Annotated in this window: 49 protein-coding genes (1 of these 49 running past the window's edge); 28 read left to right on the top strand and 21 right to left on the bottom strand. The window is 48.2% G+C overall.

Features of this window, described 5'->3' with window-relative positions:
- Window positions 1-445 precede the first annotated feature (445 nt).
- A complete protein-coding gene (locus tag ACJHYD_RS12320; protein WP_001131178.1) occupies window positions 446-1,138 on the top strand; it encodes a FadR/GntR family transcriptional regulator in 693 nt (230 codons plus the stop codon).
- 22 nt (window positions 1,139-1,160) lie between these two features.
- On the top strand, window positions 1,161-2,588 hold the full coding sequence (gene mdtD, locus ACJHYD_RS12325) for a multidrug transporter subunit MdtD (RefSeq protein ID WP_001280852.1): 1,428 nt from the start codon (window positions 1,161-1,163) through the stop codon (window positions 2,586-2,588).
- Here mdtD and rbsR read toward each other — a convergent pair.
- The 7 genes from rbsR to kup form a co-directional block, all read right to left on the bottom strand.
- Window positions 2,554-3,546 carry a ribose operon transcriptional repressor RbsR gene (rbsR, locus tag ACJHYD_RS12330; protein WP_000224470.1) on the bottom strand — a complete coding sequence of 331 codons (993 nt, stop codon included), beginning with the start codon at window positions 3,544-3,546 and terminating at the stop codon, window positions 2,554-2,556. The genes mdtD and rbsR overlap by 35 nt on opposite strands.
- 3 nt (window positions 3,547-3,549) lie before the next feature.
- On the bottom strand, window positions 3,550-4,479 hold the full coding sequence (gene rbsK, locus ACJHYD_RS12335; protein ID WP_001551941.1) for a ribokinase: 930 nt from the start codon (window positions 4,477-4,479) through the stop codon (window positions 3,550-3,552).
- 125 nt (window positions 4,480-4,604) lie between these two features.
- Window positions 4,605-5,495, bottom strand: coding sequence for a ribose ABC transporter substrate-binding protein RbsB (rbsB, locus tag ACJHYD_RS12340; protein ID WP_001056273.1), 891 nt, complete (start codon window positions 5,493-5,495; stop codon window positions 4,605-4,607).
- A gap of 24 nt (window positions 5,496-5,519) precedes the next feature.
- Complete coding sequence (rbsC, locus tag ACJHYD_RS12345) at window positions 5,520-6,485, bottom strand: ribose ABC transporter permease (RefSeq protein WP_000211858.1); 966 nt, start codon at window positions 6,483-6,485, stop codon at window positions 5,520-5,522.
- A gap of 4 nt (window positions 6,486-6,489) precedes the next feature.
- The gene (rbsA, locus tag ACJHYD_RS12350; RefSeq protein ID WP_001596340.1) at window positions 6,490-7,995 is read right to left on the bottom strand and encodes a ribose ABC transporter ATP-binding protein RbsA; all 1,506 of its coding nucleotides are present in this window, start codon (window positions 7,993-7,995) and stop codon (window positions 6,490-6,492) included.
- Window positions 7,996-8,002: 7 nt separating this feature from the next.
- Complete coding sequence (rbsD, locus tag ACJHYD_RS12355; protein ID WP_000715936.1) at window positions 8,003-8,422, bottom strand: D-ribose pyranase; 420 nt, start codon at window positions 8,420-8,422, stop codon at window positions 8,003-8,005.
- A gap of 166 nt (window positions 8,423-8,588) precedes the next feature.
- Window positions 8,589-10,457 carry a low affinity potassium transporter Kup gene (gene kup, locus ACJHYD_RS12360; RefSeq protein WP_000102319.1) on the bottom strand — a complete coding sequence of 623 codons (1,869 nt, stop codon included), beginning with the start codon at window positions 10,455-10,457 and terminating at the stop codon, window positions 8,589-8,591.
- A 222-nt stretch (window positions 10,458-10,679) separates the two neighbouring features.
- Between kup and ravA the strand changes: the two genes are divergently transcribed.
- Window positions 10,680-12,176 carry an ATPase RavA gene (gene ravA / locus ACJHYD_RS12365; RefSeq protein WP_001309864.1) on the top strand — a complete coding sequence of 499 codons (1,497 nt, stop codon included), beginning with the start codon at window positions 10,680-10,682 and terminating at the stop codon, window positions 12,174-12,176.
- Window positions 12,170-13,621, top strand: coding sequence for an ATPase RavA stimulator ViaA (gene viaA, locus ACJHYD_RS12370; protein WP_000956632.1), 1,452 nt, complete (start codon window positions 12,170-12,172; stop codon window positions 13,619-13,621). The genes ravA and viaA overlap by 7 nt, the downstream gene beginning before the upstream one ends.
- 4 nt (window positions 13,622-13,625) lie before the next feature.
- Here the strand turns inward: viaA and asnA are convergent, their stop codons facing one another.
- Window positions 13,626-14,618 carry an aspartate--ammonia ligase gene (gene asnA, locus ACJHYD_RS12375; protein ID WP_000845104.1) on the bottom strand — a complete coding sequence of 331 codons (993 nt, stop codon included), beginning with the start codon at window positions 14,616-14,618 and terminating at the stop codon, window positions 13,626-13,628.
- A 151-nt stretch (window positions 14,619-14,769) separates the two neighbouring features.
- Here asnA and asnC point away from each other — a divergent pair, with 151 nt between their 5' ends.
- From asnC to ACJHYD_RS12480, 21 genes are all read left to right on the top strand, one after another.
- Window positions 14,770-15,228 carry a transcriptional regulator AsnC gene (asnC, locus tag ACJHYD_RS12380; protein ID WP_000432970.1) on the top strand — a complete coding sequence of 153 codons (459 nt, stop codon included), beginning with the start codon at window positions 14,770-14,772 and terminating at the stop codon, window positions 15,226-15,228.
- 89 nt (window positions 15,229-15,317) lie between these two features.
- The gene (gene mioC / locus ACJHYD_RS12385; RefSeq protein WP_000763742.1) at window positions 15,318-15,761 is read left to right on the top strand and encodes an FMN-binding protein MioC; all 444 of its coding nucleotides are present in this window, start codon (window positions 15,318-15,320) and stop codon (window positions 15,759-15,761) included.
- 378 nt (window positions 15,762-16,139) lie between these two features.
- On the top strand, window positions 16,140-18,029 hold the full coding sequence (mnmG, locus tag ACJHYD_RS12390; RefSeq protein WP_000499788.1) for a tRNA uridine-5-carboxymethylaminomethyl(34) synthesis enzyme MnmG: 1,890 nt from the start codon (window positions 16,140-16,142) through the stop codon (window positions 18,027-18,029).
- A gap of 63 nt (window positions 18,030-18,092) precedes the next feature.
- Window positions 18,093-18,716, top strand: a complete 624-nt coding sequence (gene rsmG / locus ACJHYD_RS12395; RefSeq protein WP_000932839.1) for a 16S rRNA (guanine(527)-N(7))-methyltransferase RsmG — start codon at window positions 18,093-18,095, stop codon at window positions 18,714-18,716.
- Between the two features lie 616 nt (window positions 18,717-19,332).
- A complete protein-coding gene (gene atpI, locus ACJHYD_RS12400) occupies window positions 19,333-19,713 on the top strand; it encodes a F0F1 ATP synthase subunit I (protein ID WP_000116695.1) in 381 nt (126 codons plus the stop codon).
- A gap of 8 nt (window positions 19,714-19,721) precedes the next feature.
- Window positions 19,722-20,537 carry a F0F1 ATP synthase subunit A gene (gene atpB / locus ACJHYD_RS12405; RefSeq protein ID WP_000135618.1) on the top strand — a complete coding sequence of 272 codons (816 nt, stop codon included), beginning with the start codon at window positions 19,722-19,724 and terminating at the stop codon, window positions 20,535-20,537.
- A gap of 46 nt (window positions 20,538-20,583) precedes the next feature.
- Entirely contained in the window at window positions 20,584-20,823 is a 240-nt protein-coding gene (atpE, locus tag ACJHYD_RS12410) for a F0F1 ATP synthase subunit C (protein ID WP_000429386.1), read from the top strand.
- 61 nt (window positions 20,824-20,884) lie between these two features.
- Entirely contained in the window at window positions 20,885-21,355 is a 471-nt protein-coding gene (gene atpF / locus ACJHYD_RS12415) for a F0F1 ATP synthase subunit B (protein WP_001052219.1), read from the top strand.
- A gap of 14 nt (window positions 21,356-21,369) precedes the next feature.
- Window positions 21,370-21,903, top strand: a complete 534-nt coding sequence (atpH, locus tag ACJHYD_RS12420) for a F0F1 ATP synthase subunit delta (RefSeq protein ID WP_001288587.1) — start codon at window positions 21,370-21,372, stop codon at window positions 21,901-21,903.
- 12 nt (window positions 21,904-21,915) lie between these two features.
- Window positions 21,916-23,457, top strand: a complete 1,542-nt coding sequence (gene atpA, locus ACJHYD_RS12425) for a F0F1 ATP synthase subunit alpha (RefSeq protein ID WP_001176745.1) — start codon at window positions 21,916-21,918, stop codon at window positions 23,455-23,457.
- 50 nt (window positions 23,458-23,507) lie between these two features.
- Window positions 23,508-24,371 carry a F0F1 ATP synthase subunit gamma gene (atpG, locus tag ACJHYD_RS12430; protein WP_000896498.1) on the top strand — a complete coding sequence of 288 codons (864 nt, stop codon included), beginning with the start codon at window positions 23,508-23,510 and terminating at the stop codon, window positions 24,369-24,371.
- A gap of 26 nt (window positions 24,372-24,397) precedes the next feature.
- Window positions 24,398-25,780 (top strand): F0F1 ATP synthase subunit beta, encoded by a 1,383-nt coding sequence (gene atpD / locus ACJHYD_RS12435; RefSeq protein ID WP_000190506.1) that lies wholly within the window; start codon window positions 24,398-24,400, stop codon window positions 25,778-25,780.
- Between the two features lie 20 nt (window positions 25,781-25,800).
- The gene (locus tag ACJHYD_RS12440; protein WP_001251965.1) at window positions 25,801-26,220 is read left to right on the top strand and encodes a F0F1 ATP synthase subunit epsilon; all 420 of its coding nucleotides are present in this window, start codon (window positions 25,801-25,803) and stop codon (window positions 26,218-26,220) included.
- Window positions 26,221-26,572: 352 nt separating this feature from the next.
- On the top strand, window positions 26,573-27,943 hold the full coding sequence (glmU, locus tag ACJHYD_RS12445; RefSeq protein ID WP_001551936.1) for a bifunctional UDP-N-acetylglucosamine diphosphorylase/glucosamine-1-phosphate N-acetyltransferase GlmU: 1,371 nt from the start codon (window positions 26,573-26,575) through the stop codon (window positions 27,941-27,943).
- Between the two features lie 161 nt (window positions 27,944-28,104).
- Window positions 28,105-29,934 (top strand): glutamine--fructose-6-phosphate transaminase (isomerizing), encoded by a 1,830-nt coding sequence (gene glmS / locus ACJHYD_RS12450; protein ID WP_000334086.1) that lies wholly within the window; start codon window positions 28,105-28,107, stop codon window positions 29,932-29,934.
- 313 nt (window positions 29,935-30,247) lie between these two features.
- Window positions 30,248-31,288: a phosphate ABC transporter substrate-binding protein PstS gene (gene pstS / locus ACJHYD_RS12455; protein ID WP_000867161.1), complete on the top strand. Its 1,041-nt coding sequence runs from the start codon at window positions 30,248-30,250 to the stop codon at window positions 31,286-31,288.
- A gap of 86 nt (window positions 31,289-31,374) precedes the next feature.
- Window positions 31,375-32,334 (top strand): phosphate ABC transporter permease PstC, encoded by a 960-nt coding sequence (gene pstC, locus ACJHYD_RS12460; RefSeq protein ID WP_000741620.1) that lies wholly within the window; start codon window positions 31,375-31,377, stop codon window positions 32,332-32,334.
- Window positions 32,334-33,224, top strand: coding sequence for a phosphate ABC transporter permease PstA (gene pstA, locus ACJHYD_RS12465; protein WP_001251991.1), 891 nt, complete (start codon window positions 32,334-32,336; stop codon window positions 33,222-33,224). The genes pstC and pstA overlap by 1 nt, the downstream gene beginning before the upstream one ends.
- 90 nt (window positions 33,225-33,314) lie before the next feature.
- Complete coding sequence (gene pstB / locus ACJHYD_RS12470; protein ID WP_000063125.1) at window positions 33,315-34,088, top strand: phosphate ABC transporter ATP-binding protein PstB; 774 nt, start codon at window positions 33,315-33,317, stop codon at window positions 34,086-34,088.
- 14 nt (window positions 34,089-34,102) lie between these two features.
- Window positions 34,103-34,828, top strand: coding sequence for a phosphate signaling complex protein PhoU (gene phoU / locus ACJHYD_RS12475; RefSeq protein WP_000377785.1), 726 nt, complete (start codon window positions 34,103-34,105; stop codon window positions 34,826-34,828).
- 426 nt (window positions 34,829-35,254) lie between these two features.
- The gene (locus ACJHYD_RS12480) at window positions 35,255-37,753 is read left to right on the top strand and encodes a hypothetical protein (RefSeq protein WP_001596334.1); all 2,499 of its coding nucleotides are present in this window, start codon (window positions 35,255-35,257) and stop codon (window positions 37,751-37,753) included.
- A gap of 469 nt (window positions 37,754-38,222) precedes the next feature.
- On the opposite strand, the gene ACJHYD_RS12485 is transcribed toward ACJHYD_RS12480, so the two are convergent.
- Window positions 38,223-39,410 carry a pentapeptide repeat-containing protein gene (locus ACJHYD_RS12485; protein ID WP_000369323.1) on the bottom strand — a complete coding sequence of 396 codons (1,188 nt, stop codon included), beginning with the start codon at window positions 39,408-39,410 and terminating at the stop codon, window positions 38,223-38,225.
- A gap of 308 nt (window positions 39,411-39,718) precedes the next feature.
- On the opposite strand from ACJHYD_RS12485, the gene espY4 reads away from it, so the two are divergent.
- On the top strand, window positions 39,719-42,127 hold the full coding sequence (gene espY4 / locus ACJHYD_RS12490; protein ID WP_001551930.1) for a T3SS effector EspY4: 2,409 nt from the start codon (window positions 39,719-39,721) through the stop codon (window positions 42,125-42,127).
- A gap of 136 nt (window positions 42,128-42,263) precedes the next feature.
- Here espY4 and yieH read toward each other — a convergent pair whose 3' ends face one another.
- Window positions 42,264-42,929 carry a 6-phosphogluconate phosphatase gene (yieH, locus tag ACJHYD_RS12495; RefSeq protein WP_001551928.1) on the bottom strand — a complete coding sequence of 222 codons (666 nt, stop codon included), beginning with the start codon at window positions 42,927-42,929 and terminating at the stop codon, window positions 42,264-42,266.
- A gap of 166 nt (window positions 42,930-43,095) precedes the next feature.
- Between yieH and adeP the strand changes: the two genes are divergently transcribed.
- The gene (gene adeP, locus ACJHYD_RS12500; RefSeq protein ID WP_001316740.1) at window positions 43,096-44,433 is read left to right on the top strand and encodes an adenine permease AdeP; all 1,338 of its coding nucleotides are present in this window, start codon (window positions 43,096-43,098) and stop codon (window positions 44,431-44,433) included.
- A 53-nt stretch (window positions 44,434-44,486) separates the two neighbouring features.
- On the opposite strand, the gene yieF is transcribed toward adeP, so the two are convergent.
- From yieF to tnaC, 7 genes are all read right to left on the bottom strand, one after another.
- Window positions 44,487-45,053 (bottom strand): class I chromate reductase YieF, encoded by a 567-nt coding sequence (yieF, locus tag ACJHYD_RS12505; RefSeq protein ID WP_001551926.1) that lies wholly within the window; start codon window positions 45,051-45,053, stop codon window positions 44,487-44,489.
- A 21-nt stretch (window positions 45,054-45,074) separates the two neighbouring features.
- A complete protein-coding gene (locus ACJHYD_RS12510) occupies window positions 45,075-45,824 on the bottom strand; it encodes a 4'-phosphopantetheinyl transferase family protein (protein ID WP_001296581.1) in 750 nt (249 codons plus the stop codon).
- Between the two features lie 156 nt (window positions 45,825-45,980).
- Entirely contained in the window at window positions 45,981-46,940 is a 960-nt protein-coding gene (yidZ, locus tag ACJHYD_RS12515; protein WP_001309861.1) for an HTH-type transcriptional regulator YidZ, read from the bottom strand.
- Window positions 46,915-48,090, bottom strand: coding sequence for a multidrug efflux MFS transporter MdtL (gene mdtL / locus ACJHYD_RS12520; RefSeq protein ID WP_000086009.1), 1,176 nt, complete (start codon window positions 48,088-48,090; stop codon window positions 46,915-46,917). The genes yidZ and mdtL overlap by 26 nt, the downstream gene beginning before the upstream one ends.
- Before the next feature lie 132 nt (window positions 48,091-48,222).
- Window positions 48,223-49,470 carry a low affinity tryptophan permease TnaB gene (gene tnaB / locus ACJHYD_RS12525; RefSeq protein WP_001551923.1) on the bottom strand — a complete coding sequence of 416 codons (1,248 nt, stop codon included), beginning with the start codon at window positions 49,468-49,470 and terminating at the stop codon, window positions 48,223-48,225.
- A gap of 91 nt (window positions 49,471-49,561) precedes the next feature.
- Window positions 49,562-50,977, bottom strand: a complete 1,416-nt coding sequence (gene tnaA, locus ACJHYD_RS12530; RefSeq protein WP_001295247.1) for a tryptophanase — start codon at window positions 50,975-50,977, stop codon at window positions 49,562-49,564.
- A 220-nt stretch (window positions 50,978-51,197) separates the two neighbouring features.
- On the bottom strand, window positions 51,198-51,272 hold the full coding sequence (gene tnaC / locus ACJHYD_RS12535; RefSeq protein WP_001364348.1) for a tryptophanase leader peptide: 75 nt from the start codon (window positions 51,270-51,272) through the stop codon (window positions 51,198-51,200).
- 399 nt (window positions 51,273-51,671) lie between these two features.
- Between tnaC and ACJHYD_RS12540 the strand changes: the two genes are divergently transcribed.
- The gene (locus ACJHYD_RS12540; protein ID WP_001551921.1) at window positions 51,672-53,840 is read left to right on the top strand and encodes a ShET2/EspL2 family type III secretion system effector toxin; all 2,169 of its coding nucleotides are present in this window, start codon (window positions 51,672-51,674) and stop codon (window positions 53,838-53,840) included.
- 148 nt (window positions 53,841-53,988) lie between these two features.
- On the opposite strand, the gene mnmE is transcribed toward ACJHYD_RS12540, so the two are convergent.
- From mnmE to rnpA, 4 genes are all read right to left on the bottom strand, one after another.
- Entirely contained in the window at window positions 53,989-55,353 is a 1,365-nt protein-coding gene (gene mnmE, locus ACJHYD_RS12545) for a tRNA uridine-5-carboxymethylaminomethyl(34) synthesis GTPase MnmE (protein ID WP_001282361.1), read from the bottom strand.
- Between the two features lie 105 nt (window positions 55,354-55,458).
- Window positions 55,459-57,105 carry a membrane protein insertase YidC gene (gene yidC, locus ACJHYD_RS12550; protein WP_000378258.1) on the bottom strand — a complete coding sequence of 549 codons (1,647 nt, stop codon included), beginning with the start codon at window positions 57,103-57,105 and terminating at the stop codon, window positions 55,459-55,461.
- 2 nt (window positions 57,106-57,107) lie between these two features.
- Entirely contained in the window at window positions 57,108-57,365 is a 258-nt protein-coding gene (gene yidD, locus ACJHYD_RS12555) for a membrane protein insertion efficiency factor YidD (protein ID WP_001307474.1), read from the bottom strand.
- On the bottom strand, window positions 57,329-57,671 hold the 3' portion of the coding sequence (gene rnpA, locus ACJHYD_RS12560) for a ribonuclease P protein component (protein ID WP_000239730.1). Its footprint extends 17 nt past the window's final position; only the last 343 of its 360 coding nucleotides appear in the window; its start codon lies off the right edge, out of view — the gene reads right to left on this strand; it ends in the stop codon at window positions 57,329-57,331. The genes yidD and rnpA overlap by 37 nt, the downstream gene beginning before the upstream one ends.

Consider the following 57,671-nt stretch of genomic DNA (forward strand, 5'->3'; position numbering starts at 1 on the left):
GAATTACGTGTTCACTCTTGAGACTTGGTATTCATTTTTCGTCTTGCGACGTTAAGAATCCGTATCTTCGAGTGCCCACACAGATTGTCTGATAAATTGTTAAAGAGCAGTGCCGCTTCGCTTTTTCTCAGCGGCGCGGGGTGTGCATAATACACTTTCCCGCTACAGAGTCAAGCATTTATTTTTGCTTTCTCTGTTGAGATTCTCAGGAGAACCCCGCTGACCCGGCGGCGTGTTTGCCGTTGTTCCGTGTCAGTGGTGGCGCATTATAGGGAGTTATTCCGGCCTGACAAGAGGAAATTTAAAATAATTTTCTGACCGCGCATTTTTTCAGCAAAAGCCCCGTTAATGTGCCATAAAACAAGCAATTTGCCGTTTTTGCAACCGTAATCACACTTCCTGGTGGCATACTAAGGAGGAATAAAAAGAAAAAGGAAGATTAGTAATGCCTTTAAGCGCACAACAGTTAGCTGCACAGAAAAACCTTTCGTATGTTCTGGCTGAGAAGCTGGCGCAACGCATCTTAAAAGGTGAATATGAACCCGGCACCATTTTGCCTGGTGAGATTGAGCTGGGCGAGCAATTTGGAGTGAGTCGTACAGCGGTACGCGAAGCGGTCAAAACGTTAACGGCAAAAGGGATGGTTTTACCGCGACCGCGAATTGGTACCCGGGTCATGCCACAATCAAACTGGAATTTTCTTGATCAGGAATTGCTTACCTGGTGGATGACAGAAGAGAACTTTCATCAGGTCATCGATCACTTTCTGGTTATGCGTATCTGTCTGGAGCCGCAAGCTTGCCTACTGGCTGCAACGGTTGGCACCGCGGAACAGAAGGCGCATCTCAATACGTTAATGGCCGAAATGGTGGCATTAAAAGAGAACTTTCGCCGTGAACGCTGGATTGAGGTCGATATGGCTTGGCATGAGCATATCTATGAAATGAGCGCCAATCCGTTTTTGACCTCATTCGCCTCGCTATTCCATTCGGTTTATCACACTTACTTCACGTCAATTACCAGCGACACAGTGATAAAGCTGGATCTGCACCAGGCGATTGTCGATGCGATTGTCCAAAGCGATGGCGACGCGGCATTTAAAGCTTGTCAGGCGCTGCTACGCTCACCTGATAAGTGACAACCCGATAACAGGACATTGAATGAGCGATAAAAAGAAGCGCAGTATGGCGGGTTTGCCGTGGATCGCGGCGATGGCCTTCTTCATGCAGGCACTTGATGCCACTATTCTGAATACCGCCTTACCCGCAATCGCTCATAGCCTTAATCGTTCTCCTCTCGCGATGCAATCAGCCATCATCAGTTATACGCTGACGGTGGCGATGCTTATTCCGGTAAGCGGATGGCTAGCCGATCGCTTCGGTACGCGTCGCATATTTACCCTTGCCGTGAGTCTGTTCACGTTGGGTTCTCTGGCCTGCGCACTTTCTAACTCGCTACCACAGCTGGTTGTCTTCCGGGTTATTCAGGGGATAGGCGGCGCAATGATGATGCCTGTTGCTCGGCTGGCCTTACTGCGCGCTTATCCTCGTAATGAGCTTCTTCCTGTATTGAATTTTGTCGCCATGCCGGGTCTGGTGGGGCCAATTTTAGGCCCCGTTCTTGGCGGCGTGCTGGTCACCTGGGCAACCTGGCACTGGATATTTTTAATCAATATCCCCATAGGTATTGCGGGCCTTCTTTACGCGCGCAAACATATGCCCAATTTCACCACCGCACGACGCAGATTCGATATCACTGGCTTTTTGCTGTTTGGCCTTAGCCTTGTTCTCTTCTCAAGCGGAATAGAGCTATTCGGGGAAAAGATTGTCGCCAGTTGGATTGCCTTGACGGTAATTGTCACCAGCATCGGGTTACTGCTTCTCTATATTCTCCATGCACGACGCACGCCAAACCCATTAATTTCATTAGATTTATTTAAAACCCGCACTTTCTCGATCGGTATCGTAGGCAATATTGCAACCCGTCTGGGGACCGGCTGTGTACCGTTCCTTATGCCATTGATGTTACAGGTAGGATTTGGTTATCAGGCGTTTATTGCCGGCTGTATGATGGCACCGACAGCGTTAGGTTCCATTATTGCAAAATCGATGGTTACCCAAGTCTTACGTCGTCTGGGCTATCGCCATACGTTAGTGGGGATCACGGTGATTATTGGGCTAATGATCGCTCAGTTCTCTTTGCAATCACCAGCAATGGCGATATGGATGCTGATCTTGCCGTTGTTTATATTAGGGATGGCTATGTCGACGCAATTTACCGCAATGAATACCATCACACTTGCCGATCTGACCGATGACAACGCCAGCAGCGGTAACAGTGTTCTGGCGGTCACGCAGCAACTGTCTATCAGTTTAGGCGTTGCTGTAAGTGCGGCCGTCCTTCGCGTTTATGAAGGGATGGAAGGTACAACGACTGTCGAACAATTCCACTATACGTTTATCACAATGGGCATTATTACTGTTGCTTCAGCAGCAATGTTCATGCTTCTGAAAACAACCGATGGTAATAATTTGATCAAAAGACAGCGTAAATCTAAGCCGAACCGCGTTCCATCAGAATCGGAGTAAGTTGTAATCGTTGTTGCTGAAGGGTCGGTTGGGTTATCCGATGGATGAGTACATCAATCGCCAGCTCCCCCAGTTCATCTTTCGGTTGGTGGATAGTGGTTAATGGTGGCGTCATAAAGCTTGCCAGTTCGATATCGTCATAGCCAATCACCGCGATATCCTGCGGAACCTGTAACTCTGCCTGATACAGCGCCTGGTAAACGCCAACAGCCATAGCGTCATTTCCGGTAAAGACGGCCTGAGGACGCAGCGGGTGTGATAACAGTTGGCGCATAGCGTCAAACCCGCCGTTAAATTCAAAATCACCAGTGACTTCATAGCCATCAGGAATGTTGAGACCCGCACGTTTCATCGCCGCCCGATAACCTTCCAACCTCAGGCGCGCCGGAGTTTTATCCAGCGGGCCGGTAATACAGGCGATACGGGTATGACCTTTATCGATCAGATATTGCGTTGCTAAGTCTCCGCCCAGCAACGAGTTATCCTGAATAAGATCGCTGTCGCCATCGAACGGAGCCCAGTCCATCATCACAGTAGGCACTGTCGGATAACGTTGCATGATTTCACGCGAAGGTTGATGCGTTTCGGTGCACAGTAACAGCAAGCCATCAACGCGTTTTTGCATCAGCGTTTCCAGATTGCGATTCATCCGCTGTTCATCGCCTTCGGTATTGCAAAGGACGAGACTATAACCGCGTTCGAAGCAGCTGCGTTCAACGCCACGCACCAGTTCTGAATAGAAAGGATTGGTACTGGCAGTGATCAACATGCCAATGGTATGTGTTTGATTGAGTTTGAGGCTACGCGCCAGGGCTGATGGCGCGTAATTGAGTTCTTTAATCGCCGCTTCAACTTTGGCGGTAATCGCTTCACTGACGAAGCGATCTTTATTGATAACGTGAGAAACTGTTGAGGTAGAAACGCCCGCCAGGCGGGCAACATCTTTCATTGTAGCCAAGCGTCACCTCTGCCTGTCTAAAAATGCGTCGATCTCTTCACGCCACGGTACGGAAGGTTGTGCGCCTTTACGTGTTACGGCAATCGCAGCGGCGGCATGGGCAAACCGAATCGCCTCTGGCAATGGTTTTTCTTCCAGCAACGCCGTGATTAACGCGCCGTTAAAGGTATCTCCGGCAGCAATGGTATCGACAGCCTGCACCCGGAATCCAGGAACGCGCTGACCTTCACCATTCACGCTAACCCATACACCACGACTTCCTAAAGTAATCAGTACAGTACGGATACCTTTTTCATGCAGTACCTGCGCCGCCTTCGCTGCATCTTCATCATTTTCAACACGAATACCGGTGAGCTTTTCTGCTTCCGTTTCGTTTGGCGTAATAATGTCCACCAGCGCCAGCAGTTCGTCAGGAAGTTCGCGAGCCGGAGCCGGGTTAAGCGCAACGATAGTCTTATTTTGATGGGCGATTTTCGCCGCTGCCATCACACTTTCGAGTGGTGATTCCAGCTGCATTAATAATGCTGACGCGTTGGCAATACGCTCACGTTGCGCTTCCACCAGCGCCGGGGAAAGGGCAGCATTAGCGCCGGCATGAATACCGATGACATTCTCACCTTCGCCATTAACAAAAATCAGCGCCACACCTGTTGATTCGCCTTTGATCACGCTGACCGGAGAAATATCGATGTTATCAGTGGCGAGCTGCTGGCGAACGCTCTCACCAATGCTGTCATCGCCAGTGCAGGCAATAAACGCGATATTCGCACCGCTACGCCCAGCAGCCACAGCCTGATTCGCGCCTTTGCCGCCAAATGCAACCTGATAGTGGTTACCGGTTACGGTTTCGCCTGGAGTAGGAAAAGATTGAAGATTCAGAATGTGGTCAGCATTAATGCTGCCAAGAACAACGAGGCTGCCTGCGTTTTGCATATTCGGGATGTCCATAAAATGCGCCACCGTGTTAGGGTGGCGCGTGCCCTGCTTTTCTTTATATTACACGTTCATCTGTCGATGACGTATTTATGTCACCATCAGGTCATACAACCTGATTAAAACTACTGCTTAACAACCAGTTTCAGATCAACCGGATACTTAGCCTGAACTTTCTCGCCTTTCAGCACTTTATCTGCGGTTTCAACGCCTTTCGCGCCAATCTGATCGGGTAGCTGAGCGATAGTCGCTGCTAGTTTGCCATCATTCACCGCTTTTTCGCCATCCGGTGTACCGTCAAATCCGACGACCATCACATCCGATTTACCGGCAGTTTGCAGTGCGCGCAGCGCGCCCAGCGCCATTTCATCATTCTGCGCGAATACAGCCTGAACATCCGGATGTGCGGTCAACAGGTTCTGCATTACGTTCAAACCTTTAGTGCGATCAAAATCTGCTGGCTGGCTGGCAAGAACATTAAACTTGTGAGCAGCAACAGCCTGCTGGAAGCCTTCGCCACGTTCACGGGCTGCGGATGTACCGGCAATGCCTTGCAGCTCGATAACTTTGGCACCTTCACCCGCTTTCTTCGCGATGTAATCACCGGCGATTTTGCCGCCCAGTACGTTATCAGAAGCAATGTGGCTCACCACTTCACCTTTCGTTGCCTGGCGGTCAAGAGTGATAACCGGGATGTTCGCCTGGTTAGCCATCTTCACAGCATTACCCACTGCGTCGGAGTCGGTCGGGTTAATCAGCAGAATTTTTGTGCCGCGAACGGTTAAGTCCTGCACGTTCGCCAGCTCTTTCGCCGGGTTGTTCTGGGAGTCCAGCACCACCAGGTTATAGCCAAGTTTATCCGCCTCTTTCTGCGCGCCATCTTTCAGCGATACAAAGAACGGGTTGTTAAGCGTGGAGACCACCAGCGCGATGGTGTCTTTTGCCATCGCATTCGCACTGACGGTGGCGCTTAGCGCAACAGCGGAAACCAGGGTAGCCAGTTTTTTCATGTTCATACTCAAGATGTCCTGTAGTCGTTATTACTGCTTTTTGTTGTCTACCAGCACCGCCAGCAAAATCACCACCGCTTTGACGATCATCTGGTAATAGGAGGAAACACCTAACAAATTCAATCCATTATTAAGGAAGCCAAGAATTAATGCGCCGATCAACGTCCCAACAATGCGACCTTTTCCGCCCGCCAGACTCGTACCGCCCAGAACCACCGCAGCAATAGCATCCAGCTCATAGCCAGTCCCCGCCGTAGGTTGTGCGGAGGAGAGACGCGCCACTTCAATGATCCCGGCCAGCGATGCCAGCAGACCACAAAGAGAATAGACGATGATTTTGATTTTATTGACGTTGATACCAGAAAGGCGCGTTGCCGCTTCGTTGCCGCCCAGCGCGTAGATGTAACGCCCCAGACGCGTGTGATGCAGCATGTACCAGGCCGCGAGGAACACAATCCCCATGATCCAGACTGGCGTCGGTACGCCCAGCGGACGACCGATCCCAAACCAGCCAAACAGATCGGCGTTCTCAGTAAAGCCGGTATTCACTGGGCTACCGTTGGTATAAACCATGGTCACGCCGCGCAGTAAAAGCATCATAACCAGCGTAGCGATAAACGCCTGGACGCGACCTTTCGCTACAATCACCCCGGTTACCGCACCAATTGCGGCACCTAACGCGAGAGCGGCAGCGACAGCCACCAGCGCATTGACTTCAATGCCAACGATAGATGCAGCAACTGCGCCGGTCAGCGCCAATAGAGAACCTACCGACAAGTCGATGCCCGACGTCAGGATCACCAGCGTCATCCCGACTGCCATAATGGCGTTCACCGAGGTTTGCTGGAGAATATTGAATAAGTTATTGATGGTGAAAAAGTTCGGGCTTAACGTCGAGACAATCGCGATCAGCACCAGCAGAGCGATAAGCGATTTCTGCTCCATCAGCCACGCTTTCGTGAAATAACGGCGACCAGAGACAGTCTGGGTTGTCATTTTTTTACTCCTGATTCACGCGATTAAGCTTGCCCACAGCGGCAGCCATTAACACTTCCTGGGTGGCCTGCTCACGAGCAAATTCCCCGCTGAGATGCCCTTCATGCATGACGATGATGCGATCGCTCATGCCTAATACTTCTGGCATCTCCGATGACACCAGAATGATGCTCAAGCCATCGGCTTTGAACTGGTTAATCAGTTGATAGATCTCTTTTTTCGCGCCGACATCTACGCCACGGGTAGGCTCATCGAGGATCAACACTTTGGGGCGTGTCATCAGACCGCGGGCAATCGCCACTTTTTGCTGATTGCCACCGGAAAGCAGACCAATTGCCTGTTCCATCGACGGCGTTTTCACATTAAACAGACGAATGAAATCACTTACTGCCTGCTGTTCATCGGCATGCTTCAAACTGCCGCCAGCGCGGCTGAAGTAGCGCAGCGCTGTCAGCGACATGTTCTCTTTTACTGACATGCCCAGCACCAAACCGTCGCGTTTACGGTCTTCAGAGATATACACAATGCCGTTTGCCAGGCCATCCTGCGGTGAACGGGTAACGACTTCATGCCCATCCAGGGTGACGTAACCGCTGGTGCGCGGCAGTGCGCCGTAGAGCACTTTCATCAGTTCGGTACGCCCAGCGCCCATCAAACCAGAGACGCCAAGAATTTCGCCTTTGCGTAAAGTAAAAGAGACATCGTTAACGCCAGGTCCGCAGAGATTATCGACTTTCAGGCGAATATCTCCTGGCGCTTTGTCCAGGTGTGGATATTGATCTTCCAGCTTGCGGCCCACCATCATCTCAATCAGCGAATCTTCGGTCAGTGATGCTACTTCACGCTCAGCAATAAATTGCCCATCACGAAAAACGGTAACGTCATCGCAAATCTCGAAGATTTCTTTCATGCGGTGGGAAATATAGACAATACCGCGGCCTTGCGATTTCAGCTCGCGGATGACGCGGAACAAGGATTCGGTTTCGGTATCGGTCAGCGCATCGGTCGGTTCATCCATAATGATGACTTTCGACTCAAAGCTCAGCACTTTGGCTATTTCAACCATTTGCTGGTCACCGATGGAAAGATCGCCCACTAACTTGTCGCTTTTAAAGCGCAGGTTAAGTTTAGCCAGCAATTTATCCGCTTCGGCATACATGGTTTTCCAGTCAATTTTGCCAAAGCGATTAACAAACTCACGACCGAGGAAAATGTTTTCGGCAATGGTCAACTGCGGGATCAGGTTCAGTTCCTGATGGATAATCCCAATCCCGGCTTCCTGGGAAGATTTCGGCCCGGTAAACGTCGTTTCTTTCCCCAGCCATAAAAGCGTACCGGCATCGCGAGTATAGATACCCGTAAGCACTTTCATCATGGTGGATTTACCCGCACCGTTTTCGCCCACCAGCGCCATCACGCGGCCAGGATAGACATTTAACGCTGCACCCGAGAGGGCTTTTACGCCCGGGAAGGCTTTATCGATGCCTTTAAGCTGAAGTAATGCTTCCATGACGGCCTCAGAACGTCACGCCAGCACAGAGAATGATATTCGCATACGGAGAACATTCTCCGCTGCGAATTACCGCCTGACTTTCTGCGGTTTGTTGTTTGAATTGTTCATGCGTGGTGTAACGAATTTCAATGGTATTTCCCTGGTGTTTTTGCAGCTGCTCAAGGTGAGTGAGCAACGTTTCGTGGAGTTGCGGATTATGTTGTTTGATCTCTTCCGCGATAATGGCTGCCTCGACCTGCATTTCATTTGTGACGACGCCCAGCACCTGCATAAAAGAAGGTACACCCTGGGTTAATGCCATATCGATACGCGTTGTACTTTTGGGGATGGGTAAACCTGCATCACACACCACCAGCGTATCGGTATGTCCCAGTCGGGAGATCACCGATGAAATATCAGAATTAAGAACGGTGCCTTTTTTCATTTTTTTCTCCATCAGCGAAACGTTTCGCTGACCCGCAGTTTAATCCTGACTGAGTTGGGAAAACCATCGTGACGTTACGGAAATGTGATCAACCTCGAAACGTTTTACATGGTGATTAACCATGAAAACAAAAACGCCCCCTTATGGAGAAAGGAGGCGTCTGGCGTTAGATTTCGACCTGAGTACCCAGTTCGATAACCCTGTTTGGCGGGATTTCAAATTGATCCGGCGCACGCAGCGCATTACGTTGCAACAGCAAGTACAGCTTACCGCGCAGACGCAAATACCACGGGCGTTTGCCGAGGATCAACGACTCATGCGACATAAAGAAGGAGGTTTCCATCATCCGGCAACTTAATCCTTCCAGACCGCAGCGGTGGAATACTTCTTCCACGTTTGGCGTTTCTCGCCAACCATAACTTGCCACCACGCGCCAGAAAGTGGGCGACAGTTGTTCAATCTGTACCCGACGGACGTTATGGACATATGGCGCGTCTTCGGTGCGCAGAGTTAACAGAATCACCCGCTCATGCAATACCTTGTTATGTTTCAGGTTATGCATCAGCGCAAAGGGAATGACGTTGATTGCACGTGACATATACACCGCGGTCCCGGGCACGCGAACGGGCGGTGATTTCTCCAGCGAAGCAATCATCGCCTCCAGAGAGTTGCCATGTTCATGCATCCGCCGCAGCAAGCGGAAACGCTCGCTCTTCCAGGTGGTCATCACGATAAACATCACTGTACCGAGGCTCAATGGCAACCAGCCGCCGGAGAGCAGTTTATCGAGGTTAGCGGTGAACAATGGAATATCGACACAAAGGAAAGCAATCAGGATCAGCGCAACAAAATACTTATTCCAGTGCCAGTTCTGACGTGCCACGGTAGTCGAGAGAATAGACGTCAGCACCATGGTTCCGGTCACCGCAATCCCGTACGCCGCCGCCAGGTTGCTGGAGTGCTCAAAGCTGACAATCACAATCACGACCGCGACATAGAGCATCCAGTTCACAAACGGAATATAGATTTGCCCTGACTCCATTTCGGAGGTGTGAATAATGCGCATCGGCGACAAATATCCCAGACGTACCGCCTGACGCGTCAATGAGAAGACGCCAGAGATAACAGCCTGCGAGGCGATTACCGTCGCCAGTGCGGCGATGATCAGCAGCGGGATCAGCGCCCAGTCCGGTGCCAACAGGAAGAACGGGTTCTTAATTGCTTCCGGGTTCTTTAACAACAGCGCTCCCTGACCGAAGTAATTAAGAGTTAAGGAAGGCAATACGACGGTGAACCACGCCAGACGAATCGGGAACTTACCAAAGTGCCCCATATCAGCATACAGCGCCTCGACCCCCGTAATCGACAGCACCACTGCCCCTAATGCAATAAAAGAAACCGTTTTGTATTCAAGGAAGAAATGCACCGCCCACATCGGATTCAGCGCATGCAGCACTTCCGGGTTAGCAATAATGCTACGTAACCCCAGCCCAGCCAGAATCAAAAACCAGGTCAGCATGATCGGCGCAAACAGCTTACCGACCATAGCCGTGCCATGCTTTTGAATCATAAATAATAAAGTGAGAACGATAATTGAGAGAGGAACTATCCAGGTATCCAGCTGCGGGGCGACGATTTCCAGACCTTCAATGGCTGACATCACCGAAATAGCGGGTGTTATGACGACTTCACCATAGAAAAAGCTGCCGCCGATTAGCCCCATAATCACCAGCATTGATGTGGTTCGCGCCGACGTATTGCGCCCGGCAAGCGACATCAACGTCAGGATCCCCCCTTCACCGGCGTTATCTGCCCGCATCACGAAGGTGAGATATTTAATGGAAACCACAAAGATTAGCAGCCAGAAGATCAGCGATAAAAAGCCAAACACGGCATCGCGTTCAACGCCAAAACCAAACTGGCCGGACAAACATTCACGAAGTGTATATAACGGGCTGGTACCAATATCGCCGTAGACAACTCCAATCGCCGCGAGGGTAATCGCGGGCAATGATTGCTTATTATCAGTGCTCATAGACTAGTCTTTCGTTGAAATATGAAATGTGTGCTTAGTCCCTTGGCCCACAAAAAAGCGCACAGTATGCACGATTAACGGCAAAATCGTACTCCTAAATGCGGCCACATTAACCTGGCTCAAAGAAAAATACCCCCCCTTTGAGACTATTTTAGCCACCAGCAAGAAACGTCTATACTCGCAATTTACGCAGAACTTTTGACGAAAGGACGCCACTTCATTATGGCTCACCCTCATTTATTAGCGGAAAGAATTTCCCGCCTGAGCAGTTCGTTGGAAAAGGGGCTTTATGAACGTAGCCACGCCATCCGCTTGTGTTTATTAGCGGCATTAAGTGGTGAAAGTGTGTTCCTCCTTGGCCCGCCAGGTATTGCCAAAAGTTTGATCGCCCGGCGCTTAAAATTCGCCTTTCAGAATGCCCGCGCGTTTGAATATCTGATGACCCGCTTCTCCACGCCGGAAGAAGTTTTTGGTCCCCTTTCTATTCAGGCGCTAAAAGATGAAGGGCGCTATGAACGTTTAACCAGCGGTTACCTGCCGGAAGCAGAAATCGTCTTTCTGGATGAGATCTGGAAAGCGGGCCCGGCAATTCTTAATACCCTGCTCACCGCCATTAACGAGCGCCAGTTCCGTAACGGTGCACACGTAGAAAAAATCCCGATGCGCCTGCTGGTGGCGGCCTCCAACGAGCTGCCGGAAGCAGACAGCAGTCTGGAAGCGTTATATGACCGCATGCTGATTCGTCTGTGGTTAGATAAAGTGCAGGATAAAGCGAATTTCCGCTCCATGCTGACCAGTCAACAGGATGAAAACGACAATCCGGTTCCTGCCTCCTTGCAGGTCACAGATGAAGAATATGAACGCTGGCAGAAAGAGATTGGTGAAATTACGCTGCCCGATCATGTATTTGAGCTGATTTTTATGCTGCGCCAGCAACTGGATAAATTACCGGATGCGCCTTATGTCTCGGATCGTCGCTGGAAAAAAGCGATTCGATTATTGCAGGCCAGCGCCTTTTTTAGCGGTCGCAGTGCTGTTGCCCCGGTTGATCTCATTTTGCTGAAAGATTGCCTGTGGTATGACGCGCAAAGCCTGAATTTGATACAACAACAAATTGATGTATTGATGACCGGTCATGCCTGGCAACAGCAAGGGATGTTGACCCGCCTTGGCGCGATTGTGCAACGTCACCTGCAACTCCAGCAGCAACAAAGCGATAAAACAGCCTTAACGGTAATTCGTCTGGGCGGCATTTTCAGCCGTCGTCAGCAGTATCAACTTCCTGTTAACGTTACTGCTTCCACTCTGACTCTGCTGCTGCAAAAACCGTTAAAATTGCATGATATGGAAGTGGTTCATATCTCCTTTGAGCGTAGCGCGCTGGAACAGTGGCTGAGTAAAGGTGGTGAGATTCGCGGCAAACTGAACGGTATCGGCTTTGCCCAGAAACTGAATCTGGAAGTGGATAGCGCCCAACATCTTGTTGTACGCGATGTAAGTTTACAAGGCAGTACGCTGGCACTTCCCGGTTCATCGGCTGAAGGTCTGCCAGGTGAAATAAAACAACAACTGGAAGAGCTTGAAAGCGACTGGCGCAAGCAACACGCTTTATTCAGCGAACAGCAAAAATGTCTGTTTATCCCTGGCGACTGGTTAGGTCGCATTGAAGCCAGCCTACAGGATGTCGGCGCACAGATTCGCCAGGCACAACAATGCTAACGCTGGATACGCTTAATGTGATGCTGGCCGTCAGCGAAGAGGGATTGATCGAAGAGATGATCATCGCGCTGCTGGCCTCACCGCAGCTGGCAGTCTTCTTTGAAAAATTCCCACGACTGAAGGCGGCAATCACTGATGATGTTCCCCGCTGGCGTGAGGCGCTGCGCAGTCGGCTGAAAGATGCCCGAGTCCCGCCGGAACTCACCGAAGAGGTGATGTGCTATCAGCAAAGCCAGCTCCTCTCCACGCCGCAGTTTATTGTGCAGCTACCACAGATCCTGGACTTACTGCATCGTCTGAATTCCCCATGGGCAGAACAAGCCCGACAGTTGGTTGATGCTAACAGCACGATCACTTCAGCGTTACACACGCTTTTTCTCCAGCGTTGGCGTTTAAGTCTGATCGTGCAAGCAACGACGTTAAATCAACAGCTATTAGAAGAAGAACGCGAACAACTGTTGAGTGAAGTTCAGGAACGCATGACGCTGAGCGGACAACTTGAACCGATTCTCGCAGATAACAATACCGCAGCTGGTCGTCTGTGGGATATGAGCGCCGGTCAGCTTAAACGTGGCGACTATCAGTTGATTGTGAAATACGGTGAATTTCTTAACGAACAGCCGGAACTGAAACGCCTGGCAGAACAGCTGGGGCGTTCCCGGGAAGCCAAATCAATACCGCGCAACGATGCGCAGATGGAAACCTTCCGCACCCTGGTGCGCGAACCGGCGACGGTTCCTGAGCAGGTTGATGGTCTGCAACAAAGCGATGATATTTTACGTCTCCTGCCGCCAGAACTGGCGACACTAGGGATAACAGAACTGGAGTATGAGTTTTACCGTCGGCTGGTGGAAAAACAGTTGCTCACCTATCGCCTGCACGGTGAGTCGTGGCGAGAAAAAGTGATCGAACGTCCGGTGGTACATAAAGATTACGACGAACAGCCGCGCGGACCGTTTATTGTCTGTGTGGATACTTCCGGCTCAATGGGCGGCTTTAATGAACAGTGTGCGAAAGCGTTCTGCCTGGCCTTGATGCGCATTGCTCTCGCTGAAAACCGGCGCTGCTATATTATGTTATTTTCCACCGAGATCGTCCGTTATGAGCTTTCAGGCCCACAAGGCATCGAACAAGCAATCCGTTTTTTAAGCCAGCAGTTTCGTGGCGGCACCGATCTGGCCAGTTGTTTTCGCGCCATTATGGAACGCTTGCAAAGCCGGGAATGGTTTGATGCCGATGCGGTGGTGATTTCTGATTTTATCGCCCAGCGGTTGCCTGACGACGTGACGAGTAAAGTGAAAGAGCTACAGCGGGTACATCAGCATCGCTTTCATGCCGTGGCGATGTCGGCACATGGCAAACCCGGCATCATGCGCATTTTCGATCATATCTGGCGCTTTGATACCGGGATGCGAAGCCGCCTGCTCAGACGCTGGCGGCGATAAATTATTACAGCAGAGAAGGGACGCTCTCGCGAACAGCTGCCGGCCATACACCACACTGAACCTGGCCGATATGTGGCAGTTGCAGCAGCAGCATGGTCAAACGAGACTGCCCGATACCGCCGCCGATGGTCTGCGGCATTTCACCGCGCAGCAGCGCCTGATGCCACTCCAGCTCCAGGCGATCTTCGTCACCGGTCAGCGCCAGCTGATGCTTCAACGTATCGGCATCCACGCGGATCCCCATGGAAGAAAGCTCAAACGCATCTTCCAGTACCGGGTTCCATACCAGAATATCGCCGTTCAGACCCGCATGGCCCAGCTCTGACGGGGTGCTCCAGTCATCATAATCCGGTGCGCGCACGTCGTGACGATGACCATCACTCAACTTGCCGCCAATCCCGACGAGGAATACCGCGCCAAGATCTTTCGCAATCGCCCGCTCACGCCCTTTGGCATCGAGATCCGGATAACGAGACAGTAACTCCTGGCTGTGTACGAAGTGGATCTGATCCGGCAGGAACGGTGCCAGGCCAAACTCTTCGCTAACCGCAGCTTCGGTTGCTTTAATTCCCGCCCAGATCGCCTCTACCGTGCTTTTCAGAGTCGAGAATTGACGCTCGCCGTCGCCCATTACGCGTTCCCAGTCCCACTGGTCTACATAGACCGAGTGCAACGGAGAAAGACGGTCTTCATCGGGGCGAAGGGCTTTCATGTGCGTGTACAGCCCTTCGCCCGCGCTGAAGTCGTGTTGCCCTAAGGTCTGACGTTTCCACTTCGCCAGTGAATGAACCACTTCGAACTGGGCATCAGGCAGAGCTTTTACTTTTACCTGCACCGCTTTTTCACAGCCCGACAAGTTATCCTGCGTGCCATCCCCCACACGGCTAAGAATCGGTGCCTGGACTTCGATCAGCCCCAGACGTTCTTCCAGTTGACGAGAAAAGTGAGATTTCACGAAGCTAATTTGACGTTGTTTGGCAATGTAAGCGGTTTTCATTTTTTATACTCCTGCGTCCTGTTGCTTATGATTAAGCAACAAAAACCGACACACATGCAATAATCATTCAATAAAAAGCCTCATGCACTTTTGATTCATTAAAAAATAGGGCTAAAATAGAATGAATCATCAATCCTCATAAGAAAATCCTATGGAAAATTATCTGATCGACAATCTGGACCGTGGCATCCTGGAAGCATTAATGGGCAATGCGCGCACCGCTTACGCCGAACTGGCGAAACAATTTGGCGTCAGTCCGGGGACAATTCACGTTCGAGTAGAGAAAATGAAGCAGGCGGGGATCATTACCGGGGCGCGTATTGATGTCAGCCCGAAGCAGCTCGGTTATGACGTAGGCTGCTTTATCGGCATTATATTAAAGAGCGCCAAAGACTATCCTTCCGCGCTGGCAAAGCTGGAAAGCCTCGATGAAGTCACTGAAGCCTATTACACAACTGGCCACTACAGCATCTTTATCAAAGTGATGTGCCGTTCGATCGATGCTCTCCAGCATGTACTTATCAACAAGATCCAAACAATTGATGAAATTCAGTCCACCGAGACACTGATCGTCCTGCAGAACCCGATCATGCGTACCATCAAGCCCTGATCGGCTTTTTTAATCCCATACTTTTCCACAGGTAGATCCCAACGCGTTCACAGCGTACAATACGCCACTCTTAATAAAGGTGGCGGTTTATGGCAGATATCACTCTTATCAGCGGCAGCACCCTCGGCGGTGCCGAATATGTAGCAGAACACCTGGCTGAAAAGCTGGAAGAGGCGGGTTTTACCACCGAAACGCTGCACGGTCCGCTGTTGGAAGATTTATCTGCCTCGGGGATCTGGCTGGTTATCAGCTCAACCCACGGTGCCGGAGATATTCCGGACAACCTTTCTCCTTTCTATGAAGCATTGCAGGAACAGAAGCCCGATCTTTCTGCGGTCCGCTTTGGCGCTATCGGTATTGGCAGTCGTGAATATGACACCTTTTGTGGGGCTATCGATAAACTCGAGGCAGAACTCAAAAATTCCGGTGCAAAACAGACAGGCGAAACTCTGAAGATCAACATCCTTGATCACGACATTCCTGAAGATCCGGCAGAAGAATGGCTGGGATCGTGGATTAATTTACTCAAATAAGTATACAGATCATGCGATCTACTGTGGATAACTCTGTCAGAAAGCTTGGATCAACCGGTAGTTATCCAAAGAACAACGGTTGTTCAGTTTTTGAGTTGTGTATAACCCCTCATTCTGATCCCAGCTTATACGGTCCAGGATCACCGATCATTCACAGTTAATGATCCTTTCCAGGTTGTTGATCTTAAAAGCCGGATCCTTGTTATCCACAAGGTAGTGCGATCCTAATAAGAGATCACAATAGAACAGATCTCTAAATAAATAGATCTTCTTTTTAATACCCAGGATCCCAGGTCTTTCTCAAGCCGACAAAGTTGAGTAGAATCCACGGCCCGGGCTTCAATCCATTTTCATACCGCGTTATGCGAGGCAATCACCATGTTTTATCCGGATCCTTTTGACGTCATCATCATTGGCGGGGGTCATGCAGGCACCGAGGCCGCGATGGCCGCGGCGCGTATGGGTCAACAGACTCTGCTTTTGACACACAATATCGACACTCTGGGGCAGATGAGCTGCAACCCGGCGATCGGCGGTATTGGGAAGGGACATCTGGTAAAAGAAGTGGATGCACTCGGCGGTCTGATGGCGAAAGCGATCGATCAGGCGGGTATCCAGTTTAGGATACTAAACGCAAGCAAGGGACCAGCGGTTCGCGCTACCCGTGCTCAGGCGGATCGTGTGCTCTACCGGCAGGCGGTACGTACGGCGCTGGAGAACCAACCGAACCTGATGATCTTCCAGCAGGCGGTTGAAGATCTTATTGTCGAAAACGATCGCGTGGTCGGTGCTGTTACCCAAATGGGACTGAAGTTCCGTGCCAAAGCCGTCGTGCTCACCGTTGGGACGTTCCTCGACGGTAAAATTCATATCGGTCTGGATAACTACAGCGGTGGTCGTGCTGGTGATCCGCCGTCCATTCCGCTCTCTCGCCGTTTACGTGAACTGCCGCTGCGCGTTGGTCGTCTGAAAACCGGGACACCGCCGCGTATTGATGCGCGTACTATCGACTTCAGCGTGCTGGCGCAACAGCATGGCGATAACCCAATGCCGGTATTCTCGTTTATGGGTAATGCGTCCCAGCATCCACAGCAGGTGCCGTGTTATATCACCCATACCAACGAGAAAACCCATGATGTGATCCGCAGTAACCTCGATCGTAGCCCAATGTATGCAGGGGTGATCGAAGGTGTCGGCCCACGCTACTGCCCGTCGATCGAAGACAAAGTCATGCGCTTCGCCGACAGAAATCAGCATCAGATCTTCCTTGAACCGGAAGGGCTGACCTCAAACGAAATTTATCCGAACGGTATCTCCACCAGCCTGCCGTTCGATGTGCAGATGCAAATCGTCCGCTCCATGCAGGGGATGGAAAACGCGAAGATCGTACGTCCGGGGTATGCCATTGAGTATGACTTCTTCGATCCACGCGACCTGAAACCGACGCTGGAGAGCAAGTTTATCCAGGGGCTGTTCTTTGCTGGTCAGATTAACGGCACTACCGGTTACGAAGAAGCCGCTGCGCAAGGTTTGCTGGCTGGTCTTAACGCTGCCCGTCTGTCTGCTGACAAAGAAGGTTGGGCTCCGGCGCGTTCTCAGGCGTATCTCGGCGTACTGGTTGATGACCTGTGCACTTTAGGAACCAAAGAACCGTATCGTATGTTTACTTCGCGCGCAGAATATCGTCTGATGCTGCGCGAAGATAATGCGGATCTGCGTTTGACTGAAATCGGTCGTGAACTGGGCCTGGTGGATGACGAACGTTGGGCGCGCTTTAACGAGAAACTTGAGAATATCGAGCGTGAGCGTCAGCGTCTGAAATCGACCTGGGTAACCCCGTCGGCGGAAGCTGCAGCCGAAGTGAATGCTCACCTGACTGCGCCGCTTTCCCGTGAAGCCAGTGGTGAAGATCTGCTGCGTCGTCCGGAAATGACTTATGAAAAATTAACCACGCTGACGCCGTTTGCCCCTGCGTTGACAGACGAACAGGCGGCGGAACAGGTTGAGATTCAGGTTAAATACGAAGGTTATATCGCGCGCCAGCAAGATGAGATCGAAAAGCAGCTGCGTAACGAGAACACCCTGCTACCAGCGACGCTGGATTACCGCCAGGTATCCGGTCTTTCTAACGAAGTGATCGCCAAACTTAACGATCACAAACCGGCCTCTATCGGCCAGGCTTCGCGTATTTCTGGCGTCACGCCTGCGGCCATCTCCATTCTGCTGGTATGGCTGAAAAAACAGGGTATGCTGCGTCGTAGCGCATAACGCATTAAAAATGCCTGGTAAGCACCCGCTTACCGGGCAACGCATCAAGAACAGGTAATCACCGTGCTCAACAAACTCTCCTTACTGCTGAAAGACGCAGGTATTTCGCTTACCGATCACCAGAAAAACCAGCTTATTGCCTATGTGAATATGCTGCATAAATGGAATAAAGCGTACAACCTGACTTCGGTCCGCGATCCTAATGAGATGCTGGTACGCCATATTCTCGATAGCATTGTGGTGGCACCGTATCTGCAAGGTGAACGGTTTATCGATGTCGGCACCGGACCAGGACTGCCTGGCATTCCACTCTCTATCGTGCGTCCTGAAGCCCACTTCACGTTGTTGGATAGCCTTGGTAAACGCGTGCGTTTCCTTCGTCAGGTGCAACATGAGCTTAAACTGGAGAATATTGAGCCAGTACAGAGCAGGGTAGAAGAGTTTCCTTCAGAGCCGCCATTTGATGGCGTAATTAGCCGCGCTTTTGCCTCTCTGAACGATATGGTGAGCTGGTGCCACCATCTTCCTGGTGAGCAAGGCCGTTTCTACGCGCTGAAAGGGCAAATGCCGGAAGATGAAATCGCTTTGTTGCCCGAAGAATATCAGGTCGAATCAGTGGTTAAACTTCAGGTTCCAGCCCTGGATGGCGAACGTCATCTGGTGGTGATTAAAGCAAATAAAATTTAATTTTTATCAAAAAAATCATAAAAAATTGACCGGTTAGACTGTTAACAACAACCAGGTTTTCTACTGATATAACTGGTTACATTTAACGCCACGTTCACTCTTTTGCATCAACAAAGTAACGTGGCTTTTTTTGGTAAGCAGAAAATAAGTCATAAGTGAAAATATCAGTCTGCTAAAAATCGGCGCTAAGAATCATCATTGGCTGTTAAAACATTATTAAAAATGTCAATGGGTGGTTTTTGTTGTGTAAATGTCATTTATTAAAACAGTATCTGTTTTTAGACTGAAATATCATAAACTTGCAAAGGCATCATTTGCCAAGTAAATAAATATGCTGTGCGCGAACATGCTCAATATGTGATCTGAAGCACGCTTTATCACCAGTGTTTACGCGTTATTTACAGTTTTTCATGATCGAACAGGGTTTGCAGAAAAGTCGCAATTGTATGCACTGGAAAAATATTTAAACATTTATTCACCTTTTGGCTACTTATTGTTTGAAATCACGGGGGCGCACCGTATAATTTGACCGCTTTTTGATGCTTGACTCTAAGCCTTAAAGAAAGTTTTATACGACACGCGGCATACCTCGAAGGGAGCAGGAGTGAAAAACGTGATGTCTGTGTCGCTCGTGAGTCGAAACGTTGCTCGGAAGCTTCTGCTCGTTCAGTTACTGGTGGTGATAGCAAGTGGATTGCTGTTCAGCCTCAAAGACCCCTTCTGGGGCGTCTCTGCAATAAGCGGGGGCCTGGCAGTCTTTCTGCCTAACGTTTTGTTTATGATATTTGCCTGGCGTCACCAGGCGCATACACCAGCGAAAGGCCGGGTGGCCTGGACATTCGCATTTGGCGAAGCTTTCAAAGTTCTGGCGATGTTGGTGTTACTGGTGGTGGCGTTGGCGGTTTTAAAGGCGGTATTCTTGCCGCTGATCGTTACGTGGGTTTTGGTGCTGGTGGTTCAGATACTGGCACCGGCTGTAATTAACAACAAAGGGTAAAAGGCATCATGGCTTCAGAAAATATGACGCCGCAGGATTACATAGGACACCACCTGAACAACCTTCAGCTGGACCTGCGTACATTCTCGCTGGTGGATCCACATAACCCCCCAGCCACCTTCTGGACAATCAATATTGACTCCATGTTCTTCTCGGTGGTGCTGGGTCTGTTGTTCCTGGTTTTATTCCGTAGCGTAGCCAAAAAGGCGACCAGCGGTGTGCCAGGTAAGTTTCAGACCGCGATTGAGCTGGTGATCGGCTTTGTTAATGGTAGCGTGAAAGACATGTACCATGGCAAAAGCAAGCTGATTGCTCCGCTGGCCCTGACGATCTTCGTCTGGGTATTCCTGATGAACCTGATGGATTTACTGCCTATCGACCTGCTGCCGTACATTGCTGAACATGTACTGGGTCTGCCTGCACTGCGTGTGGTTCCGTCTGCGGACGTGAACGTAACGCTGTCTATGGCACTGGGTGTATTTATCCTGATTCTGTTCTACAGCATCAAAATGAAAGGCATCGGCGGCTTCACGAAAGAGTTGACGCTGCAGCCGTTCAATCACTGGGCGTTCATTCCTGTCAACTTAATCCTTGAAGGGGTAAGCCTGCTGTCCAAACCAGTTTCACTCGGTTTGCGACTGTTCGGTAACATGTATGCCGGTGAGCTGATTTTCATTCTGATTGCTGGTCTGTTGCCGTGGTGGTCACAGTGGATTCTGAATGTGCCGTGGGCCATTTTCCACATCCTGATCATTACGCTGCAAGCCTTCATCTTCATGGTTCTGACGATCGTCTATCTGTCGATGGCGTCTGAAGAACATTAATTTACCAACACTACTACGTTTTAACTGAAACAAACTGGAGACTGTCATGGAAAACCTGAATATGGATCTGCTGTACATGGCTGCCGCTGTGATGATGGGTCTGGCGGCAATCGGTGCTGCGATCGGTATCGGCATCCTCGGGGGTAAATTCCTGGAAGGCGCAGCGCGTCAACCTGATCTGATTCCTCTGCTGCGTACTCAGTTCTTTATCGTTATGGGTCTGGTGGATGCTATCCCGATGATCGCTGTAGGTCTGGGTCTGTACGTGATGTTCGCTGTCGCGTAGTAAGCGTTGCTTTTATTTAAAGAGCAATATCAGAACGTTAACTAAATAGAGGCATTGTGCTGTGAATCTTAACGCAACAATCCTCGGCCAGGCCATCGCGTTTGTCCTGTTCGTTCTGTTCTGCATGAAGTACGTATGGCCGCCATTAATGGCAGCCATCGAAAAACGTCAAAAAGAAATTGCTGACGGTCTTGCTTCCGCAGAACGAGCACATAAGGACCTTGACCTTGCAAAGGCCAGCGCGACCGACCAGCTGAAAAAAGCGAAAGCGGAAGCCCAGGTAATCATCGAGCAGGCTAACAAACGCCGCTCGCAGATTCTGGACGAAGCGAAAGCTGAGGCAGAACAGGAACGTACTAAAATCGTGGCCCAGGCGCAGGCGGAAATTGAAGCCGAGCGTAAACGTGCCCGTGAAGAGCTGCGTAAGCAAGTTGCTATCCTGGCTGTTGCTGGCGCCGAGAAGATCATCGAACGTTCCGTGGATGAAGCTGCTAACAGCGACATCGTGGATAAACTTGTCGCTGAACTGTAAGGAGGGAGGGGCTGATGTCTGAATTTATTACGGTAGCTCGCCCCTACGCCAAAGCAGCTTTTGACTTTGCCGTCGAACACCAAAGTGTAGAACGCTGGCAGGACATGCTGGCGTTTGCCGCCGAGGTAACCAAAAACGAACAAATGGCAGAGCTTCTCTCTGGCGCGCTTGCGCCAGAAACGCTCGCCGAGTCGTTTATCGCAGTTTGTGGTGAGCAACTGGACGAAAACGGTCAGAACCTGATTCGGGTAATGGCTGAAAATGGTCGTCTTAACGCGCTCCCGGATGTTCTGGAGCAGTTTATTCACCTGCGTGCCGTGAGTGAGGCTACCGCTGAGGTAGACGTCATTTCCGCTGCCGCACTGAGTGAACAACAGCTCGCGAAAATTTCTGCTGCGATGGAAAAACGTCTGTCACGCAAAGTTAAGCTGAATTGCAAAATCGATAAGTCTGTAATGGCAGGCGTTATCATCCGAGCGGGTGATATGGTCATTGATGGCAGCGTACGCGGTCGTCTTGAGCGCCTTGCAGACGTCTTGCAGTCTTAAGGGGACTGGAGCATGCAACTGAATTCCACCGAAATCAGCGAACTGATCAAGCAGCGCATTGCTCAGTTCAATGTTGTGAGTGAAGCTCACAACGAAGGTACTATTGTTTCTGTAAGTGACGGTGTTATCCGCATTCACGGCCTGGCCGATTGTATGCAGGGTGAAATGATCTCCCTGCCGGGTAACCGTTACGCTATCGCACTGAACCTCGAGCGCGACTCTGTAGGTGCGGTTGTTATGGGTCCGTACGCTGACCTTGCCGAAGGCATGAAAGTTAAGTGTACTGGCCGTATCCTGGAAGTTCCGGTTGGCCGTGGCCTGCTGGGCCGTGTGGTTAACACTCTGGGTGCACCAATCGACGGTAAAGGTCCGCTGGATCACGACGGCTTCTCTGCTGTAGAAGCAATCGCTCCGGGCGTTATCGAACGTCAGTCCGTAGATCAGCCGGTACAGACCGGTTATAAAGCCGTTGACTCCATGATCCCAATCGGTCGTGGTCAGCGTGAATTGATCATCGGTGACCGTCAGACCGGTAAAACCGCATTGGCTATCGATGCCATCATCAACCAGCGCGATTCCGGTATCAAATGTATCTATGTCGCTATCGGCCAGAAAGCGTCCACCATTTCTAACGTGGTACGTAAACTGGAAGAGCACGGCGCACTGGCTAACACCATCGTTGTGGTAGCAACCGCGTCTGAATCCGCTGCACTGCAATACCTGGCACCGTACGCTGGTTGCGCAATGGGCGAATACTTCCGTGACCGCGGTGAAGATGCGCTGATCATTTACGATGACCTGTCTAAACAGGCTGTTGCTTACCGTCAGATCTCCCTGCTGCTCCGTCGTCCGCCAGGACGTGAAGCATTCCCGGGCGACGTATTCTACCTCCACTCTCGTCTACTGGAGCGTGCTGCGCGTGTTAACGCCGAATACGTTGAAGCCTTCACCAAAGGTGAAGTGAAAGGGAAAACCGGTTCTCTGACTGCGCTGCCGATTATCGAAACTCAGGCGGGTGACGTTTCTGCGTTCGTTCCAACCAACGTAATCTCCATTACCGATGGTCAGATCTTCCTGGAAACCAACCTGTTCAACGCCGGTATTCGTCCTGCGGTTAACCCGGGTATTTCCGTATCCCGTGTTGGTGGTGCAGCACAGACCAAGATCATGAAAAAACTGTCCGGTGGTATCCGTACCGCTCTGGCACAGTATCGTGAACTGGCAGCGTTCTCTCAGTTTGCATCCGACCTTGACGATGCAACACGTAAGCAGCTTGACCACGGTCAGAAAGTGACCGAACTGCTGAAACAGAAACAGTATGCGCCGATGTCCGTAGCGCAACAGTCTCTGGTTCTGTTCGCAGCAGAACGTGGTTACCTGGCGGATGTTGAACTGTCGAAAATCGGCAGCTTCGAAGCCGCTCTGCTGGCTTACGTCGACCGTGATCACGCTCCGTTGATGCAAGAGATCAACCAGACCGGTGGCTACAACGACGAAATCGAAGGCAAGCTGAAAGGCATCCTCGATTCCTTCAAAGCAACCCAATCCTGGTAACGTCTGGCGGCTTGCCTTAGGGCAGGCCGCAAGGCATTGAGGAGAAGCTCATGGCCGGCGCAAAAGAGATACGTAGTAAGATCGCAAGCGTCCAGAACACGCAAAAGATCACTAAAGCGATGGAGATGGTCGCCGCTTCCAAAATGCGTAAATCGCAGGATCGCATGGCGGCCAGCCGTCCTTATGCAGAAACCATGCGCAAAGTGATTGGTCACCTTGCACACGGTAATCTGGAATATAAGCACCCTTACCTGGAAGACCGCGACGTTAAACGCGTGGGCTACCTGGTGGTGTCGACCGACCGTGGTTTGTGCGGTGGTTTGAACATTAACCTGTTCAAAAAACTGCTGGCGGAAATGAAGACCTGGACCGACAAAGGCGTTCAATGCGACCTCGCAATGATCGGCTCGAAAGGCGTGTCGTTCTTCAACTCCGTGGGCGGCAATGTTGTTGCCCAGGTCACTGGCATGGGGGATAACCCTTCCCTGTCCGAACTGATCGGTCCGGTAAAAGTGATGTTGCAGGCCTACGACGAAGGCCGTCTGGACAAGCTTTACATTGTCAGCAACAAATTTATTAACACCATGTCTCAGGTTCCGACCATCAGCCAGCTGCTGCCGTTACCGGCATCAGATGATGATGATCTGAAACACAAATCCTGGGATTACCTGTACGAACCCGATCCGAAGGCGTTGCTGGATACCCTGCTGCGTCGTTATGTCGAATCTCAGGTTTATCAGGGCGTGGTTGAAAACCTGGCCAGCGAGCAGGCCGCCCGTATGGTGGCGATGAAAGCCGCGACCGACAATGGCGGCAGCCTGATTAAAGAGCTGCAGTTGGTATACAACAAAGCTCGTCAGGCCAGCATTACTCAGGAACTCACCGAGATCGTCTCGGGGGCCGCCGCGGTTTAAACAGGTTATTTCGTAGAGGATTTAAGATGGCTACTGGAAAGATTGTCCAGGTAATCGGCGCCGTAGTTGACGTCGAATTCCCTCAGGATGCCGTACCGCGCGTGTACGATGCTCTTGAGGTGCAAAATGGTAATGAGCGTCTGGTGCTGGAAGTTCAGCAGCAGCTCGGCGGCGGTATCGTGCGTACCATCGCAATGGGTTCCTCCGACGGTCTGCGTCGCGGTCTGGATGTAAAAGACCTCGAACACCCGATCGAAGTCCCGGTAGGTAAAGCGACTCTGGGCCGTATCATGAACGTACTGGGTGAACCGGTCGACATGAAAGGCGAGATCGGTGAAGAAGAGCGTTGGGCGATTCACCGCGCAGCACCTTCCTACGAAGAGCTGTCAAACTCTCAGGAACTGCTGGAAACCGGTATCAAAGTTATCGACCTGATGTGTCCGTTCGCTAAGGGCGGTAAAGTTGGTCTGTTCGGTGGTGCGGGCGTAGGTAAAACCGTAAACATGATGGAGCTTATTCGTAACATCGCGATCGAGCACTCCGGTTACTCTGTGTTTGCGGGCGTAGGTGAACGTACTCGTGAGGGTAACGACTTCTACCACGAAATGACCGACTCCAACGTTATCGACAAAGTATCCCTGGTGTATGGCCAGATGAACGAGCCGCCGGGAAACCGTCTGCGCGTTGCTCTGACCGGTCTGACCATGGCTGAGAAATTCCGTGACGAAGGTCGTGACGTTCTGCTGTTCGTTGACAACATCTATCGTTACACCCTGGCCGGTACGGAAGTATCCGCACTGCTGGGCCGTATGCCTTCAGCGGTAGGTTATCAGCCGACCCTGGCGGAAGAGATGGGCGTTCTGCAGGAACGTATCACCTCCACCAAAACTGGTTCTATCACCTCCGTACAGGCGGTATACGTACCTGCGGATGACTTGACTGACCCGTCTCCGGCAACCACCTTTGCGCACCTTGACGCAACCGTGGTACTGAGCCGTCAGATCGCGTCTCTGGGTATCTACCCGGCCGTTGACCCGCTGGACTCCACCAGCCGTCAGCTGGACCCGCTGGTGGTTGGTCAGGAACACTACGACACCGCGCGTGGCGTTCAGTCCATCCTGCAACGTTATCAGGAACTGAAAGACATCATCGCCATCCTGGGTATGGATGAACTGTCTGAAGAAGACAAACTGGTGGTAGCGCGTGCTCGTAAGATCCAGCGCTTCCTGTCCCAGCCGTTCTTCGTGGCAGAAGTATTCACCGGTTCTCCGGGTAAATACGTCTCCCTGAAAGACACCATCCGTGGCTTTAAAGGCATCATGGAAGGCGAATACGATCACCTGCCGGAGCAGGCGTTCTACATGGTCGGTTCCATCGAAGAAGCTGTGGAAAAAGCCAAAAAACTTTAACGCCTTAATCGGAGGGTGATATGGCAATGACTTACCACCTGGACGTCGTCAGTGCAGAGCAACAAATGTTCTCTGGTCTGGTCGAGAAAATCCAGGTAACGGGTAGCGAAGGTGAACTGGGGATCTACCCTGGCCACGCACCGCTGCTCACCGCCATTAAGCCTGGTATGATTCGCATCGTGAAACAGCACGGTCACGAAGAGTTTATCTATCTGTCTGGCGGCATTCTTGAAGTGCAGCCTGGCAACGTGACCGTTCTGGCCGACACCGCAATTCGCGGCCAGGATCTCGACGAAGCGCGAGCCATGGAAGCGAAACGTAAGGCTGAAGAGCACATTAGCAGCTCTCACGGCGACGTAGATTACGCTCAGGCGTCTGCGGAACTGGCCAAAGCGATCGCGCAGCTGCGCGTTATCGAGTTGACCAAAAAAGCGATGTAACACCGGCTTGAAAAGCACAAAAGCCAGTCTGGTAACAGGCTGGCTTTTTTTTACGCGTATTGACCCGTCCTGAAGAGCGTTCACATAGATCCTGCTGATATAAAACACCCTGTTTTCCCGTTTATTCATTGATCGAAATAAGAGCAAAAACATCCACCTGACGCTTAAATGAAGGTACTGCCTTAATTTTCTGCAGACAAAAGGCGTGACGATGGTCGAAAATGGCACTTTCGTCAGCGGGGATAATCCGTTATTGAACAATTTATCCTCTGTCCATTTCACGATGAAAAAAATGTAGTTTTTTCAAGGTGAAGCGGTTTAAATTCGTTCTCAAATTACAGTCAGGACGCGTATGTTGAATAATGCTATGAGCGTAGTGATCCTTGCCGCAGGCAAAGGCACGCGCATGTATTCCGATCTTCCGAAAGTGCTGCATACCCTTGCCGGGAAAGCGATGGTTCAGCATGTCATTGATGCTGCGAATGAATTAGGCGCGGCGCACGTTCACCTGGTGTACGGTCACGGCGGCGATCTGCTTAAACAGGCGCTGAAAGATGACAACCTGAACTGGGTGCTTCAGGCAGAACAGCTGGGTACAGGTCATGCGATGCAGCAGGCCGCACCTTTCTTTGCCGATGATGAAGACATTTTAATGCTCTACGGCGACGTGCCGCTGATCTCTGTCGAAACACTCCAGCGCCTGCGTGATGCTAAACCGCAGGGTGGCATTGGTCTGCTGACGGTAAAACTGGATGATCCGACCGGTTATGGACGTATCACCCGTGAAAACGGCAAAGTTACCGGCATTGTTGAGCACAAAGACGCCACCGACGAGCAGCGTCAGATTCAGGAGATCAACACCGGCATTCTGATTGCCAACGGCGCAGATATGAAACGCTGGCTGGCGAAGCTGACCAACAATAACGCTCAGGGTGAATACTACATCACCGACATTATTGCGCTGGCGTATCAGGAAGGGCGTGAAATCGTCGCCGTTCATCCGCAACGTTTAAGCGAAGTAGAAGGCGTGAATAACCGCCTGCAACTCTCCCGACTGGAGCGCGTTTACCAGTCCGAACAGGCTGATAAACTGCTGTTAGCAGGCGTTATGCTGCGCGATCCGGCGCGTTTTGATCTGCGCGGTACGCTTACTCACGGGCGCGATGTTGAAATTGATACTAACGTTATCATCGAGGGCAACGTGACTCTCGGTCATCGCGTGAAAATCGGCACCGGTTGCGTGATTAAAAACAGCGTGATTGGCGATGATTGCGAAATTAGCCCGTATACCGTTGTGGAAGATGCGAATCTGGCAGCGGCCTGTACCATTGGCCCGTTTGCCCGTCTGCGTCCTGGTGCTGAGTTGCTGGAAGGTGCACACGTCGGTAACTTCGTTGAGATGAAAAAAGCGCGTCTGGGTAAAGGCTCGAAAGCTGGTCATCTGACTTACCTGGGCGATGCGGAAATTGGCGATAACGTTAACATCGGCGCGGGAACCATTACCTGCAACTACGATGGTGCGAATAAATTTAAGACCATTATCGGTGACGATGTGTTTGTCGGTTCCGACACTCAGCTGGTGGCCCCGGTAACAGTAGGCAAAGGCGCGACCATTGCTGCGGGTACAACTGTGACGCGTAATGTCGGCGAAAACGCCCTGGCGATCAGCCGTGTGCCGCAGACTCAAAAAGAAGGCTGGCGTCGTCCGGTAAAGAAAAAGTAATTCTGGCCGGGTAATACGGTCATATGGGATGAGGAGATAACATAATCTCCCGCCCACAAGCAGTAACTATAAAAATAACCCCACTCTCTACAAGGCTCGGGGTGCCCGAAAAAACGGGCATACAGGTTGACCGACAACGATATAAATCGGAATCAAAAACTATGTGTGGAATTGTTGGCGCGATCGCGCAACGTGATGTAGCAGAAATCCTTCTTGAAGGTTTACGTCGTCTTGAATACCGCGGATATGACTCTGCCGGTCTGGCCGTTGTTGATGCAGAAGGTCATATGACCCGCCTGCGTCGCCTCGGTAAAGTCCAGATGCTGGCTCAGGCAGCGGAAGAACATCCTCTGCATGGCGGCACCGGTATTGCTCATACTCGCTGGGCGACCCACGGTGAACCTTCAGAAGCTAACGCGCATCCGCATGTTTCTGAACACATTGTGGTGGTGCATAACGGCATCATCGAAAACCATGAACCGCTGCGTGAAGAGTTAAAAGCGCGTGGCTATACCTTCGTTTCTGAAACCGACACCGAAGTGATTGCCCATCTGGTGAACTGGGAGTTGAAACAAGGCGGTACTCTGCGTGAGGCTGTTCTGCGTGCTATCCCGCAACTGCGTGGTGCGTACGGTACAGTGATCATGGACTCCCGTCATCCGGATACCCTGCTGGCGGCACGTTCTGGTAGTCCGCTGGTGATTGGCCTGGGTATGGGCGAAAACTTTATCGCTTCTGACCAGCTGGCGCTGTTGCCAGTGACTCGTCGCTTTATCTTCCTTGAAGAGGGCGATATTGCGGAAATCACTCGCCGTTCGGTAAACATCTTCGATAAAACTGGCGCGGAAGTAAAACGTCAGGATATCGAATCCAATCTGCAATATGACGCGGGCGATAAAGGTATTTACCGCCACTACATGCAGAAAGAGATCTACGAACAGCCGAACGCGATCAAAAACACCCTTACCGGGCGCATCAGCCACGGTCAGGTTGATTTAAGCGAGCTGGGACCGAACGCCGACGAACTGCTGTCGAAGGTTGAGCATATTCAGATCCTCGCCTGTGGTACTTCTTATAACTCCGGTATGGTTTCCCGCTACTGGTTTGAATCGCTGGCAGGTATTCCGTGCGACGTCGAAATCGCCTCTGAATTCCGCTATCGCAAATCTGCCGTGCGTCGTAACAGCCTGATGATCACCTTGTCACAGTCTGGCGAAACCGCGGATACCCTGGCTGGCCTGCGTCTGTCGAAAGAGCTGGGTTACCTTGGTTCACTGGCAATCTGTAACGTTCCGGGTTCTTCGCTGGTACGCGAATCCGATCTGGCGCTAATGACCAACGCGGGTACAGAAATCGGCGTGGCGTCCACTAAAGCATTCACCACCCAGTTAACCGTGCTGTTGATGCTGGTGGCGAAGCTGTCTCGTCTGAAAGGTCTGGATGCCTCCATTGAACATGACATCGTGCATGGTCTGCAGGCGCTACCGAGCCGTATTGAGCAGATGCTGTCTCAGGATAAACGCATTGAAGCACTGGCAGAAGATTTCTCTGACAAACATCACGCGCTGTTCCTGGGCCGTGGCGATCAGTACCCAATCGCGCTGGAAGGCGCATTGAAGCTGAAAGAGATCTCTTACATTCACGCTGAAGCCTACGCTGCAGGCGAACTGAAACACGGTCCGCTGGCGCTGATTGATGCCGATATGCCGGTTATCGTCGTTGCACCGAACAACGAATTGCTGGAAAAACTGAAATCCAACATTGAAGAAGTTCGCGCGCGTGGCGGTCAGTTGTATGTCTTCGCCGATCAGGATGCGGGTTTTGTAAGTAGCGATAACATGCACATCATCGAGATGCCGCATGTGGAAGAGGTGATTGCACCGATCTTCTACACCGTTCCGCTGCAGCTGCTGGCTTACCACGTTGCGCTGATCAAAGGCACCGACGTTGACCAGCCGCGTAACCTGGCGAAATCGGTTACGGTTGAGTAATAAATGGATGCCCTGCGTAAGCGGGGCATTTTTCTTCCTGTTATGTTTTTAATCAAAAATCCTGCCAACTCCATGTGACAAACCGTCATCTTCGGCTACTTTTTCTCTGTCACAGAATGAAAATTTTTCTGTCATCTCTTCGTTATTAATATTTGTAATTAACTGAATATCAACGCTTATTTAAATCAGACTAAAGACTTTCTCTCTCTGTCATAAAACTGTCATAAACCTTACATATAACTGTCACCTGTTTGTCCTATTTTGCTTCTCGTAGCCAACAAACAATGCTTTATGAATCCTCCCAGGAGACATTATGAAAGTTATGCGTACCACCGTCGCAACTGTTGTCGCCGCGACCTTATCGATGAGTGCTTTCTCTGTGTTTGCAGAAGCAAGCCTGACAGGTGCAGGTGCAACCTTCCCTGCGCCGGTGTATGCCAAATGGGCTGACACTTACCAGAAAGAAACCGGTAATAAAGTTAACTACCAGGGTATCGGTTCTTCCGGTGGCGTAAAACAGATTATCGCAAATACCGTTGATTTCGGTGCCTCTGACGCGCCGCTGTCTGACGAAAAACTGGCTCAGGAAGGTTTGTTCCAGTTCCCGACCGTGATTGGCGGCGTGGTACTGGCGGTTAACATTCCAGGGTTGAAGTCTGGCGAGCTGGTGCTGGATGGTAAAACCCTTGGTGACATCTACCTCGGCAAAATCAAGAAGTGGGATGATGAAGCCATCACCAAACTGAATCCAGGCTTAAAACTGCCGTCACAGAACATTGCTGTAGTACGCCGCGCAGATGGCTCCGGGACGTCCTTCGTCTTCACCAGCTACCTGGCGAAAGTGAACGAAGAGTGGAAAAACAACGTTGGTACGGGCTCTACCGTAAAATGGCCGATTGGTCTGGGCGGTAAAGGTAACGACGGTATCGCCGCGTTCGTTCAGCGTCTGCCAGGTGCAATTGGTTACGTTGAATATGCTTACGCGAAGCAGAACAACCTGGCGTACACCAAACTGATCTCCGCTGATGGTAAACCTGTTTTGCCGACCGAAGAAAACTTCGCTAACGCTGCAAAAGGCGCAGACTGGAGCAAAACATTCGCTCAGGATCTGACCAACCAGAAAGGCGAAGATGCATGGCCTATTACCTCTACCACGTTCATTCTGATCCATAAAGATCAGAAGAAACCAGAACAAGGCACCGAAGTGCTGAAGTTCTTCGACTGGGCATACAAAACTGGGGCTAAACAGGCGAACGACCTGGATTATGCCAGCCTGCCGGATAGCGTAGTTGAGCAGGTTCGCGCTGCGTGGAAGACCAATATTAAAGACAGTAGCGGCAAGCCGCTGTACTAATAAAACTCCAGGCCGGGTACGGTGTTTTACGCCGCATCCGGCATTACAAAATGACTTTGTAAACGCGTTTAACTGAAGAGTAACTTATGGCTGCAACCAAGCCTGCTTTTAACCCACCGGGTAAAAAGGGCGACATAATTTTCAGCGTGCTAGTAAAACTGGCGGCGCTGATTGTGCTATTGATGTTGGGTGGCATTATTGTCTCTCTGATCATCTCCTCCTGGCCGAGCATTCAGAAATTTGGTCTGGCTTTCCTGTGGACCAAAGAGTGGGATGCGCCGAACGATATCTACGGGGCGCTGGTGCCGATCTACGGTACGCTGGTGACCTCGTTTATCGCGCTGCTGATTGCCGTTCCGGTGAGTTTTGGTATCGCCCTGTTCCTGACCGAGCTTGCGCCTGGCTGGCTGAAACGCCCGCTGGGTATCGCCATTGAGCTGCTGGCTGCCATTCCAAGTATCGTTTACGGCATGTGGGGCCTGTTTATCTTTGCGCCGCTGTTCGCCGTTTACTTCCAGGAGCCGGTCGGCAATATCATGTCGAACATCCCGATTGTCGGCGCGCTGTTCTCTGGCCCCGCATTTGGTATCGGTATCCTTGCGGCAGGCGTGATCCTCGCCATCATGATTATTCCGTACATTGCGGCGGTAATGCGCGATGTGTTCGAACAAACCCCGGTGATGATGAAAGAGTCGGCCTACGGTATTGGCTGCACCACCTGGGAAGTTATCTGGCGTATCGTTCTTCCGTTCACCAAAAATGGGGTTATCGGCGGCATCATGCTGGGGCTGGGGCGTGCGCTCGGTGAAACCATGGCGGTGACCTTTATCATCGGTAACACCTATCAGCTCGACAGCGCCTCGCTGTACATGCCGGGCAACAGTATCACCTCTGCGCTGGCGAACGAATTTGCCGAAGCGGAATCCGGTCTGCACGTTGCCGCACTGATGGAACTGGGCCTGATCCTGTTTGTGATTACCTTCATCGTCCTCGCCGCATCGAAGTTTATGATTATGCGCCTGGCTAAGAATGAGGGGGCACGCTAATGGCTATGGTTGAAATGCAAACCACTGCGGCGCTGGCTGAATCTCGCCGCAAAATGCAGGCGCGTCGTCGCCTCAAAAACCGTATTGCGCTGACGCTCTCAATGGCGACGATGGCCTTCGGCCTGTTCTGGCTGATCTGGATTTTAATGTCCACCATCACTCGCGGTATCGATGGTATGTCGCTGGCGCTGTTCACTGAAATGACGCCGCCGCCCAATACGGAAGGCGGTGGTCTGGCGAACGCCCTGGCGGGTAGCGGGCTGTTAATTTTGTGGGCCACGGTATTCGGTACGCCGCTGGGCATTATGGCGGGGATTTATCTGGCGGAATATGGTCGTAAATCCTGGCTGGCAGAAGTGATTCGCTTTATTAACGACATTCTGCTCTCCGCACCGTCGATTGTAGTTGGTCTGTTTGTTTACACCATCGTGGTGGCGCAGATGGAGCACTTCTCCGGCTGGGCGGGCGTGATTGCGCTGGCGCTGTTGCAGGTGCCGATTGTTATCCGCACCACCGAGAACATGCTGAAACTGGTGCCGGACAGCCTGCGTGAAGCGGCTTATGCGCTGGGTACGCCGAAGTGGAAGATGATCTCCGCGATTACGCTGAAAGCGTCGGTGTCCGGGATTATGACCGGTATCCTGCTGGCGATTGCCCGTATTGCCGGTGAAACCGCGCCGCTGCTGTTTACCGCGCTCTCCAACCAGTTCTGGAGCACGGACATGATGCAGCCGATCGCCAACCTGCCGGTGACGATCTTTAAGTTTGCGATGAGTCCGTTTGCGGAATGGCAGCAACTGGCCTGGGCCGGGGTATTGATCATTACCCTGTGCGTCCTGCTGCTGAACATTCTGGCGCGCGTTGTTTTTGCGAAGAATAAACACGGTTAACACTTTGCCGGATGCGGCGTGAACGCCTGATCCGGCCTACGGTAAGCCTGATTAGCGAAGTGCATCAGGCACGATGAGGAAAAGATTGCAATGAGTATGGTTGAAACTGCCCCGAGTAAAATTCAGGTTCGTAATTTGAACTTCTACTACGGCAAATTCCATGCCCTGAAAAACATCAACCTGGATATCGCTAAAAACCAGGTAACGGCGTTTATCGGGCCGTCCGGCTGCGGTAAATCGACGCTGCTGCGTACCTTCAATAAAATGTTTGAACTGTACCCGGAACAGCGTGCGGAAGGTGAAATTCTGCTCGATGGCGACAACATCCTGACCAACTCTCAGGATATCGCCCTGCTGCGTGCGAAAGTGGGCATGGTGTTCCAGAAACCGACGCCGTTCCCGATGTCCATCTACGACAACATCGCCTTTGGTGTGCGTCTGTTTGAGAAGCTCTCCCGTGCCGACATGGACGAGCGCGTGCAGTGGGCATTGACCAAAGCCGCATTGTGGAACGAAACCAAAGATAAATTGCATCAGAGCGGTTACTCTCTCTCTGGTGGTCAGCAACAGCGTCTGTGCATTGCGCGTGGTATCGCCATTCGCCCGGAAGTGCTGCTGCTCGACGAACCGTGTTCGGCACTCGACCCCATCTCTACCGGGCGTATTGAAGAGCTGATCACCGAACTGAAGCAGGATTACACCGTGGTGATCGTCACCCACAACATGCAGCAGGCTGCGCGTTGTTCCGACCACACGGCGTTTATGTACCTGGGCGAATTGATTGAGTTCAGCAACACGGACGATCTGTTCACCAAGCCAGCGAAGAAACAAACAGAAGACTACATCACCGGTCGTTACGGTTGATTCAGGAGTGCGTTATGGACAGTCTCAATCTTAATAAACATATTTCCGGCCAGTTCAACGCCGAACTGGAAAGCATCCGCACGCAGGTGATGACCATGGGCGGCATGGTGGAGCAGCAGCTTTCTGATGCAATCACCGCGATGCATAACCAGGACAGCGATCTGGCGAAGCGCGTCATCGAAGGCGACAAGAACGTCAACATGATGGAAGTGGCGATCGATGAAGCCTGCGTGCGCATTATCGCCAAACGTCAGCCGACGGCGAGCGACCTGCGTCTGGTTATGGTGATCAGTAAAACCATTGCCGAGCTGGAGCGTATTGGCGACGTGGCGGACAAAATCTGCCGTACTGCGCTGGAGAAATTCTCCCAGCAGCATCAGCCGTTGCTGGTAAGTCTGGAGTCGCTGGGCCGTCATACCATCCAGATGCTGCACGACGTGCTGGACGCGTTCGCGCGGATGGACATTGACGAAGCGGTACGTATTTATCGTGAAGATAAAAAAGTCGATCAGGAGTACGAAGGTATTGTTCGTCAACTGATGACCTACATGATGGAAGATTCGCGCACCATTCCGAGCGTACTTACCGCGCTATTCTGTGCGCGTTCAATCGAACGTATCGGCGACCGCTGCCAGAATATTTGTGAGTTTATCTTCTACTACGTGAAGGGGCAGGATTTCCGTCATGTAGGCGGTGATGAGCTGGATAAACTGCTGGCCGGAAAAGACCCGAAAGAGTAACGCTAACTGTAGGTCAGATAAGGCTTTTACGCCGAATCTGGCAATCAGCCCGGTCATACATAGTTACCGGGCTGATACACTTTCTCCCTGAAATATTGCCACACAAACTCACCTCGAAACTCTCCCCAGTGCAATGCAAATATATTATTTCATTTGAATTATTTTACTTTTAATGTAGTGCCCCGTTATAAAATTTTTTTTGTTATTCCTTTCATTTATATCGTTACCCGCACAGAAAATGGAAAAGAAAACAAAAAACCAGGGTAAAAGCCCTATATCGGAACATAAAAAATGAGCGATTTTTTACAGTATTCATAGGTGGTTTAGTCATAATCGTATCAAAACAACACCAAAGTGTTCTTTTTTATACAAAACGGTTATGTATTGTGAGCGGGCGAATAAAAATTGTGTTCAGGAGAAATGATTATGGCTATATCATCATATAGTACAGTTACAGATAAATTTGCTACTCTGACTAAAATGCAAGATGAAAATCTGAATGAAAAAAATAGAACGCAAAAATATTCAGGAAAAATTGGTTTGTCTGTTGATGATGTGGGTAAGTATTCAGTAACTCATAAAGATATAACAAACATTTTAGCTGGTGATAGTCAATCTTTCCTTAAACGAAGTCTTTGGGAATTTATACTCGATCTTTTTCCCATGTATCATATTAAGGAGGCTAAACAAGCCATTATAGATTTCGTGTCGGAAACTGGTGATAAAGCTGATATATTTAATAAAATTAAATCTCTCGCCGATCAAGATCAACAATGGCGCTTTAATGCGACGACAGAATTTATTGTAGATGAAAATAAAGATATTATTGTTAGTAGAGTATTTAAAATAAATATTAATGCGCAAGATCATCATATTGATGCTGAAAAAAAGACAATGCATTCTTTATTTTCAGAAAAAATCAGTTTTGATATTTATAAGCATGATATTCATTTTGATGAGAAAGCTTTTCAATCAGGGATGTTGAAAATACAGTTCCCAAATGATAATGAAAAGCTTAGCGTATATTTAAAAAATAAAATCCCCTTTGAAAATATCACAATTGATTTATCTGCACTGGAAAAAGAAGCCCTGGCATCTTTAAAATATTGTAACTTTAAAAATGTGACATTCACTGGTAATATATCTTACGAAAATCTTAATGGTTCAGTATTTGAAAATTGTTTTTTTGAGGGCTGTAAATTTGAGAATGTGTCACTTATAAGCTCCAGGTGTCGAGTAAAACTAAATAATGAAATACCTATTTACGGCGTGTTTAAAGAGTGTTTTCTGTATCGATGTGAAATAAAAAATTTTAACATAGATACATCAAAAATATACTCTGTAAATCAAGATCCCAATGTGGGTAAGCAAGTTGGTGCATATCTGTTTATGCAATCATTTGTATATGAATGTACTCTTCTGAATGGAGTGTGTAAAAATGCAAGTATTATTGCAAGCAGTTTGTTATGTTGTAAAATAGCAAAGCTTAATGGTGCTGAAATGGATTTCATAGGGACTTCGTTTTATCACAAATATAGATGTGAATTAAAATATGATAATCATTTTTATATGTGTGATTTTAGCTCATCTGATATGACATGCAAACGAAATGGAATTCGCAAAGATTTACTGGATTTTGATCCCAGAGAATATTTCAAAAAGGATGGAGGTAAACTTAATCTGGATAAACACATTTCAAACCTTATCTACGTTAATCTTTTCCCTAATATGAGTGGCGGTCGTTATATAAATGATAAATACGTTGCTGATGATATAGATAAATATTTAAAACTTAGTAATTGCAATTTACTTAAAACTTGTTTGGGCGAGTCAATCAATGGAATTAAATTGGATGATTGTGCTATTGATCCTTCAACCACTTGGTTAAGTGGTAATCTTGCTGCGAATAGCCAGATTAGAATTCCTGTTTATATGGACATGAAAGGAGCTATAGCTGAAAATGGCATTTCAGATTTCATGGAAAATTTAATGGAAGTTAATTCATGGGTAGAAGAATTCAATAATTATGGCAAGGATGCGATAAGTCATTACGAAAAGGAACTGTTATATTTACAATCTTTGTTGGTCAAGCTGGGTAGCTTCAATCTTGATGATGAAGGCAAAAAATATCAACTTAATGGTGAAGCTATCCAGTATATTATATTAAATGTTTTGTACAATATAGAAAAAGATATAGCCAATGAAATAGATATTGATAAAGTAAATTTCATGCATAACCTCTATACTGGATTCTTTTGGCAAAGACATTACGATGAACGTAACTATTTAAAAATAAATCGTTCTGCTATTTCAAACAGCGCAAGATTTCACTTCCACTTTAATTTTAATGATTTGCGGGATATTTACAAAGACTATAATAATAATCATGAAGATGATAATTTTGATAAAATGCAAAAGATTTTTTTAGCATTGAATGAATTTAAGGAAAGAACGGAAATAAATTACAGGGATTATAGGAAAGTATCAAAATATGTAGATGATAAAGTCGATTTATTCTCTAGCATTGAGCAATATTTACGGTGGGTAATTGAGAAAAATAATGACTATAATAAGGAAAATTATGGCGATATAAAAGACAAATATGCCAAACTTATTGTCGAAAGAAATGATTTAGTCGATACTAAGGATCAATTAATTAAAGAGGATTTTTACTTAAATAATAAAGACAATAAAGATAAAAAAGATGCGGAAAGAATTAATGAGATTAAGGGGATAATAAAGGTGATAGATGGAAAAATACCAAATATAAGTAAAGAGATTCTACATCTTAAGGATGAAACAGAGAGATTGGAGAAAGAGTATCAACAAGAAAATACACTTAATGATGTAGTTCAAAATATCAGGAGTTGGCTAAAAGAAAATGAAAATATGGTGAAAGCTATTAAGAAAACTGATACTGAATAACATGGCATATAAATAAACGGATCAAGTCGTTCCTGTGATAATGAGGTCATGCGAAAAGACGCTTACTCATCAGTAATCTGGTGTACTTTAATTAAACCAGTGTAGTTGATGTGTAAGCGTTGATGTTGGGAGACGATTAAATGGTTATATCACTACTACGCCCTTTCCAGACGGCGTATAAGAGTGCAACATGTTGAGTTTTCCGAGTGAATGGTGCATTTTACTAACCGAGCCATTTGAATCAACCAACGCAATAAAAAAGACTGGAATAATAAGCCTGTATTTATTATTCATCGCAATCGCACTCTACGGTTTTATCCTGCAGAAATGAGACTACTTCCAGCGGTTGTGGATTATCCCTGGGCGATAGTCATAGTCTTGTGTCAGGATTCACAAATGACCTGTTACCTGACATGGATATAAACACAACATAGAGTGCGGTAGTTAATCTGAATCATCTATTTTTCGGCTACACAGCACAAAACAACATTATTGATTCTTTATAAGAGAGAATCTCTCCATTATTTTTATATAAATCATTATTAAGAAAATCCAGAAGCTCTTGCCTTACACTATAAATATTGACTTTTTGGTCAACCAACGACAGTAATATATCATTGATACCTTTTAATTTCATATTTCTATCAGATATTGTATTAAAAGTGAAGATGATATTACGTTTATTACAACTGGAGAACCAATATTTTAGAGTATTATTCGTCCACTTTGTTGGTGTCTTAATTAGTTGCGCTGTTGTTGTTTTTACATTGTTAAATGTAGAACCGCTAAAATTTGTCCCGACGCACGAAATGAAATTCATCTCTGAATTGTCAAAATTGCAATTCTTTATCTCACACATATCAAGGTTAACATCATGAAATGTCGAATATTTCATGTTTGCATGTGAAAATAAACATGCAATAAACGTTATATATTGCAACCTGGCATTACAAAAAGATTTATTTTTAAAATCAAAACAACAGGTTTTTTTTATTTTGAAATTGTTATTATATCTGCAATGTAAAGAAATCATGTTTTTTATTAACTGATAACACCATTGTGATGATTCTGGTAATTCATAGGGATGTAAATGGATGTTTTCATCGAATATAACCTGTGCGTTATGGTTGTTTATTGAAGATATATGGAAGCTATCATTTGTTAAAGCTATGGTTGTGCTAAAATTATGGTGGTGATCAGCGCTCATGAAATCAAATGTAACAATGTCGTTGTTTCCTTTCTTTTCTTTGTGATATGCGTTTAAAAAAGAAATATTTTCGATCTGTTCATCAGTTAATGTAAATGGCATTTCGTCATCAAAGAAAGCGTAATCGGCATTTGGGAGAGGAATACTCTCAATTGAGCATAGTTTTAATAAAAAAACATGAAAACAATGAAACATGTTTTTATACATAAGAGAACTTAATCGCTGTTGTATCTTCTGTAGTTGTCCTTTGGGAAATAAATGCTGTAAATTTGAAAATGAGCCATCTAAAATATATTTATATGTAAAAAGGTCCTCTCTCTGACCAGTTATCAAAAAATCGTCAGGTGATTTAGAAAAACGATTGAGATGACATAAATATTCCATTTGCTCCGTGTCTATATACTTATGGGGAACTACGTAGTTTGGTGGTGTGCCAATAAGATTATCCATAAATCACCTTGATAAAAGTTAATAAAATCTCTTTATTTTAACCTCGACAATAAAAGCGGCTATAAAAAATCGCTCATTTTCTGATGCTGCGGTTAATCCGTCGAATGTGCCGTTAACCCACTAAAAATTGCAAATCCAGGGTAAACACCCTGGGTTAAAATGGAAATAATGAGCTATTTTTTACAGTATTCACCGGTAATATAAGTAATACTTGTTGCTAACCTAACTAGCAGTACAGTTAATTAACAACATAGAAGTTATTGTTTTTCAAACAACTCAACAACTCAATATTGCACGCCGGAGGATTTATGGTCGCTAAATTAAAACCAGATGTTCTTTTTAATACTAATCCTTTTTTAGAAGCAATGAATAAGGAGAGACTTAATCATAAAGGATATTGTGATAAAATTGCTTTAAGTATTAATGATAAGAAATATAATGTAAACTCTAAGGATATTGAAAATATTCTTGATGGCAAAGGGGATTTATTTAAAAAACGTACACTGTGGGAGTTTGTTCGCGATCTTTTTCCCGGCTCTCATATTAAAGAAGTCAAAGGCTTAATTTACGAATTTGTCACGAAAGTTGATAACAAAGCCGAGGTGTTCGATAAGATTAAATCTCTGGCAAAAAAAGAACAACAATGGCGATTTAGTACTAAGACAGACTTTACCACAAATGAAAATAATGAAGTTATTGTGAGTAGATCCTTTAATCTCTACACGGGGGCTACTTCGAATGATAACGAAAAAAAACAGGTTTCTTCAGAGAGATTAACGCTTGATAATTATATTGATGATTTACATTTTGATAATTCTCCCTTGAAGAGATTTATGTTTGATGATTATGCTGTAAAACTTACGACACTGATTAAAAATAAAATTCCTATTATTAATACAACAATCAATTTATCATCGTTGTCTAAGGATGTTTTAAATTCATTAAAATATTGTAGTTTTAAAAATGTAGTTTTTTCAGGAGTGATAAACAGCCCTAACCTTGAAGGTCCGGTTTTTGAAAATTGTTATTTCGAGGATTGTAAATTCAACAACATACAGCTTTATGAGACTAATGATGATACTGTGGGGTCAGGAAATAAAAAACCAATAAAAGGTATGTTTAAAGGTTGTTTTATTTCTAAATGCAAAATTGAAAATTATAGATGTGAGACGTCTAAAATCTACACCGTTACACAACCTGATAGTATTCAAGAAAAATTAGGTTCTTATCTCTTTATGCAGTCTTTCGTTCAGGATTGTATAATCCAGGGAGGATGTTGTCCTGGCTCGAGTATACTTCTGAGTCATTTTTATAACTGTAATATAATAGGGCTTGATGCTCATGGAATGGATTTTTTGGCAAATTCGTTCAACAAGTCTAATTATGATGAAATCAGGGGTCCGGATACGGGGACTGTGTTTTATAATTGTAATTTGAAGCATATTAAAATAAACGATGGTCTTCGTGAAGATGGTTCAGATAGATCTATGTTTAACCCCAAAGAGTATTTTTCTGATTACATTGAAAGAAGATCGAGAAATCTTAAGTTAGATGATAATTTTTCGAAATGCGTAGAGAGTATAAAGAAAGGGACCGATTCTTCATTTAGCAAGAAAAATACAGAGAACAATAATGTCTTCTTTAAAAATAGTAATTTGATTGGGGCAAATTTAGGCTATTATTACAGTGGAGATAGGTGCAAAGACTGTGCTATTGATCCAAATACAAATTATTCAAAAGATGGTCTTACAGCGCAAAAATACATGTATATGGATCTGGACGGAGCTATAAGTAAAGAACAAATATCTGATTTCTTAAAAAAGGTAAGTGCTATCAATATCGATGTAATAAATTTTTATAATTCCGAGTCAAAGACTAAGGAAAAATATAAAAACGCATTTTTAGAGTTAGAGTCGTTTTTATCAACACTTTATGTTGAAAATAAATCGTACGAGGGAAAATATCATTTTGATAATAGTAGGATTGAGTTTTTTATTTTCAAAGATATGCAGGTAAAAGCACAAAATATCATTAGCAATATGATAGAAAATGATCGAATTAAGTTTGTTGAATCTATAATAAATAAAATGATTCCGCCGCCAGATGGAACAATACTTACTGAAAATCCAAAAGAATATGTCCAAAAGCAAATAAAGGAGTCTCATAAAGAATCTGCTACAAATGTAACATTTGATTATAAGGAACTTGCACCCATTTTTGAAGGTGTTCAAAAAAAACAAATTGAAGCGCTATCAAACCAACTGGAACATATAAAATCTTTTAAGACAGATTACGATTCAAGGCTCAATAAGTTTGCTCGCGATTTTCAATATTTATCCAGTGCATTTTCAATTAACAGGCAGGATTTATTAAAAAACTATCAGGAAATAAGAGCTTCCATTACAGATTACGATGACTTATTGCGAGAAATTAAAGAGTTGACCATAAGTCGGGATAAATCAGTAGATGATAAAAGGACTTTATTTGATAAAAAAAGGGACAACTGGAATAGTCAAGAAGTACAGGGTGAAGTAAAGGCATTAAATGAGGATATTGCTGACTCTGACAATAAGATACGTTCTAAGCTTACTATTGTTCAAAATCATAGACGCGAGAATCAATATAAAGCGAATAAAAATATCAGTAACGCGATGCTTAATATTCTGGATTGGTTCGAACGGTATCCCGATATTGTAAAAAATATAACCCAGGCTTAACTATGCTGAGGGTGGATGACAGGACGAATAACGACATAAATTATTCATAGGGAATAGACGCTTACTCATCAGACACCTGGTATTCTTTATCTCAAACCAGCGTGACTGATGTGTAAGCGTTGAAGTAAGGAGGCGATTATCGCGTTATATTCCAGCTGCGTGCCTTCCAGAGCGCAGGCAGCTGCCCCAGCTCGGTAAAGGTGGTGACTTTCGGATGAACGATCGGCTTATTGTGCGGGTCAGCGCAGAAGTAAAACACTTCCATACCGGCATCGATTCCTGATTGCGCACCGGCGCTGGAGTCATCGACCAGAATGCAGTTTTCAACGTTCACATTCATCGCTTTTGCCGCATGGAACATTAACTCCGGGTCGGGCTTCCAACGCTGAATATCGTAGCCGCTGAACAGTTTTTCCGGGAAGTAGTGCAGCATATTGAGCTTACCAAGCGAATGCTGCATTTTGCTGACCGGACCGTTAGAGACGACGCACATCGGCACGTTAATGCTCGCCAGCAATTCGTTCGCTCCTGCGATGTCCGCAAGTTCGGTATCAAACAGACGTGCTACTTCTGCGCGGTAAACGTGCTCGGCATCGGCCTGGACCATCGTCACGCCCTGTTCTTTACTGATGATGTCGATGATTTCGTAGAGTTTTACGCCTTTAAAACGGGTAAAAATCTCTTCCTGGTCAACGTGAATGCCAAATTCCCTGAACATCGTGACATAGGCGCGAGAGCAAATGACCTCGCTATCGACCAGCGTACCGTCGCAGTCGAAAAATACCGCTTCTATCTGGGTCATGTCTTTCCTTTATCGTTAGTTTAACGTTTTCGTCATGCCAATTCGCATCACGCAATCGTTGCCGTATAAGCAAATACAATGAAAAAAAGTTATCTTCAGCCGTCCATATTGTCTCATTTTGGTATACGATAGCGACGGATTTTCCCTCCTTGTTCGGAAATAGATAATGAGTCAACAACACACAACCCAGGCTTCTGGCCAGGGGATGCTGGAACGCGTGTTTAAACTGCGCGAACATGGCACGACGGCACGGACCGAAGTGATCGCCGGTTTTACCACCTTCCTGACGATGGTTTACATCGTTTTTGTTAACCCGCAAATTCTTGGCGTTGCTGGCATGGATACCAGCGCCGTCTTCGTTACTACCTGTCTGATTGCTGCATTCGGCAGTATTATGATGGGACTGTTTGCTAACCTGCCAGTTGCGCTGGCACCTGCTATGGGCCTGAATGCGTTCTTCGCTTTTGTGGTTGTACAGGCGATGGGCTTGCCGTGGCAAGTCGGGATGGGCGCAATCTTCTGGGGCGCGATAGGTCTGCTGTTACTGACGATTTTCCGCGTTCGCTACTGGATGATAGCCAACATTCCGGTGAGTCTGCGTGTGGGCATTACCAGCGGTATCGGCCTGTTTATTGGCATGATGGGACTGAAGAATGCAGGTGTGATTGTCGCTAACCCGGAAACGCTGGTGAGCATCGGTAATCTGACTTCTCACAGCGTACTGCTGGGGATCCTCGGCTTCTTCATCATTGCTATTCTGGCCTCACGCAACATTCACGCGGCGGTGCTGGTTTCCATCGTGGTGACGACGCTGCTGGGCTGGATGCTGGGTGATGTCCACTACAATGGCATCGTTTCTGCGCCGCCGAGCGTAATGACTGTCGTGGGTCATGTAGATTTAGCCGGGTCGTTTAACCTTGGGCTGGCAGGGGTGATTTTCTCTTTCATGCTGGTCAACTTGTTTGACTCCTCCGGTACGCTGATTGGCGTGACAGATAAAGCAGGACTGGCGGATGAAAAAGGTAAATTCCCGCGCATGAAGCAGGCACTGTATGTCGACAGCATCTCTTCCGTGACCGGTTCGTTTATCGGGACTTCTTCTGTTACGGCGTATATCGAGTCTTCTTCCGGCGTTTCCGTTGGGGGGCGTACCGGCCTGACGGCAGTCGTTGTTGGTCTGCTGTTCCTGCTGGTTATCTTCCTGTCGCCGCTGGCGGGGATGGTGCCGGGATATGCCGCAGCTGGCGCGCTGATCTACGTGGGCGTACTGATGACCTCAAGTCTTGCTCGCGTGAACTGGCAGGATCTTACTGAATGTGTTCCGGCGTTTATTACCGCTGTGATGATGCCGTTCAGCTTCTCGATTACCGAAGGTATTGCGCTGGGCTTTATCTCCTACTGCGTGATGAAGATTGGTACCGGACGTCTGCGTGATCTAAGCCCGTGCGTAATCATCGTTGCGCTGCTGTTTATCCTGAAGATTGTGTTTATCGACGCTCACTAAAATCGATAGCGCGTTAAAAACCCGCCATGCATGTTTGCTGGCGGGTTTTTTATTTAGCTCTTAACTCGCTGAATAAACTCACCAAATGCAGTCAATTGCCCGGTCAGGTGGTCCAGCGTACCCTGATCAATCACTTCTCCGGTTTGCGGATCAACTTTGTTCTGAATCACGCCGCCCATAAATTCCGGCTTGTTCATCACCATTGCATCGAGGAAAACCAGAATCTGGCGCAGGTGATACTGACAGCGCGCGCCGCCAATCACGCCCATTGAGCTGGTCTGAATCAACACCGGTTTACCGGCCAGAGGTTGATCCGGCAGGCGGGAAAGCCAGTCGATGGCATTTTTCAGCCCACCCGGTACCGAGTAGTTATATTCCGGCGTGACGATCACCACACCGTCAGCCTGACGGATCTGTTCCGCCAGAGCTTCAACCGTTGCTGGAAAACCTTCTTCCTGCTGTACGTCAGCGTCATACAAGGGAATGTCGGCAATGGAAGGTAACGCATTGACTTCCATGCTCGCCGGAGCAATTTTCGGCAGGGTACGTGCAACCATGCCATTAAATGAGCCTTTGCGCAGGCTCCCCAGTAACGTAACCACCTGCAATTTTTCAGACATGATGACTCCTGTGGTTGTCTATCAATTTGGCGAAAAAGCCTTCACGGTAGAGAGCTGGGCAAAACGCATCATCCGGCTGGTAGGATTGTTGGCGCGGCTGTGAATATCGGGCAGGCTTTTCCAGCCGTGTTTGCCATCTAACTCCCAGACACTGAGCTTTTCAATCGTGGGCGTGACCGCCACGGACCACACCAGCACGTCCTCCGCGTCGCATAACGCTTCTACATGATTTACATGAGCACATTTCAGGCGTCCGGCAATGGGCAGCAGCTGCAGATCGCGCGGATCGTCATTCAAAACATCACCGGTTAGTTTTAGCACGCTTCGGCGCAGCGTGATGAGCTGCGCCCGCGCTTCGTTTGGATCATTTTGTTTACTGATCCATAGCGATTCATTGCTGGAAAAGGTGTGGTTATCGGGCGCGTGTGGACTATGAAACCCGCGCGTCGCACGCTGCAGTTCCATATCGAGGCCACATTCACCTTCGGTTGTTAACGCCACGCCAACCATATTCCCGGCATAGGAAATAGAAAACGAAGGCAAATTTTTATCGCTGAAAACCGGTTTACCTTTCGGCAGGGTGACGATTTCCGGCAATTCGCCAATGCCATACAGCATGAACATCAGTTCTGCGAGTAAACCTCTGGACGCCAGAAAACGGCTTTGACGATGAGGGGGAATGTTTCGGGCTTCTTGATGACACTGGGAGGGGAGACGAACAGAAATCAGATGTCCTTCCGTTAAAATCCCTCGGGCAAAGTGAGTCGCCATTTTTCGCTCCATGCTTAATGGTCCATTATGAATACAAGAGTAATCATTTACTGGAATGATGGACAGACTAAAGCGGCTAAAAGTTCGATTCAGACAAGCTTATTACAACTTTTTTACATTTTATTGTGAAATTGGGTCGCGTTTCATACGATTCGGTTATGCCATCGACGCGTAAAGATGTTTAATGGTTTCCCGTAACCAGACGATCTTCGGATTATGGCTGTTCCGTTTATGCCACAGCAGGGTAAAAGGGACTTCCAGCTTTTTTTGCTGGCTTTCGTCAAACGGGAGAGGAAGAGCAACCAACGGCAGTTGGTGGAGTTGATTGTAGTACTGACAGTAGCGCGGTGCGGTCGCCAGTAGCAGATTGTCGGGCTGTGCTGCCATAAACAGTGACTGCTCGAATTCCGGCAGGCTCATAGCAATCGTGCGTTCGCGCCCCAGCTCCTGTAACACATTGTCCAGCGCCCAGGTATCGCTCTGTTCCCAGCAAATGCTGATATGCGGATAACGTAAAAAGGTGTCCAGATTCCACGTTTCATGCAGTGCCGGATGATCTTTTCGTAACCAGACGCAGGGCACATCACTAAACAGCACTTCATAATCAATGGCTAACGGTAGCGAGCTTAACAGCTCCCGCGAACGGGGATGACTTTCGCGACCGGAAAAACCAATATCCACTTCACCACGAGTAATGGCATCTAAGGAATCGTAATCCCAGTTACGTAATTTGATGGTCGCCTGCGGGTAACGTTGGTAGATCCGTTTCGACAGCGCATTAAGCATGATCATCATCAGCGGCGATTCCGCCGCCAGCTCAAACTTCAGGCCGCGCGGTGTCTGGTGATGCGGTTTATCCAGCAGCAGGTTGCTCATTTGCATCCACTCCGCCAGATTTTGCTCCATGCTGACCATTAGCGGTGTGGGCGACAGCCCCAGCGGTGAGTTCACAAAGAGCGGGTCGTCAAACCACGCTCTTAACTTTGCCAGCGACTTACTCACCGCCGAAGGGGTCACGTTCATCCGCTTCGCCGCTTTGGTCACGCTGCGCTCCTGCATCAGCAGTTGCAGACAGAGCAGCAGATTGAGATCAAGCGTGGTGATGGATTTCTTCATGAGCGGCAACCGGGCGTCCAGGCGCGACGAACATAATCAGCAACAGGCTCACTATGCTACAGGCAATCAGAATCCCGATCAGCATATTCCATGCGCCGATACCAACCACCGCTGCCAGCCAAATCCACAGTGACGAACCGCAAACCTGCGCAATACCTAAGGTCGAGCTGGCTACGCCCGCGCGTAATGAAAACGGCCCTAACGCCTGACTCATCGCTACGCCAAAACCTACCGAGAAACCGGCGCAAATCAGCGTGATACCAAACAGAGAAACCGCATGGGAAGGTGAAACGGCAAGGGTGATGCCCGCCGCCAGGAATAATACCTGCGAGGTGATCATCAACGTACGTGGCTTAAAAATTCCCAGCGCAAATGGCGTGGAGAATGAAACGGTCATGCTGACGCCAGCGGTCAACGCCATAATGGTGGCGTATTCTCCGCGCTCAAAACCCATGATTTCCATCAGCAATACCGGCGACGTGTTGACGAAGGTGAGGATCACCGAAACGCTGAGGGTGGTGATAACAACACGGCTGAGGAAAAACCGGTTAAGCAGCGACTCGCTATTTTCTCGTGGTTTGTCCGAATTTGTGGGGGCCGCAGGGCGCGTTTCTTTTAAAATAAACAAAGACAACATCAGTACCGCGATGCCCATCGTTGCCATCGTCCAGAACAGACTCTGCCACGGGAATTTAAGCATAATCAGGTGTCCGAGCACTGGCGCTAACACCGGAATGATGCAGGTAATGCCGTTGAGTAACGACAGCACTTTAGCCCGACGTCGATCATCCAGTGTGTCGCGTAAAATGGCGAACGCAACCACGTAACAACAGCCCGCGCCCAGCCCCTGTAGAAAGCGCCCTGCAAGAAATAACGTGCTGGTTTCAGCCAGTGAACAGAACACCGAGGCGATAATAAATAGCGCCGCGCCGGGTATGGCGACAGGCTTTCTCCCTGAACGATCGGCCACTTTACCGGCAAATAACATCGCAGCTGCCATGCCCGCCAGATAAACGGAGAACGCAATATGCAACTGCGCTTCGCTGGCATTGAGATCGGCGGCGATGCGCGGTAAACCAACGAGGTACATATCAATCCCGGCGGGATAAAGTAAAACCAGGGCAAAACTACAAATCAAAAAGCGGGACATGGGCTAAAGCGTCCTGATAGTAAGGTGACGCAAAGCATACGTGGTGAAGGAGAATCAGGCGAGTTGCCATTTGGACATAAGTGATTTCCTGACAGGCAATAAGCCAGCGAAATGGCTGGCTTCTTGAAGGGATCAGCCAAATTTAGGTAACACGTTAAAGACGTTACCGAACCAGCATAAAATTACGGTTATACCAAAGAGAATGACAATCGCCGGAATAAGATTGCCGCCCCAGACCGTGAACATCTGATTGGGAAACTTCTTGCGAGCTTTGATTGCCAGCACCGCGGGGATAATGACCGCCCAGATGGTGGCACACAGTCCGGCACCGCCGATCCCGTAAATGAAGCCGTTCGGGAAGATCAGATACAACAACGCAGGTGGCAGGAAGGTTAACAGCACGGTTTTGAAACGCCCGCCGTGGGAGTTATCAATCTTAAACAGATCCGCCAGATAATCGAACAACCCCAGCGTGACACCAAAGAACGAACTGGCAACAGCTAAGTTGGAGAACACCAGCAGGCAAAACTCGATAATGCCGTGCTGTTTGGTGCCGAGGAACGATTTGACCAGCGAATCAACGTTGCCGCCTGAGGAGATTATCGCCTTAAAGCTTTCTCGTGGGATATTCCCCATCGTGCAATAGAGCCAGAAGAGATAAATCACCAGCGCCAGCAGCGAACCGAAGACCACGCTTTTGATTAGCTTATCTTTGCGTTTGCCATAGCAAATAATCAGGCTGGGAATATTGCCGTGGAAACCAAATGACGCCAGACACACCGGCAAAGCCATAAAGATATACGGGAAATAAGATGTACCCGCAGTGGTGCTGGTGGAATCGCGCAGAATGGAGTAATCGACCTGGAAGAAGAAAGAACCAAAAACAATTACAAAGGAGATAATCTTCAGCCCAAGGAACAATGAGGTAATACGACTGGCGGCTAACGAGCTTATCCACAATACGCTGGCAACGAAAATGGCTGTGCAGATCCCGACAATACGTGGATTAGCGTGATAACCCAAATTCATTGATATCGTTTCACTAATGATCGCACCATTAGCAGAGATATAGGCATAAGTGAGGATATAGAGAACGAAGGCAACGGTAATACCGCTGATAATGTTCCAGGTGTTACCGATTAAATCTTTGGTGATGGTGTTAAAACTGGAGCCGACGGGATAATTTAAATTTGCTTCTAATAACAACAACCCGGAATGAAGCATTGAAAACCAGGCAATGATAAGGATAAAGGCACCCCAGAAAAACCAGGCACCGGCAAGATCAACAGGTAAAGCAAACATACCTCCACCAATTACTGTACCTGCTATAACCATAACACCCCAAAATGCAGAGTGCTTTTTTTCAGCTTGATCAGTCATGATGCCACCTTTAGAGGAAGGCTATTTTTGTTATTGAGGATGTAGGGTAAGAGAGTGGCTAACATCCTTATAGCCACTCTGAATGTTTTAATTAAACTTCTTTCAGTTTTGCGGTGAAGTGACGCAATACTTTCGGTTCGTAGGTAAAGGTTAACCCTTTAATATTCGCCGCGTTCTCTTTCACATGTTTAAAGGCTTCAATAATGAAGTCCATATGTGTTTGAGTATATGTTGCACGCGGAATGGTTAAACGCAGCAGTTCAGCCGGGCATGGCAGTTGTTTACCGGTTTTCGGATCGCGGCCTAACAGGAAAGAACCAATTTCTACCGCACGGATACCGGCGACTTTATACAGCTCGCACGCCAGCGCCTGTGCCGGGAACTGGTCTGCCGGGATATGCGGCAGCAGTTTACCGGCATCAACGAATGCCGCGTGACCGCCCGCCTGCTGGCAGACAACGCCAATCTCTTCCAGACCATCGACCAGATACTGTACCTGCGCGATACGATAAGCCAGCCAGTCCAGATTCATGCCGTCATACAGACCTACCGCCAGACGCTCCATCGCGCCGCCTTCCAGGCCGCCATATGTCGGGAAGCCTTCCTGTACCACGCAAAGGGTTCTGCATTCGGTGTACACATCAAAGAAGCTGTCGTCTTTCATGCACAGCAAGCCGCCCATCGGCACCATCGCATCTTTCTTGGCGGACATCGCCAGCATATCGGCATATTTGTAGGTTTCGCGGGTGATCTGCTCGATGGTCCAGTCTTTGTATTCTGCTTCACGCTGCTTGATGAAATAGGCGTTTTCAGCAAAGCGTGCGGAGTCCATTACCACCGGAATATCGTATTTCTTCGCGATGCTGTACATCGCTTTTAAGTTTGCCAGTGAAACCGGCTGACCACCTGCAGAGTTACTGGTGATGGTCGCAACGATATACGGCACGTTATTCGGGCCAACTTCTTCAATGCCGCGTTCTAATCCCTCAAGGTCAAAGTTGCCTTTAAAGTCGTAACGCACGCCCGTATCGAAGGCTTCTTTGATATAGACGTTACGCACGGTACAGCCGTTGATCTGGCTATGGCCCTGCGTGGTATCAAAGAAATAGTTAGAGAACGCCACCATTTTGCTGCGATCCAGGCCTTTTTCCTGCTCGCGTTTTTTAATCAGTACCGGAATATAGATTTGTTCTGCACCACGGCCCTGGTGAGTCGGAATAGTGTATTGATAACCAAAGATATTTTTTACTGACTCGGCTAACGCATAGTAGCTGCGGCTGCCGCTGTAAGCTTCGTCGCCGCGCATCATCGCGGCCTGCATACTCTGCGTCACCGCCCCGGTGCCGCTGTCGGTCAGTAAATCGATAAACACATCTTCGCTATCCAGCAGGAACGGGTTCATACCGGATTTAATAATTGCTTCTTCACGATAAGCGCGAGTGGTACGTTTTACTGGCTCAATAACACGGATGCGGAACGGTTCAGGGAGATGTTTAAAGTTTTCCATTACATAATCCTTCATTTATTTTAATTACAGTGATCCCTGTGAATATTACATCTGCAATATCCATTAATTCGCCAGATATATATGCAAGCACCATCATTTACTAAAACAAGTAAATAAACGAGAGATGGCCTTTGCAAAAGGCAAAATTAAGATATAGCAAACAAATAGATCACATTGAATCTAATCGGTTTGGCTCTGGTGATGGCTACAGAAGGGCAAATCAAGGGCGATGATCAACAATCTTGTTGTCAATATTGAACCATTTTGAGGTCACACATATATGTAAGATATTCATAATGCACTTATCCTCGAAAGACACGAGGCTACAGTATAATACTCAAGAAATTTGTCTATTCTGAAATTGTTTAAATGTGAATCGAATCACAATTAGATATTGGATGTGTTTGTGATAGCTGCCCCATGCAAAATATTAGCAAAAACACATGAATGGATAAATTTTTTAATTTTTATCATTATTGTTGAAGGTGATGGCATTGATTATAGGGGTTCCATTACAAGGAGCGGTTTCCATCGTTGACGTCGCGGTTTACTCACTTCATTACCAGGTTGATGACCTGATGGGGTAATGACGTAAAAAGACAAATAACTCTATAAATGAGCGAAATTTGATAGTTGGTTTTTAAATAGTAACCTTATTATTACTACAACTTTCATATGAATGAGGGGAAAGAAAATGGTTGATAACGTAACTGTTGGCAGTGTATGTGCACAATCTCCTTCTTTCATGCCTGAGTTGGATGGAGGAAAAAATAAAACTCAATTAATCGTTGACGATATAGTGGCGTATCTTAAAAATCCTTCAGTTTATTCACTTGAAAAAGAGGGTCCGTTAAATTATTTTTTTAATAATTGTAGCGAGATTGAACCATGGGTTTTAATTGGTGGTGGACTTATTATTATTGTCTCCACATCTGAGCAAGACCCTGAAAGTCTGATTGTAACTGTGGGGGATATTGAAGGAAAGTATGCTACACAGATTCCCGTACCACCCTCGCTTACAACATCACTCAAAGATATTTTTATTCGTCCTCATACGAACGCAGATGATGAGAGTTTTACTAAAGAGCAGAAAAAAGCTAATAGTAAATATGATATTGTAGATTATAACTGTAAGGTTTATTTTAATGAAAAACCAGAAGATTTAGTCGTGTGCAGGCATATTTCGCTGCAGTATTGTATAGATTCAATGAATGAAAATACAGGTAAAGTTCCATTAAAGGAATGCTATTCAACTCCAGAAGGGATACAGCAACATTTTCCATACGAACTTGATCAGCAATTTGATAATCTAATAAACAATCCACCACCAGGTACATGCGTCGTTGCCAGTGACAAGTTCGGGGAGATATTATCTGTCTTCTTTCACAGAATGGAAAAAGAGAAGTTAACGCATATGGCGGCAATCGTTAAATCTCAAAAACATGCTATGGCCGTCCGCTTGAGGATAAAACAAACGCCTGCCGGAGAAACTGAATATGTTGTATCCTTTTATGATCCTAATGCAACCAATACTGCAGTACGCTATAAAGCAAAAAACTGTGATTCTTTTGGGTCATTACAATCATTTATAAATATTGAGTTGGCGAATATAAAATGGGTAAAAACAGAGATTTGCTCCGAGTGTGTAGGCATAATTCCTTATCTCCCTCGAGAGCAGGCCCATTTATTAAGTGGTATAGACAATGAATTGCAACCACCATTATCACCATCAGCATTATATCTATTAATGCAAATGGGGACGTATGAAAATATTGTTATTTTTTTCGATAAGTTAAGAAATTCCCAAGAAATGACAGTATCAAAGGTTCTTGAGATTCTTGCTGCTAAAGGACCAGGGGGAACATATGGGTTATGTATGTCACTGCAACACGATAATCTTAATAAGATTAATGAATATATAAAAAATTTAAAAGAGTTGGCCAGAAAATTTAACTTTAGCCGGGAAGACCTGGAAACTCTACTCCTTGCGAAAGATAACCGTGGTGTGAGCGCGATTTCTGTAGCTTTATCAAAAAATAAAAAAGAAAGTGTCAAGGTATTGTTCTTGGCGATAGATGAATTTGAGAAAGAGTTTGGGGTAAATAAAAATGAAATGCTTTTTTATATAGGGAAAAAAACATGCTCAACTTATGATTTAAATAGCGCTATTAAAACCAATAATTATAATGTTGTTAATATATTGCTCGCCAATATAAAAGCCCGGATGTTTAAAAATGAAATAAATAAAGAAGATATATTGAAACTGATGGCAGCAAGAGAATGGGCGGGGGAGTCAGACAAATGGACGAAGGCATCAGGCTTATATTCTGCGATAGTGAAAGGGTATACGGAGATTGTTGCCGCCTGGATGGAGACAGCTGATGTGATAGCCAGCCATTATGAAAATGATAAAGATGTGGTGAGAGAACTACTGTCGCTGAGCAGAAATAATGCCGTCTGCTCTTTGCATATTGCAAGCTTTAAGAAAATGAGTAAACAGGTCATTGACGTATATCTGAATGCGGCGATTCGCCTGGCGTTGCAACACGGGTTCACTTTCGATGAAATTGTGGAGCAGTTTACCCGTGACTTTGATGGCAAGCCATTCTCTCATGTGGTAAATAACGGGGATGATATACATATGGGACTCTGGCTGAAAATATTCAAAATTGTGGTTGGTGAAAATGAAAATTACCTTAAAGATGTGATGATGCAGCTGGAAGAAAAGAATAATGAAGGTAAATCTGTAATAAGTCAGGCAAATGGCAATCCTGTACTTAAAGAACTATTCTGGAAAGCAGTAGACGAATTTAACTTTCCGCAAGAGGAGCTTAATAGGTTAAAGCAATATCGTTCTCTGTAAAGACAGGACTGCAAGGTGTTTAAAGTCGCTCCAGCCAGTAGCAAATGCAGTTTTGGTGCAGGATGCTCATAAAAAAACAAGCGCTGTTCCGTTCTGATAGTTAGTTTACCCAGAGCGGAACAGTGCCCTTTATATCAATTTAGACGACTTACTTACCAATACAGAAGCTGGAGAAAATCCGCCCCAGCAGGTCGTCAGAGGTAAACTCCCCGGTGATCTCGCTTAAGTTCTGCTGCGCCAGGCGCAGCTCTTCCGCCAGCAATTCACCTGCCCATGCACCCAACAGTTGTGCTTTGCCCTGTTGCAGATGCTCCGCCGCTTGTTCCAGCGCCTGTAGGTGACGACGACGCGCCAGGAAGCCGCCTTCCATGTTGGTGTCAAAGCCCATGCTCTGTTTGAGATGGTTACGCAGCACGTCCACGCCTTCGCCAGTCCTTGCCGAGAGACGAATCAACGCATGACCGTTCACTTCACTCATTCCCAGCGTTTCGCCGGTGATATCGGCTTTATTGCGCACCACGGTGATCGGCAGTTTCGCGGGCAGACGGGCGATAAATTCCGGCCAGATCTCTGCCGGATCAACGGCGTCTGTCGTGGTGCCATCGACCATAAACAGCACGCGGTCGGCCTGTTCAATTTCCTGCCACGCGCGCTCGATACCAATACGTTCTACTTCGTCACTGGCTTCACGTAGTCCGGCGGTATCGATGATATGCAGCGGCATTCCGTCAATGTGGATATGCTCACGCAGCACGTCACGCGTGGTTCCGGCGATATCGGTTACGATTGCCGCTTCACGGCCCGCCAGCGCGTTTAACAGGCTCGATTTACCGGCGTTAGGACGTCCAGCAATCACTACTTTCATCCCTTCGCGCAACAAACTACCCTGACGTGCTTCAGCACGCACTGCATCAAGATCGGCAATTACGTCATTGAGCTGGGCTTCAATTTTGCCGTCGGAGAGGAAATCGATCTCTTCATCAGGGAAATCAATTGCCGCTTCGACGTAAATGCGCAAGTGGGTGAGGGCTTCCACCAGATGGTTGACCCGTGCGGAGAATGCGCCTTGCAGCGAGTTTAGCGCCGAACGGGCCGCCTGTTCCGAGCTGGCGTCGATAAGATCCGCAATCGCCTCAGCCTGGGCTAAGTCGAGTTTATCGTTAAGAAACGCGCGTTCGGAAAACTCACCAGGGCGGGCAATCCGCAGGCCGGGAATGGTCAGAATGCGTTTTAACAGCAGGTCGAGGATCACCGGACCGCCATGACCCTGCAGTTCAAGCACATCTTCGCCGGTGAACGAGTTCGGGCCAGGGAACCATAGCGCAATCCCCTGATCGAGCACGCTGCCGTCGGCGTCTTTAAACGGAAGATAATCGGCGTAGCGCGGCTTAGGCAGTTTACCCAGCACGGTTTCGGCAACTTCACGGGCTTTGAGGCCGGAGATGCGCAGGATGCCAACGCCGCCACGTCCCGGAGGCGTGGCCTGGGCTACGATAGTGTCATTATCGCTCATGATGTTCCTGTTGCTTTGTGTGGCGGATGCGCGGTGCTTATCCGCCCTACGAAAAGAAAAAAGGCGGTCAACTGACCGCCCTTATTTTAGCGAAAACTCACCGAATCAGGATTTTTTCTTCTCGCGGCTATGCAGGCCACGTTTTTCCAGACCACGGTAAATCAGCTGCTGCTGAATAATGGTTACCAGGTTGCTGACGATATAGTACAGCACCAGACCTGACGGGAACCACAGGAAGAACACGGTGAAGATGACCGGCATAAAGGTCATGATCTTCTGCTGCATCGGGTCGGTCACGGTGGTCGGCGACATCTTCTGAATGAAGAACATCGTTACGCCCATCAGGATCGGCAGGATGTAGTACGGGTCCTGTGCAGACAGGTCGTGGATCCACAGTGCAAACGGTGCCTGACGCAATTCAACGGAACCCATCAGCATGTAGTACAACGCCAGGAAGATTGGCATCTGGATCAGCAGCGGGAAGCAGCCGCCCAGCGGGTTAACCTTCTCAGCTTTGTACAGCGCCATCATTTCCTGACTGATACGCTGTTTGTCATCGCCCAGACGCTCACGCATTGCCTGAATCTTCGGCTGCAGCATACGCATCTTCGCCATGGAGGTGTACTGCGCTTTGGTCAGCGGGTACATGATGCCACGAACGATAAAGGTGATGATGATAATGGAGAAGCCCCAGTTACCCACAAAGCTATGGATCCATTTCAGCAGTTTGAACAGCGGCTGAGAGATGAACCACAACCAACCGTAATCAACGGTCAGATCCAGGTGCGGAGCAACAGCTGCCATTTTGTCCTGGATTTCCGGGCCAACCCACAGGGTGCTGTTCATCGCGCCAGTCTGACCAGGCTGAACCAGTACCGGTTGAGACTTGTAGCCGATAGCGGCGATGCCGTTACCCAGATTAGCGGTATAGAAGTTATTGGTACCGTCGTTATGCGGGATCCACGCCGTCGCGAAATACTGTTGCAGCATTGCCACCCAACCACCTTTCGAAGAGATGTTCAGGTTTTCGTTATCGGCAATGGTATCGAACTTGTATTTCTCGTACTTCTCGTCAGGCGTGGAGTACGCCGCGCCACGGAAGGTGTGCAGTGCGAAGTTGCTGCTTCCGGTATCGAGATGCGGTGGCAGAGTGATGGATTGCTTCAACTGACCAAAGGTGGAGATCTCCAGCGGTTTCTCGCCAGCGTTCTGCACGTTGTAGTTGACGTTGACAGCGTAATCACCACGTTTCAGGACAAACGTTTTGGTAAACGTGTTGCCTGCCGCGTCGGTATACGTCATCGGCACCTGCAGTTCGTTTTGACCTTCAGCCAGCACATAAGCGTCTTTTTCAACGTTATACAGCGGACGCGGGCCGTTAGCCGGATTATCCGGGCCATCACGACCGGTCAGACCGCTCTGTGCCTGATAAATAAACTGCGGTGAAGTTTCCAGCAGCTGGAACGGCTGGGTAGAGTTCAGCTCTTTCGGGTAAGCAGGCAGCAGAGCTTGCTCAACATCACCACCACGGGTGTTGATGGTCAGATCAAGCACGTCGGTCTTAACCGAGATCAGTTTCCCCTGGCCACTGGCCGGTACGCCCTGGTCGGCGGCGCTACCCGCTGCGGTGGTCGTTGTCTGCGTGGTCTGTTGGGCCTGAGGTTGCGGGTTTTTATCCTGCTCCCAGGCTTGCCAGATCATGAAAGACACGAACAGCAAAGCGATGACTAAAAGATTGCGTTGCGAATCCATCGTTAGTGTTCTCTGGTATCAAATGGTCCGGGCGGGACGGGATCGTCACCACCAGGGTGTAAAGGGTGGCATTTTAATACGCGTTTCACCGTCAACCAACTGCCTTTTATCACTCCAAACCTGCGCAATGCCTCAATTCCGTAGCTTGAACAGGTTGGAGTGAAACGACAATGCGGCCCGAGTAGCGGACTAATCAGGCGTTGATAGACCCGAATGAGGGCTATCAGGACCCGCGAGCCAGGCGACAGTGGCGGCGCCATAATTTTTCCAACGCTTCCGAGAGAGCACGGTTATCGAGGTCGGCAACCCCTTTTTTCGCCACCACCACGAAATCCATAGCCGGGAGTTCATGTTGGCGCAGACGGAAGCTTTCACGCGTCAGACGTTTAATCCGATTGCGTTCATGGGCGCGTCGAACGTTTTTCTTGGCGACTGTAAGACCGATACGGGGATGCCCCAGCGAATTCAGGCGGCCGAGAATGGTAATTTGCGGCGTGCCAGCCCGTTGTGGCTGCTGGAAGACGAATGTGAATTGACTGGGAGTTAACAAGCGTAACTCCCTGGGA

The organism is Escherichia sp. WS1368, assembly GCF_046487485.1.
GTDB lineage: Bacteria > Pseudomonadota > Gammaproteobacteria > Enterobacterales > Enterobacteriaceae > Escherichia > Escherichia coli.

Excerpts from the sequence above, each read along its gene's own strand:
- pstS (WP_000867161.1), top strand. The coding sequence starts at position 30,248 with ATGAAAGTTATGCGTACCACCGTCGCAACTGTTGTCGCCGCGACCTTA.
- atpD (WP_000190506.1), top strand. The coding sequence starts at position 24,398 with ATGGCTACTGGAAAGATTGTCCAGGTAATCGGCGCCGTAGTTGACGTC.
- asnA (WP_000845104.1), bottom strand. The coding sequence starts at position 14,618 with ATGAAAACCGCTTACATTGCCAAACAACGTCAAATTAGCTTCGTGAAA.
- glmU (WP_001551936.1), top strand. The coding sequence starts at position 26,573 with ATGTTGAATAATGCTATGAGCGTAGTGATCCTTGCCGCAGGCAAAGGC.
- ACJHYD_RS12510 (WP_001296581.1), bottom strand. The coding sequence starts at position 45,824 with ATGGCGACTCACTTTGCCCGAGGGATTTTAACGGAAGGACATCTGATT.
- phoU (WP_000377785.1), top strand. The coding sequence starts at position 34,103 with ATGGACAGTCTCAATCTTAATAAACATATTTCCGGCCAGTTCAACGCC.
- mnmG (WP_000499788.1), top strand. The coding sequence starts at position 16,140 with ATGTTTTATCCGGATCCTTTTGACGTCATCATCATTGGCGGGGGTCAT.
- ACJHYD_RS12440 (WP_001251965.1), top strand. The coding sequence starts at position 25,801 with ATGGCAATGACTTACCACCTGGACGTCGTCAGTGCAGAGCAACAAATG.
- rbsA (WP_001596340.1), bottom strand. The coding sequence starts at position 7,995 with ATGGAAGCATTACTTCAGCTTAAAGGCATCGATAAAGCCTTCCCGGGC.
- atpI (WP_000116695.1), top strand. The coding sequence starts at position 19,333 with ATGTCTGTGTCGCTCGTGAGTCGAAACGTTGCTCGGAAGCTTCTGCTC.
- ACJHYD_RS12540 (WP_001551921.1), top strand. The coding sequence starts at position 51,672 with ATGGTTGATAACGTAACTGTTGGCAGTGTATGTGCACAATCTCCTTCT.
- viaA (WP_000956632.1), top strand. The coding sequence starts at position 12,170 with ATGCTAACGCTGGATACGCTTAATGTGATGCTGGCCGTCAGCGAAGAG.
- ravA (WP_001309864.1), top strand. The coding sequence starts at position 10,680 with ATGGCTCACCCTCATTTATTAGCGGAAAGAATTTCCCGCCTGAGCAGT.
- yidC (WP_000378258.1), bottom strand. The coding sequence starts at position 57,105 with ATGGATTCGCAACGCAATCTTTTAGTCATCGCTTTGCTGTTCGTGTCT.
- ACJHYD_RS12480 (WP_001596334.1), top strand. The coding sequence starts at position 35,255 with ATGGCTATATCATCATATAGTACAGTTACAGATAAATTTGCTACTCTG.
- atpA (WP_001176745.1), top strand. The coding sequence starts at position 21,916 with ATGCAACTGAATTCCACCGAAATCAGCGAACTGATCAAGCAGCGCATT.
- pstA (WP_001251991.1), top strand. The coding sequence starts at position 32,334 with ATGGCTATGGTTGAAATGCAAACCACTGCGGCGCTGGCTGAATCTCGC.
- rbsD (WP_000715936.1), bottom strand. The coding sequence starts at position 8,422 with ATGAAAAAAGGCACCGTTCTTAATTCTGATATTTCATCGGTGATCTCC.
- glmS (WP_000334086.1), top strand. The coding sequence starts at position 28,105 with ATGTGTGGAATTGTTGGCGCGATCGCGCAACGTGATGTAGCAGAAATC.
- pstB (WP_000063125.1), top strand. The coding sequence starts at position 33,315 with ATGAGTATGGTTGAAACTGCCCCGAGTAAAATTCAGGTTCGTAATTTG.
- espY4 (WP_001551930.1), top strand. The coding sequence starts at position 39,719 with ATGGTCGCTAAATTAAAACCAGATGTTCTTTTTAATACTAATCCTTTT.
- tnaA (WP_001295247.1), bottom strand. The coding sequence starts at position 50,977 with ATGGAAAACTTTAAACATCTCCCTGAACCGTTCCGCATCCGTGTTATT.
- mnmE (WP_001282361.1), bottom strand. The coding sequence starts at position 55,353 with ATGAGCGATAATGACACTATCGTAGCCCAGGCCACGCCTCCGGGACGT.
- atpE (WP_000429386.1), top strand. The coding sequence starts at position 20,584 with ATGGAAAACCTGAATATGGATCTGCTGTACATGGCTGCCGCTGTGATG.
- atpH (WP_001288587.1), top strand. The coding sequence starts at position 21,370 with ATGTCTGAATTTATTACGGTAGCTCGCCCCTACGCCAAAGCAGCTTTT.
- mdtD (WP_001280852.1), top strand. The coding sequence starts at position 1,161 with ATGAGCGATAAAAAGAAGCGCAGTATGGCGGGTTTGCCGTGGATCGCG.
- yidZ (WP_001309861.1), bottom strand. The coding sequence starts at position 46,940 with ATGAAGAAATCCATCACCACGCTTGATCTCAATCTGCTGCTCTGTCTG.
- yidD (WP_001307474.1), bottom strand. The coding sequence starts at position 57,365 with ATGGCGCCGCCACTGTCGCCTGGCTCGCGGGTCCTGATAGCCCTCATT.
- mioC (WP_000763742.1), top strand. The coding sequence starts at position 15,318 with ATGGCAGATATCACTCTTATCAGCGGCAGCACCCTCGGCGGTGCCGAA.
- pstC (WP_000741620.1), top strand. The coding sequence starts at position 31,375 with ATGGCTGCAACCAAGCCTGCTTTTAACCCACCGGGTAAAAAGGGCGAC.
- tnaB (WP_001551923.1), bottom strand. The coding sequence starts at position 49,470 with ATGACTGATCAAGCTGAAAAAAAGCACTCTGCATTTTGGGGTGTTATG.
- yieF (WP_001551926.1), bottom strand. The coding sequence starts at position 45,053 with ATGTCTGAAAAATTGCAGGTGGTTACGTTACTGGGGAGCCTGCGCAAA.
- mdtL (WP_000086009.1), bottom strand. The coding sequence starts at position 48,090 with ATGTCCCGCTTTTTGATTTGTAGTTTTGCCCTGGTTTTACTTTATCCC.
- ACJHYD_RS12320 (WP_001131178.1), top strand. The coding sequence starts at position 446 with ATGCCTTTAAGCGCACAACAGTTAGCTGCACAGAAAAACCTTTCGTAT.
- yieH (WP_001551928.1), bottom strand. The coding sequence starts at position 42,929 with ATGACCCAGATAGAAGCGGTATTTTTCGACTGCGACGGTACGCTGGTC.
- atpB (WP_000135618.1), top strand. The coding sequence starts at position 19,722 with ATGGCTTCAGAAAATATGACGCCGCAGGATTACATAGGACACCACCTG.
- rbsC (WP_000211858.1), bottom strand. The coding sequence starts at position 6,485 with ATGACAACCCAGACTGTCTCTGGTCGCCGTTATTTCACGAAAGCGTGG.
- rbsB (WP_001056273.1), bottom strand. The coding sequence starts at position 5,495 with ATGAACATGAAAAAACTGGCTACCCTGGTTTCCGCTGTTGCGCTAAGC.
- kup (WP_000102319.1), bottom strand. The coding sequence starts at position 10,457 with ATGAGCACTGATAATAAGCAATCATTGCCCGCGATTACCCTCGCGGCG.
- asnC (WP_000432970.1), top strand. The coding sequence starts at position 14,770 with ATGGAAAATTATCTGATCGACAATCTGGACCGTGGCATCCTGGAAGCA.
- adeP (WP_001316740.1), top strand. The coding sequence starts at position 43,096 with ATGAGTCAACAACACACAACCCAGGCTTCTGGCCAGGGGATGCTGGAA.
- ACJHYD_RS12485 (WP_000369323.1), bottom strand. The coding sequence starts at position 39,410 with ATGGATAATCTTATTGGCACACCACCAAACTACGTAGTTCCCCATAAG.
- atpG (WP_000896498.1), top strand. The coding sequence starts at position 23,508 with ATGGCCGGCGCAAAAGAGATACGTAGTAAGATCGCAAGCGTCCAGAAC.
- rbsK (WP_001551941.1), bottom strand. The coding sequence starts at position 4,479 with ATGCAAAACGCAGGCAGCCTCGTTGTTCTTGGCAGCATTAATGCTGAC.